This window comes from Nocardioides sp. GCM10028917 (assembly GCF_042666175.1).
Lineage (GTDB): Bacteria > Actinomycetota > Actinomycetes > Propionibacteriales > Nocardioidaceae > Nocardioides.
The window spans coordinates 171,205-228,400 of sequence record NZ_JBHTFL010000003.1 but is presented as its reverse complement, the minus strand read 5'-3'; the positions used below and the strand labels follow the sequence as shown (position 1 = coordinate 228,400).

The 57,196-nt window shown below is 72.1% G+C and carries 49 protein-coding genes and 1 riboswitch (1 of these 50 cut by a window edge); of the genes, 32 read left to right on the top strand and 17 right to left on the bottom strand.

Annotation, left to right across the window (positions count from 1 at the left end):
* From tatC to ACFQW6_RS04435, 8 genes are all read left to right on the top strand, one after another.
* Positions 1–531, top strand: the 3' portion of a protein-coding gene (tatC, locus tag ACFQW6_RS04470) for a twin-arginine translocase subunit TatC (protein WP_378541707.1). The gene continues 306 nt to the left of window position 1, outside the view; the window shows 531 of its 837 coding nt (coding positions 307–837); its start codon lies beyond the left edge, outside the window; it ends in the stop codon at positions 529–531.
* Positions 532–554: 23 nt separating this feature from the next.
* Entirely contained in the window at positions 555–965 is a 411-nt protein-coding gene (locus ACFQW6_RS04465; RefSeq protein WP_378541705.1) for a hypothetical protein, read from the top strand.
* Positions 966–1,041: 76 nt separating this feature from the next.
* Positions 1,042–1,947, top strand: a complete 906-nt coding sequence (locus tag ACFQW6_RS04460; protein ID WP_378541703.1) for a diacylglycerol kinase — start codon at positions 1,042–1,044, stop codon at positions 1,945–1,947.
* Between the two features lie 7 nt (positions 1,948–1,954).
* Positions 1,955–4,759 carry a DEAD/DEAH box helicase gene (locus ACFQW6_RS04455; RefSeq protein ID WP_378541701.1) on the top strand — a complete coding sequence of 935 codons (2,805 nt, stop codon included), beginning with the start codon at positions 1,955–1,957 and terminating at the stop codon, positions 4,757–4,759.
* A 76-nt stretch (positions 4,760–4,835) separates the two neighbouring features.
* A complete protein-coding gene (locus ACFQW6_RS04450; protein ID WP_378541699.1) occupies positions 4,836–5,771 on the top strand; it encodes a 5'-3' exonuclease H3TH domain-containing protein in 936 nt (311 codons plus the stop codon).
* A gap of 10 nt (positions 5,772–5,781) precedes the next feature.
* Positions 5,782–6,249 carry an Lrp/AsnC family transcriptional regulator gene (locus tag ACFQW6_RS04445; RefSeq protein ID WP_378541697.1) on the top strand — a complete coding sequence of 156 codons (468 nt, stop codon included), beginning with the start codon at positions 5,782–5,784 and terminating at the stop codon, positions 6,247–6,249.
* A gap of 7 nt (positions 6,250–6,256) precedes the next feature.
* On the top strand, positions 6,257–6,826 hold the full coding sequence (locus ACFQW6_RS04440) for a TetR/AcrR family transcriptional regulator (RefSeq protein ID WP_378541695.1): 570 nt from the start codon (positions 6,257–6,259) through the stop codon (positions 6,824–6,826).
* Between the two features lie 63 nt (positions 6,827–6,889).
* The gene (locus ACFQW6_RS04435) at positions 6,890–7,537 is read left to right on the top strand and encodes a maleylpyruvate isomerase family mycothiol-dependent enzyme (protein ID WP_378542595.1); all 648 of its coding nucleotides are present in this window, start codon (positions 6,890–6,892) and stop codon (positions 7,535–7,537) included.
* Positions 7,538–7,644: 107 nt separating this feature from the next.
* Here the strand turns inward: ACFQW6_RS04435 and ACFQW6_RS04430 are convergent, their stop codons facing one another.
* Both ACFQW6_RS04430 and ACFQW6_RS04425 read right to left on the bottom strand, forming a co-directional pair.
* On the bottom strand, positions 7,645–8,589 hold the full coding sequence (locus tag ACFQW6_RS04430) for a type IV toxin-antitoxin system AbiEi family antitoxin domain-containing protein (RefSeq protein ID WP_378541693.1): 945 nt from the start codon (positions 8,587–8,589) through the stop codon (positions 7,645–7,647).
* 167 nt (positions 8,590–8,756) lie between these two features.
* A complete protein-coding gene (locus tag ACFQW6_RS04425; RefSeq protein ID WP_378541691.1) occupies positions 8,757–10,223 on the bottom strand; it encodes a KamA family radical SAM protein in 1,467 nt (488 codons plus the stop codon).
* Between the two features lie 175 nt (positions 10,224–10,398).
* On the opposite strand from ACFQW6_RS04425, the gene ACFQW6_RS04420 reads away from it, so the two are divergent.
* From ACFQW6_RS04420 to ACFQW6_RS04390, 7 genes are all read left to right on the top strand, one after another.
* Positions 10,399–11,478, top strand: coding sequence for an L-erythro-3,5-diaminohexanoate dehydrogenase (locus tag ACFQW6_RS04420; RefSeq protein ID WP_378541689.1), 1,080 nt, complete (start codon positions 10,399–10,401; stop codon positions 11,476–11,478).
* Position 11,479: 1 nt separating this feature from the next.
* A complete protein-coding gene (locus tag ACFQW6_RS04415; RefSeq protein ID WP_378541687.1) occupies positions 11,480–13,066 on the top strand; it encodes a lysine 5,6-aminomutase subunit alpha in 1,587 nt (528 codons plus the stop codon).
* Positions 13,063–13,800 carry an OAM dimerization domain-containing protein gene (locus tag ACFQW6_RS04410; RefSeq protein WP_378541685.1) on the top strand — a complete coding sequence of 246 codons (738 nt, stop codon included), beginning with the start codon at positions 13,063–13,065 and terminating at the stop codon, positions 13,798–13,800. Before ACFQW6_RS04415 ends, ACFQW6_RS04410 begins: the two co-directional genes overlap by 4 nt.
* A complete protein-coding gene (locus ACFQW6_RS04405; RefSeq protein WP_378541683.1) occupies positions 13,797–14,195 on the top strand; it encodes a hotdog domain-containing protein in 399 nt (132 codons plus the stop codon). The genes ACFQW6_RS04410 and ACFQW6_RS04405 overlap by 4 nt, the downstream gene beginning before the upstream one ends.
* A 419-nt stretch (positions 14,196–14,614) precedes the next feature.
* Entirely contained in the window at positions 14,615–16,180 is a 1,566-nt protein-coding gene (gene lnt, locus ACFQW6_RS04400; RefSeq protein WP_378541681.1) for an apolipoprotein N-acyltransferase, read from the top strand.
* Positions 16,177–16,929 (top strand): polyprenol monophosphomannose synthase, encoded by a 753-nt coding sequence (locus ACFQW6_RS04395; protein ID WP_378541679.1) that lies wholly within the window; start codon positions 16,177–16,179, stop codon positions 16,927–16,929. Before lnt ends, ACFQW6_RS04395 begins: the two co-directional genes overlap by 4 nt.
* Positions 16,926–17,480: an FxsA family protein gene (locus tag ACFQW6_RS04390; RefSeq protein WP_378541677.1), complete on the top strand. Its 555-nt coding sequence runs from the start codon at positions 16,926–16,928 to the stop codon at positions 17,478–17,480. Before ACFQW6_RS04395 ends, ACFQW6_RS04390 begins: the two co-directional genes overlap by 4 nt.
* A 24-nt stretch (positions 17,481–17,504) precedes the next feature.
* Here the strand turns inward: ACFQW6_RS04390 and ACFQW6_RS04385 are convergent, their stop codons facing one another.
* From ACFQW6_RS04385 to ACFQW6_RS04375, 3 genes are all read right to left on the bottom strand, one after another.
* Positions 17,505–17,885: an RNA polymerase-binding protein RbpA gene (locus ACFQW6_RS04385; protein ID WP_191195626.1), complete on the bottom strand. Its 381-nt coding sequence runs from the start codon at positions 17,883–17,885 to the stop codon at positions 17,505–17,507.
* Between the two features lie 254 nt (positions 17,886–18,139).
* A complete protein-coding gene (locus ACFQW6_RS04380) occupies positions 18,140–19,501 on the bottom strand; it encodes an MFS transporter (protein WP_378541675.1) in 1,362 nt (453 codons plus the stop codon).
* Positions 19,502–19,529: 28 nt separating this feature from the next.
* The gene (locus ACFQW6_RS04375) at positions 19,530–20,333 is read right to left on the bottom strand and encodes a glycerophosphodiester phosphodiesterase (protein WP_378541673.1); all 804 of its coding nucleotides are present in this window, start codon (positions 20,331–20,333) and stop codon (positions 19,530–19,532) included.
* Positions 20,334–20,368: 35 nt separating this feature from the next.
* Between ACFQW6_RS04375 and ACFQW6_RS04370 the strand changes: the two genes are divergently transcribed.
* The gene (locus tag ACFQW6_RS04370) at positions 20,369–20,629 is read left to right on the top strand and encodes a zf-TFIIB domain-containing protein (RefSeq protein WP_378541671.1); all 261 of its coding nucleotides are present in this window, start codon (positions 20,369–20,371) and stop codon (positions 20,627–20,629) included.
* Between the two features lie 344 nt (positions 20,630–20,973).
* Here ACFQW6_RS04370 and ACFQW6_RS04365 read toward each other — a convergent pair whose 3' ends face one another.
* Positions 20,974–22,497: a helix-turn-helix domain-containing protein gene (locus tag ACFQW6_RS04365; protein WP_378541669.1), complete on the bottom strand. Its 1,524-nt coding sequence runs from the start codon at positions 22,495–22,497 to the stop codon at positions 20,974–20,976.
* Between the two features lie 113 nt (positions 22,498–22,610).
* Between ACFQW6_RS04365 and ACFQW6_RS04360 the strand changes: the two genes are divergently transcribed.
* From ACFQW6_RS04360 to ACFQW6_RS04350, 3 genes are all read left to right on the top strand, one after another.
* Positions 22,611–23,627: a zinc-dependent alcohol dehydrogenase family protein gene (locus ACFQW6_RS04360; RefSeq protein WP_378541667.1), complete on the top strand. Its 1,017-nt coding sequence runs from the start codon at positions 22,611–22,613 to the stop codon at positions 23,625–23,627.
* Positions 23,624–25,420: an alkaline phosphatase D family protein gene (locus tag ACFQW6_RS04355; RefSeq protein WP_378541665.1), complete on the top strand. Its 1,797-nt coding sequence runs from the start codon at positions 23,624–23,626 to the stop codon at positions 25,418–25,420. Before ACFQW6_RS04360 ends, ACFQW6_RS04355 begins: the two co-directional genes overlap by 4 nt.
* A 306-nt stretch (positions 25,421–25,726) precedes the next feature.
* A complete protein-coding gene (locus ACFQW6_RS04350) occupies positions 25,727–26,842 on the top strand; it encodes a DNA glycosylase AlkZ-like family protein (protein WP_378541663.1) in 1,116 nt (371 codons plus the stop codon).
* Positions 26,843–26,962: 120 nt separating this feature from the next.
* Here the strand turns inward: ACFQW6_RS04350 and ACFQW6_RS04345 are convergent, their stop codons facing one another.
* Genes ACFQW6_RS04345 through ACFQW6_RS04335 form a run of 3 tightly spaced genes read right to left on the bottom strand, consistent with a single transcriptional unit; the run spans position 26,963 to position 29,002 of the window.
* Positions 26,963–27,670, bottom strand: coding sequence for a 4a-hydroxytetrahydrobiopterin dehydratase (locus tag ACFQW6_RS04345; RefSeq protein WP_378541661.1), 708 nt, complete (start codon positions 27,668–27,670; stop codon positions 26,963–26,965).
* 39 nt (positions 27,671–27,709) lie between these two features.
* Complete coding sequence (locus tag ACFQW6_RS04340; RefSeq protein WP_378541659.1) at positions 27,710–28,510, bottom strand: SRPBCC family protein; 801 nt, start codon at positions 28,508–28,510, stop codon at positions 27,710–27,712.
* Between the two features lie 12 nt (positions 28,511–28,522).
* Entirely contained in the window at positions 28,523–29,002 is a 480-nt protein-coding gene (locus tag ACFQW6_RS04335; RefSeq protein WP_378541657.1) for a pyridoxamine 5'-phosphate oxidase family protein, read from the bottom strand.
* A 162-nt stretch (positions 29,003–29,164) separates the two neighbouring features.
* On the opposite strand from ACFQW6_RS04335, the gene ACFQW6_RS04330 reads away from it, so the two are divergent.
* Positions 29,165–31,528 carry an ATP-binding cassette domain-containing protein gene (locus ACFQW6_RS04330; RefSeq protein ID WP_378541655.1) on the top strand — a complete coding sequence of 788 codons (2,364 nt, stop codon included), beginning with the start codon at positions 29,165–29,167 and terminating at the stop codon, positions 31,526–31,528.
* Positions 31,528–32,235: an alpha/beta fold hydrolase gene (locus ACFQW6_RS04325; RefSeq protein ID WP_378541653.1), complete on the top strand. Its 708-nt coding sequence runs from the start codon at positions 31,528–31,530 to the stop codon at positions 32,233–32,235. Before ACFQW6_RS04330 ends, ACFQW6_RS04325 begins: the two co-directional genes overlap by 1 nt.
* Here the strand turns inward: ACFQW6_RS04325 and ACFQW6_RS04320 are convergent.
* Positions 32,232–33,023, bottom strand: coding sequence for an Fpg/Nei family DNA glycosylase (locus ACFQW6_RS04320; RefSeq protein ID WP_378541651.1), 792 nt, complete (start codon positions 33,021–33,023; stop codon positions 32,232–32,234). The two genes, ACFQW6_RS04325 and ACFQW6_RS04320, sit on opposite strands and share 4 nt — an antisense overlap.
* 62 nt (positions 33,024–33,085) lie before the next feature.
* Here ACFQW6_RS04320 and mmuM point away from each other — a divergent pair, with 62 nt between their 5' ends.
* Positions 33,086–33,988, top strand: a complete 903-nt coding sequence (gene mmuM / locus ACFQW6_RS04315; RefSeq protein ID WP_378541649.1) for a homocysteine S-methyltransferase — start codon at positions 33,086–33,088, stop codon at positions 33,986–33,988.
* A 15-nt stretch (positions 33,989–34,003) separates the two neighbouring features.
* Here the strand turns inward: mmuM and helR are convergent, their stop codons facing one another.
* The gene (gene helR / locus ACFQW6_RS04310; RefSeq protein ID WP_378541647.1) at positions 34,004–36,247 is read right to left on the bottom strand and encodes an RNA polymerase recycling motor ATPase HelR; all 2,244 of its coding nucleotides are present in this window, start codon (positions 36,245–36,247) and stop codon (positions 34,004–34,006) included.
* Between the two features lie 64 nt (positions 36,248–36,311).
* On the opposite strand from helR, the gene ACFQW6_RS04305 reads away from it, so the two are divergent.
* The 4 genes from ACFQW6_RS04305 (at position 36,312) to ACFQW6_RS04290 (ending at position 38,483) form a co-directional block, all read left to right on the top strand.
* Positions 36,312–36,752 (top strand): PaaI family thioesterase, encoded by a 441-nt coding sequence (locus ACFQW6_RS04305; protein ID WP_378541645.1) that lies wholly within the window; start codon positions 36,312–36,314, stop codon positions 36,750–36,752.
* A 14-nt stretch (positions 36,753–36,766) separates the two neighbouring features.
* Positions 36,767–37,126: a DNA polymerase ligase N-terminal domain-containing protein gene (locus ACFQW6_RS04300; protein WP_378541643.1), complete on the top strand. Its 360-nt coding sequence runs from the start codon at positions 36,767–36,769 to the stop codon at positions 37,124–37,126.
* 103 nt (positions 37,127–37,229) lie between these two features.
* On the top strand, positions 37,230–37,439 hold the full coding sequence (locus ACFQW6_RS04295; RefSeq protein ID WP_378541641.1) for a helix-turn-helix domain-containing protein: 210 nt from the start codon (positions 37,230–37,232) through the stop codon (positions 37,437–37,439).
* A 204-nt stretch (positions 37,440–37,643) separates the two neighbouring features.
* On the top strand, positions 37,644–38,483 hold the full coding sequence (locus ACFQW6_RS04290; protein WP_378541639.1) for an aldo/keto reductase: 840 nt from the start codon (positions 37,644–37,646) through the stop codon (positions 38,481–38,483).
* A gap of 14 nt (positions 38,484–38,497) precedes the next feature.
* On the opposite strand, the gene ACFQW6_RS04285 is transcribed toward ACFQW6_RS04290, so the two are convergent.
* Both ACFQW6_RS04285 and ACFQW6_RS04280 read right to left on the bottom strand, forming a co-directional pair.
* Entirely contained in the window at positions 38,498–41,224 is a 2,727-nt protein-coding gene (locus ACFQW6_RS04285; RefSeq protein ID WP_378541637.1) for a hypothetical protein, read from the bottom strand.
* The gene (locus ACFQW6_RS04280) at positions 41,221–42,828 is read right to left on the bottom strand and encodes a hypothetical protein (RefSeq protein ID WP_378541635.1); all 1,608 of its coding nucleotides are present in this window, start codon (positions 42,826–42,828) and stop codon (positions 41,221–41,223) included. The genes ACFQW6_RS04285 and ACFQW6_RS04280 overlap by 4 nt, the downstream gene beginning before the upstream one ends.
* A 181-nt stretch (positions 42,829–43,009) precedes the next feature.
* On the opposite strand from ACFQW6_RS04280, the gene ACFQW6_RS04275 reads away from it, so the two are divergent.
* Positions 43,010–43,741 (top strand): peptidylprolyl isomerase, encoded by a 732-nt coding sequence (locus tag ACFQW6_RS04275; RefSeq protein ID WP_378541633.1) that lies wholly within the window; start codon positions 43,010–43,012, stop codon positions 43,739–43,741.
* 33 nt (positions 43,742–43,774) lie between these two features.
* On the opposite strand, the gene ACFQW6_RS04270 is transcribed toward ACFQW6_RS04275, so the two are convergent.
* On the bottom strand, positions 43,775–44,203 hold the full coding sequence (locus ACFQW6_RS04270) for an OsmC family protein (RefSeq protein ID WP_378541631.1): 429 nt from the start codon (positions 44,201–44,203) through the stop codon (positions 43,775–43,777).
* An 82-nt stretch (positions 44,204–44,285) separates the two neighbouring features.
* On the bottom strand, positions 44,286–44,429 hold the full coding sequence (locus tag ACFQW6_RS04265; RefSeq protein ID WP_378541629.1) for a hypothetical protein: 144 nt from the start codon (positions 44,427–44,429) through the stop codon (positions 44,286–44,288).
* A 172-nt stretch (positions 44,430–44,601) separates the two neighbouring features.
* On the opposite strand from ACFQW6_RS04265, the gene ACFQW6_RS04260 reads away from it, so the two are divergent.
* The 5 genes from ACFQW6_RS04260 (at position 44,602) to ACFQW6_RS04240 (ending at position 52,734) form a co-directional block, all read left to right on the top strand.
* The gene (locus ACFQW6_RS04260; protein WP_378541627.1) at positions 44,602–45,441 is read left to right on the top strand and encodes a formate dehydrogenase accessory sulfurtransferase FdhD; all 840 of its coding nucleotides are present in this window, start codon (positions 44,602–44,604) and stop codon (positions 45,439–45,441) included.
* 72 nt (positions 45,442–45,513) lie between these two features.
* Complete coding sequence (locus tag ACFQW6_RS04255; protein ID WP_378541625.1) at positions 45,514–46,710, top strand: exonuclease SbcCD subunit D; 1,197 nt, start codon at positions 45,514–45,516, stop codon at positions 46,708–46,710.
* Positions 46,707–49,691 carry an AAA family ATPase gene (locus tag ACFQW6_RS04250; RefSeq protein ID WP_378541623.1) on the top strand — a complete coding sequence of 995 codons (2,985 nt, stop codon included), beginning with the start codon at positions 46,707–46,709 and terminating at the stop codon, positions 49,689–49,691. The genes ACFQW6_RS04255 and ACFQW6_RS04250 overlap by 4 nt, the downstream gene beginning before the upstream one ends.
* 125 nt (positions 49,692–49,816) lie before the next feature.
* On the top strand, positions 49,817–51,337 hold the full coding sequence (locus tag ACFQW6_RS04245) for a TldD/PmbA family protein (RefSeq protein ID WP_378541621.1): 1,521 nt from the start codon (positions 49,817–49,819) through the stop codon (positions 51,335–51,337).
* Positions 51,337–52,734: a metallopeptidase TldD-related protein gene (locus ACFQW6_RS04240; protein WP_378541619.1), complete on the top strand. Its 1,398-nt coding sequence runs from the start codon at positions 51,337–51,339 to the stop codon at positions 52,732–52,734. The genes ACFQW6_RS04245 and ACFQW6_RS04240 overlap by 1 nt, the downstream gene beginning before the upstream one ends.
* Before the next feature lie 11 nt (positions 52,735–52,745).
* Here the strand turns inward: ACFQW6_RS04240 and ACFQW6_RS04235 are convergent, their stop codons facing one another.
* Complete coding sequence (locus tag ACFQW6_RS04235; protein ID WP_378541617.1) at positions 52,746–54,032, bottom strand: serine hydrolase domain-containing protein; 1,287 nt, start codon at positions 54,030–54,032, stop codon at positions 52,746–52,748.
* Between the two features lie 28 nt (positions 54,033–54,060).
* Positions 54,061–56,943 carry an aminomethyl-transferring glycine dehydrogenase gene (gene gcvP / locus ACFQW6_RS04230; protein WP_378541615.1) on the bottom strand — a complete coding sequence of 961 codons (2,883 nt, stop codon included), beginning with the start codon at positions 56,941–56,943 and terminating at the stop codon, positions 54,061–54,063.
* Positions 56,944–57,007: 64 nt separating this feature from the next.
* Positions 57,008–57,115, bottom strand: a riboswitch (glycine riboswitch).
* Positions 57,116–57,196 lie beyond the last annotated feature (81 nt).

The window sequence follows — 57,196 nt, the reverse complement described above, 5'->3', positions numbered from 1 at the left end:
GTGACCGCGCCCTACTGGCTGTACCAGATCTGGGCCTTCGTGCTGCCCGGGCTCTACGCCCAGGAGCGCAAGATGAGCCGCGTCTTCGTGGCCGTCGCCGGTCCGCTCTTCCTCACCGGTATCGTCCTGGGCTACGTCACCCTGCCGATCGCGCTGGAGGTGCTGATCGGCTTCAACCCCGACGGCGTCACCAACCTGATCGACTTCAACGACTACCTGCAGTTCTTCACCCGCACGCTGTTCGTGTTCGGGCTGGCCTTCAACATCCCGGTCTTCGTCGTGCTGCTCAACTTCGCCGGTGTGGTGAAGGGATCCGCGCTCAAGGCCTACCGCCCGTGGATCGTCATCGGCACCTTCATCTTCGCCGCCATCGCGACGCCGTCGGCCGACCCCTTCACGATGACGCTGATGGCGGTCCCGATGGTGCTGCTGTTCTTCGCCTCGGAGGCCATCGCGCGGTTCAACGACAAGCGTCGCGCCCGCCGTGCTCCCAACGCCGGCCTCTCGCCCGACGAGCTGTCCTCCATCTGAGGCTCCTCTGACAGGGTGGACCCATGCAGGCCACCCTCACCGACATCGACCCGTTCGACCTGCCGGAGTGGCTGGGCACCGGCGACGTGGTCTGGCGCGCCGACGAGGGCCTGCAGACCGGGCACCTCGTCCACGGCCGGCTGGCGGCGGACCAACCCGACCAGCGGGCAGAGGCGTCCCAGGAGATCGTGTGCGACCTGCTGGCGGTCGACGAGGCCTACCCGGTGCCGGTCGTGGACGACGCGACCCGGCTGCGCGTGCACCAGGCGTGGCGCCACGGGCAGGTCGTGATCGGCGAGCACGACTCGCGCATGGTCCTGGCCGTCCCGGGGACCCGCTTCGGCCCGGAGCTGGTGCTCGACGCCCTCGGCCGGCTGGCCCGCGCGGTGGGGGCACGCGCCGAGCGGTACGCCGTCCTGCTGCGGCTGGGCTGACCCGCGACCGCACGTGGATGCCGGGCGTCCGGGAGAGTCGGGCCGCCCGGTCGGTGCCGGGGGATAGGTTGTCGCCATGCACGACCCGGCTGCGCCCGACCACTCCGTGCGGGGGCGGGAGATCGCCCTGCTGACCAATCCGACGTCGGGTCACGGCCGGGGGGCGCGCCACCGCCACGCCGCCCTGGCCCGACTGCGGGAGAGCGGCTTCGTCGTGCGCAACCTCGCGGGTCGGGACGCCGACGAGGCGGCCGACCTGGCCCGCGGCTGCGTCGCCGACGGGGTCGAGGCGCTCGTGGTGTGCGGCGGCGACGGCCTCGTGCACCTCGGCGTGCAGGCGGTCGCCGGCACCGGCGTACCCCTCGGCGTCATCCCCAGCGGCACCGGCAACGACTTCGCGCGCTACCTCGACCTCCCGCGCACCGACCCGGTGGCGGCCGCCGACCGCGTCATCGCCTCGCGGCGGCGCACCATCGACCTGGCGCGCAGCGGCGACCGGTGGTTCGTGACCGTTCTCGCCGCCGGCTTCGACGCGATCGTCAACGAGCGGGCCAACACGATGACCTGGCCCCGTGGCCAGATGCGCTACAACCTCGCCACGCTCGCCGAGCTCCGCACCTTCCGTCCGATCCCCTACGTGCTGCAGCTCGACGGCGAGACCGTCGAGCTCGAGGCGATGCTGGTCGCCGTGGGCAACGGGCCGTCGTTCGGGGGTGGTCTGCGGATCACCGAGGGCGCCCTCCTCGACGACGGCCTGCTCGACGTCGTGGTCATCACGCGGATGAGCAAGCCCAAGCTGGTGCGTTCCTACCCGCGACTGTTCACCGGGCGGATCGACGGCGTGGCGGAGTACGTCCACCGGCGGGTGCGGAGCGTCACCGTGGCGGCGCCCGGCATCGTGTCGTACGCCGACGGCGAGCGCTTCGGCCCGCTGCCCCTGACCGTCGAGTGCGTCCCGGGCGCGCTGGACGTGATTGCATGAGGACCCCATGAGCGAGCACGACGACCAGCCCACGCCCGCCGAGCGCTACGCCGCGTTCCAGCGCGAGAAGCCCTACCCGATGCTCAAGGACTTCGAGGGCCTCTACGGCTTCGAGCTCGACGACTTCCAGCTCCGCGCCTGCCGGGAGATCGAGGACGGCCGCGGGGTGCTCGTCGCGGCCCCGACCGGGTCCGGCAAGACGGTCGTGGGCGAGTTCGCCATCCACCTGGCCCTCCAGACCGGGCGCAAGGCGTTCTACACGACGCCGATCAAGGCGCTGTCCAACCAGAAGTACCACGACCTGGTGAAGCGCTACGGCGCCGACAAGGTCGGCCTGCTGACCGGCGACAACGTGGTCAACGGCGAGGCGCCCGTGGTCGTGATGACCACCGAGGTGCTGCGCAACATGCTCTACGCCGGGTCCCGCACGTTGCTCGGCCTCGGCTTCGTGGTCATGGACGAGGTGCACTACCTCGCCGACCGGATGCGCGGCGCGGTGTGGGAGGAGGTCATCATCCACCTCCCGCAGTCGGTGACGCTCGTGTCGCTCTCGGCGACGGTCTCCAACGCCGAGGAGTTCGGCGAGTGGCTGGCCACGGTCCGCGGCGAGACGACGACGATCGTGGAGGAGAAGCGGCCGGTGCCGCTGTTCCAGCACGTGATGGTGGGCCGGCGGCTGCTGGACCTCTTCGCCTCCTCCGACGTCGACGCCAGCGCGGGCTTCGTGAAGGAGGGCGCCCCGGTCAACGACGAGCTGACCCGCATCGCCCGCGACGACTGGGCGAGCTCGCGGCTGATGCGCGACCGCCGTTCGCCGCGCAAGGGCAAGCCCGGGTCGCCGAAGAACCCCCGGTCCGTGGGCAACGGGCGTCGGGTGTGGATCCCGAGCCGCGTCGAGGTCGTCGAGCGCCTCGACCGCGAGGGGCTGCTGCCGGCGATCGTGTTCATCTTCAGCCGCGCCGGGTGCGACGCCGCCGTGACCCAGCTCGTGCAGGCCAACACCCGCCTGACGACCGCCGCGGAGCGCGACGAGATCTTCGCCCGCGTGGAGGAGGCGTCGCGCACCCTGCCCGAGGAGGACCTCCACGTCCTGGGCTACCACGAGTTCCTCGACGGACTCACCCGCGGCGTCGCCGCGCACCACGCCGGGCTGCTGCCGGCCTTCAAGCAGGTCGTCGAGGAGCTGTTCCAGGAGGGACTGGTCAAGGTCGTCTTCGCGACCGAGACGCTGGCCCTCGGCATCAACATGCCGGCCCGCACGGTGGTGATCGAGAAGCTGTCGAAGTGGAACGGTGAGACCCACGCCAACCTGACCCCGGGGGAGTACACCCAGCTCACCGGGCGCGCGGGGCGGCGTGGGCTCGACATCGAGGGCCACGGCGTCGTGCTCTACCAGCCGGGGATGAACCCCGGCGAGGTCGCGGGTCTCGCCTCCACCCGCACCTACCCACTCCGCTCCTCCTTCCGACCGTCCTACAACATGGCGGTCAACCTCGTGCACCAGTTCGGGCGCGCGACGTCGCGCGAGCTGCTCGAGCAGTCCTTCGCGCAGTTCCAGGCCGACAAGGCCGTCGTCGGGCTGGCCCGGCAGGTGCACAAGGCGGAGGAGGCCCTCGAGGGCTACCGCGAGGCGGCGACGTGCCACGTCGGCGACTTCATGGAGTACGCCGCCCTCCGCCGGCAGATCTCCGACCTCGAGAAGGGGGCCGCGCGGGAGCGTCGTCTGGACCGCCGCGAGGAGGCGATGCGGTCGCTGGGCAAGCTGCGCCCCGGCGACGTGATCCACGTGCCGGCCGGCAAGTTCAGCGGGCTCGCGGTCGTGATCGACCCGGGACACTCCGCCGACGAGCCACGGCCCTACGTCCTCACCGCCGACCGCCAGGCCCGCCGCCTCGCACCGATGGACTTCCCGACCCCGGTGGAGGCCGTCGGCCGGCTGCGGATCCCCAAGTCGTTCAACGGGCGCAACCCCGCCATGCGGCGCGACCTGGCGACGGCGCTCCGCGCGAAGGCCCACGACCTCGACGCCCCGGGGGAGCGGCGCGCGAAGCAGCGCGACTCCTTCGGCGACACCGCCACGGACCGGGAGGTCGCACGCCTGCGCGCCGAGCTGAAGGCGCACCCGTGCCACCAGTGCCCCGAGCGCGAGGACCACGCCCGGTGGGCGGAGCGGTGGTTCAAGCTCCAGCGCGACACCGAGACCCTGAAGCGGCGGGTGGACAACCGCACCAACACGGTCGCGCGCACCTTCGACCGCGTCTGCGACGTCCTGACCGCCCTCGGCTACCTCGAGGGCGACAAGGTCACGGAGAAGGGTTCGCACCTCCGGCGCCTCTACACCGACATGGACCTCGTGGCCGCCGAGGCGATCCGGGCCGGGCTGTTCGACGAGCTCGCCCCCTCGGAGCTGGCGGCCGTGCTGTCGGCGCTGGTGTTCGAGGCCCGCCGCGCCGACGACGCCTCCTCGCCGAAGATGCCCGGCGGTGAGGTGCGGCCGGTGCTCGGCGAGCTCGTACGCCTCTGGGGCCAGCTCGACGCCCTCGAGCGCGACCACCGCCTCGACTTCCTCCGTGAGCCGGACATCGGCTTCGCGTGGGCGGCGTGGCGCTGGGCCGAGGGCGACGACCTCGACGACGTGCTGATGGCGACCGGTCTGTCCGCCGGCGACTTCGTGCGGTGGATGAAGCAGCTGCTCGACCTGTGCGGCCAGGTCGCCGACGCAGCAGGCGAGCGGGAGCTGCGCGACACGGCGCGGGCCACCGCGCGGTTGCTCAGGCGCGGCGTGATCGCCTACAGCGTGCTCGCCGACTGACGCGTGAAGGAGCCGGCGCGCTCGCCGCGGTGCGGGGTCGGCACCGGCCTGTCCGTGATGTGGAAGGCTTCCGGCCATGGCCACCGGCGACCGCCTCCTGCTGCTCGACACCGCCTCGCTCTACTTCCGGGCGTTCTTCGGCGTGCCCGACTCGATGCGGGCGCCTGACGGCACGCCGGTCAACGCCGTGCGCGGGCTGATGGACTTCATCAGCCGGCTCGTGGGGGAGTACGACCCGACTCACCTCGCGTGCTGCTGGGACGACGACTGGCGACCGCAGTGGCGCGTCGACCTGCTCCCCTCCTACAAGGCCCACCGGGTGGTGCGCGAGGTGCCGGGACCCAAGCCGGACGTCGAGGAGGTGCCCGACCCGCTCGAGGCGCAGATCCCCATCATCGTGTCGGTGCTGGAGGCCTACGGCATCCCGGTCGTGGGGCACGCCGAGATGGAGGCCGACGACGTCATCGGCACCCTGGCCACCGACGCCGGCATGGCGGTCGACATCGTGACCGGCGACCGCGACCTCTTCCAGCTCGTCGACGACGACGCCGAGGTGCGGGTGCTCTACGTCGCCCGCGGCGTCAGCAAGCACGAGCGCGTCGACAACGCGTGGGTGCGCGGCAAGTACGGCGTCGACGCCCACCAGTACGCCGACCTCGCGACGCTGCGCGGGGACGCGTCCGACGGCCTGCCCGGGGTCGCCGGCGTGGGGGACAAGACGGCGGCGACGCTGCTCAACAGGTTCGGGACCATCGACGCCGTCATCGCTGCGGCCGGCGACCCGGACTCCGACATGGGGCCCGGACCGCGCGGGAAGATCAAGGCGGCCGCGGACTACCTCAGCGTCGCGCCGCGCGTGGTCGCCGTACGCCGTGACCTCGACCTCGGGGGGCACGACCTGACCCGTCCCCGTACGCCCGCCGACCACGACGCCGTGGTCGCGCTCGACGCGAAGTGGGGCCTCGGCTCGTCTGCCGTGCGCCTGGTGGAGGCGCTGTCCGGCTCGAACTAGTGTGTCGCACGTGAGCTCCTCCGAGGTCGAGTCCAAGGACCGGCAGATCCTTGCGCTGCTGGCCGCCGACGGGCGCATGTCGTTCACCGACCTGGGCAAGGCGACCGACCTGTCGACGTCCGCGGTGCACCAGCGCGTCAAGCGTCTCGAGCAGCGCGGGCTGATCACGGGCTACGGGGCGACCGTCGACCACGACCAGCTCGGTCGACCGCTGACCGCCTTCATCTCGATCACGCCGATCGACCCGTCCCAGCCCGACGACTACCCCGACCGGCTCAAGGGCATCACGGAGATCGAGTCGTGCTGGTCGGTGGCCGGGGAGGAGTCGTACATCCTCAAGATCCGCGTCGCCACGCCGCTCGCGCTCGAGGAGCTGCTCGCCCGGATCCGCGCGGTCGCGAGCGTCTCCACCCGCACCACGATCGTGCTGTCGACGCCCTTCGAGAACCGCCCCGTCGAGAACCGCCCCGCCGACTGACCGCGGGATGGTCGACCGTCGCACGCTGCTGCTCGACGCGGCCCTCGAGCTCGTCGGGACCCAGGGGATGCGCGGGCTGACGCACCGCGCCGTCGACGCGGCCGCCCACCTGCCTCCGGGGTCGACGTCCAACCACTTCCGCACCCGTGAGGCGCTGGTCCTCGGCATCGTCGAGCGGTTCATCGTCCGCGAGCGCGAGATGGCCACCGGGCCGCGCGACGAGGTCGACCCGACACCGGAGGGCGTCGCCGAGGCGCTGGGCCGCTTCGTCGACCGCGCCCTCGGTCCGGACCGGATGGTGACGCTCGCCCGCTACGCCATCCTCGTCGAGACCGCCCAGAACCCGGGGCTGCGCGCGGGGATGGCCTCCGGCGCCGACCAGGTCGACACGTGGTCCCTCGATCTCGTCACCCGTGCCGGGTCCCGCGACCCACAGCGCGACCTCGGCGTCCTCGGCAACTACGTCACCGGGCTCGTGCTGCACGAGCTGGCGCTGCCGTCGCCCGACCTGGACGCCGCGACTCGGATCCGAGCCGTGATCGACACCCTGGGCTGGACCAGCGCCGGCCCCCGTTGACCACGCTGGCACTACAGGCGTAGTTTCTCAGGGATGCGAGCCGGTCGGGGAGGGAGCGCCGTGATGGGCACGTCCGCGGTGCGGGAGCTGACCCGCGCCCACCGTCGGGACTTCGTCGCCAGCCTCGAGGCGCTCACGCCCGCGCAGTGGCAGGCGCCCTCCCTGTGCAGCGAGTGGCGGGTGGTCGACGTCGCCGCCCACCTCGCCTGGGCCCCCGTCCTGGGTCTTCGTGCGGGCGCGGCCGCGATGGTCCGCCACGGGTTCTCGATGAACCGGATGATCGCCCGCTCGGCCGTCGGCTGGTCCGAGCGCGGCCAGGAGGCGATCCTCGCCCAGCTGCAGGACAACGCGCGGACGGGTGCGACCCCGATCGGCATGCCCCCGGTCGCCGCCCTGGCCGACGCCGTCGTGCACGGGATGGACGTACGCCGCCCCCTCGGGCTCCCGGCCCGCGTGCCGGTCGAGGCGCTCGGGCCGCTCGCCGAGTTCGGCCTCGGCACACCGTGGCCGATGAACGTCGTCGTCGGTGGGAGTGCGCGGCACCGGGTCGCCGGCGTACGCCTCGTGGCGACCGACGCCGACTGGACCCACGGCTCGGGCCCCGAGGTCCTGGCCTCGGCCGAGACCCTCCTGCTCCTCCTCTACGGCCGCCCCGTCCCGCCCTCCGAGCTCACCGGCCCCGGCGCCCCGGTCCTCCTCGCCCGCCTCTGACCGGCACCCGCGGCTCTCTGGCGGTTTCCCCGCTCGAGCGGGGAAACCGACACTTGGAGGCCTTTGCAACCCCCTCCAGGAGTCAGAACCGGCCACCAAGTGCGCGGTCAGCCGACGTACGTGCGGCTCTCGAGGGCCTTGCGGATCCGGCGAGCGAGCACCGCGGGGCGCTGCAGGTCGGCCCACGTGATGCGGATGCAGATCCAGCCCTTCTCCAGGCAGATCTGCTCCTCGCGCCGCTTCTCGCGCATCAGGTAGTCCGCGAGTGACTCACCCGGTCTCCGGTGCAGCTCGTACTTGATCCGCCCGTCGAACTCGAGGAAGACACCGCATGCGCGCCAGGCGAAGTCGACGATGCCGAGCAGGTTGCCCTGCGCGTCGCGAACCTCCACCTGCGGCTCGGGCCGGGTGATGCCCTGCTCGAAGAAGAGGTGCCACACCCGTGCCTCGGCCACGTTGGTCAGACGAGGGTCCGCGCGCGCCAGGACGAGCCGGGTGCCGAGACTCCCGGGCCACCGCATCGCCTCCTGCGCGACCTCGTGAAGCTCGGCAGCCGTGGCGAGCTCGCGGTTCAGGACACCGCACGCCGCGACGAGGCCCGCTTCGGCGCCGTACGCCGTGGTCACCTCGATGGCCGCGCGAGCGGGGTGCGTCACCGGCACGCCGTTGCGCGCCACCCACCAGCGCCTTCCCAACGTCGCGCGGTGATGCACCACGCCCGACTCACGCCGCCCGGGACGTCCATCCGTTCGCGTCAGGTGGGTCTCGTCGAACCCGACGCCCCACGTGTCCACACCGTGCTCGGCAAGGGCGGTCTGGTGGCTGAGCACGGCCGTGGGATGGGCCGTGCGCAGGACCGCTCGCGCCCGTGCGCGGCCCATGTCCACCTCGCCGAACTCCTTGACCAGCTCGGTCGGGACGTAGGCGCCGTGGCGTAGTCGCGTGAGGTCGCCTGCTACGACGCGTCGGCGGACGTCCCGATCCGTCAGCCCTGCGGCGATGAGGTCACGACGGAGGAACACGTCGTCGGGCGACAGCTGGAACTCGGCCATGCCCCTTGTGGTGCCCGCACGGAGTCCGTGCGAAAACGCGGCGACCTCACCTTGTGGACAACCGCTACTTGTAGGGGTGTCCTGACTCCTGGAGGCGGTTGCAAAGGCCTCCAGGAGTCAGAATCCCCGCTCGAGCGGGGATTCCGGCGACCGTCGAGTGCCCGGGGCTACCAGGCCTGGAGGGCGGCGGTGCGGCGGGAGGCCTCGGCCATCTCGGCAGCCTTGAGCGACGCCTCGTCGAGGCGCCCGTGGTGCTCCCACCACTGCTGCCCGGACTCGGGGAGGGTGTGGATCGGGTCGTAGTACTCGTAGTAGCGCGAGAGGGCCTCGACGTCGTCGGACTCGATCGAGGTGCGGTAGTTCTTCGTCCAGTAGGAGATGCCGTGCTCGGTGTCGTAGTCGGCGTTCTGGTGCACCCAGCGCTTGCCGACGAAGGGGACGTCGCACACGATGCGCGGCGTCGCGAAGCCCGGCAGGTAGCCCATGATGTGGTGCTGCAGGCGCTGCGCGTCGGCGAGCGAGACCCGCCAGTGCTCCGAGAACGGGATCATGTCGCACATGTAGAAGTAGTAGGGCATGATCTGCGCGCCGTCGAGGAGCCGGAAGCACAAGTCGAGCAGGGCGTGCGGGTCGGCGTTGACGCCGTCGAGCAGCACCCCCTGGTTGCGTACGTCGCGCAGGCCGGCGTCGAGCATCGCCCGCGAGGCCTCGGCCACGATCGGCGTCACGGAGTTCGCGTGGTTGGCGTGGGTGTGCATCGCGAGCGACACGCCGCGCGAGCGTGCGACCGCGGCGACACGGGCGACGCCCTCGACCACGTCGGGCTGCAGCCAGTGCTGGGGCAGGCCGATGAGGGCCTTGGTCGCGAGCCGGATGTCGCGGATGTTGTCCACCTCGAGCACCGACATGAGGAACGCCTCGAGGCGCGGCCACGGCATGTTGGCGACGTCGCCGCCGGAGACCACCACGTCGCGCACGGACGGCGTACGACGCAGGTAGTCGATCATGTCGCCGAGCCGGTCGTTGGGCTTGCCGGCGAACTTCAGCTTGTCGATCACCGCGGTCGAGTTCCCGACGAGGTCCATGCGCGTGCAGTGGCCGCAGTACTGCGGGCACGTCGGCAGCAGCTCGGCGAGCACCTTGGTGGGGTAGCGGTGGGTGAGGCCCTCGGTCGCCCACATGTCGTGCTCGTGGAGCGAGTCGCGCGCGGCGTGCGGGTGGGAGGGCCAGTCGGTACGGCGGTCGCTGAAGACCGGGACCATGTAGTGCCGCACCGGGTCGGCGTAGAACGCCTCGGTGAGCGAGCCCGGGCCAGCCGGCGACACGGTCGGCACCATCGTGTTCATCATCTGCGGCGGCACGAGCATCGACATCGTGGCCCGCTCGGCCTGGTCGCGCTCGAGGTCGGCGTAGAAGCGCTCGTCGAGGAGGTCGCCCATCAGCTCGCGCAGCTGCTTGACGTTCTTGATGCAGTGGGCGCGCTGCCACTGGACGGAGGCCCAGTCCGCGGCGGTCACGTCCGACCAGCCGGGGAAGCGCGTCCAGTCGGGCTCGACGAGCTCGACCCGCTGGTAGGGGTAGGGCTGGCCGGTGGCGAGTGCCCCCTCCAGCGAGGTGGCGGTCTCGATGCTCATGGGTTCTCCTCGCGGTGGCCCCGGACCGCGGCGGGCGGCGGGGGTCAGGTCTGACGGCGCGCCGGTTGTGTGTGCGGCGACACATCTGGGAGAGTACGTGGAGAACATGCGGCGAGTCCAATGCCATGCCGCAAGATTTGCGGTTCAATGCGACGAATCTAGAAGGATGCCCTGCATGAACACCTCCTCGGACATCCACGCGGACGTCCGCACCAGTGACCCGACCGGCCTGCACCGCGTCCTCGACGAGGGTGCCGTGCTGCCCCAGGCGGCCCGGCGGCTCGACACCCGCGCCGAGCTCTGGCCCGACGAGGTGCGCATCCGCGTCGAGCGGCTCAACCTCGACGCCGCCTCCTTCCGCCAGCTCGAACGCAAGCACACGAAGTACGGCGAGAAGAACGGCGACGCCGTCCGCGCGGAGGTGCTCGACATCGTCGCGACCCGCGGCAAGATGCAGAACCCCGAGACCGGCTCCGGCGGGATGCTCGTCGGCACGGTCGAGGAGGTCGGTCCCGAGTCGCCGCTCGGCCTCGCGGTGGGTGACCGTGTCGCGACCCTGGTCAGCCTCACGCTGACCCCCCTCGTCATCGAGGACGACCTGGCCCGCTGGGACGGCGACAGCGAGCAGGTGCCGTGCGACGGCTACGCCGTGCTCTTCGGCCGCTCGATCGCCGCCGTCATCCCGGACGACCTCGACCCGGCCCTCTCGCTGAGCGTGATGGACGTCTGCGGCGCCCCGGCGCTCACCGCGCGCGTCGTGGAGGAGTACGCCGCCCGCGGGCGCGCCCCGGTCGTCGCCGTCATCGGAGGGGCGGGCAAGTCCGGCTCCCTCAGCCTGGCCGCCGCCCGCCGCGCCGGCGCGGCCCGCACGATCGGCGTCGTGCCCCACGCGGGGGAGCACGACCTCCTCACCGGAGCCGGCCTCGCCGACGCCGTCGCGGTCGCCGACGCCCGCGACCCGATCGCGCTGCGCGACGCCGTCACCGCCGCCGGCGGTCCGGCCGACGTGACCGTCGTGTGCGTCGACGTCCCGGGCTGCGAGGGCGGCGCCATCCTGGCCACCGCCGAGGGCGGCACCGTGATCTTCTTCTCCATGGCCACCAGCTTCAGCGCCGCTGCCCTGGGCGCCGAGGGCCTGGCCGCCGACGTGCGGATGCTGGTCGGCAACGGCTACGTCCCGGGCCACGCCGCCTACGCCATGGAGCTCCTGCGCGGTGACGCCGGCGTCCGCGGACTCTTCGAGCGGAGGATCTGACATGGCCCGCCCCACGAGCGCCCTGGGCATCGACCGCGCCGACGTACGCCGCGCACGCACGCTCGCCCGCCAGGTCGGCAAGCCGATCGTCGACCTCGCCCAGCGCCACACCACGGCGAGCGTCGAGCGCGCCACCCTCCGGCTCGCCGGGCTCGGCGGCGCCGACCCCGACGGCACCCCGTGGGTCAACCGGCTCGCCGACGTCGTACGCGCCGACGTCGGGCTCGAGCACGGCGTCAGCCTGCCGGTGTGGGACGCCCTGCTCCGCGGCGAGGGCGACGACCTGCTCACCCTGGCCCAGAAAGCGGCCGCGGGCTCGGTGACGTTCCGCGTGCCCGAGGGCAGGGACGCGAAGCGCGCGACCGCTACCGCCCGCAAGGCCGTCGGGGCCGGCATCAAGCAGGTCGACCGGCAGCGGGTCGCCCGCGAGCGGATGATCGCAAAGGTGGGCGACGCCCCGAGCAAGCCCTGGATCTACCTCATCGTCGCCACCGGCGACATCCACGAGGACATCCCCCAGGCGCAGGCCGCGGCGCGCGAGGGTGCCGACGTCATCGCCGTGATCCGCTCGACCGGCCAGTCGCTGCTCGACTTCGTCCCGGAGGGCGCCACCCGCGAGGGCTTCGCCGGCACCTACGCCACCCAGGAGAACTTCCGCCTGATGCGAGCCGCGCTCGACGAGACGTCGAGGGAGCTCGGTCGCTACGTCCGCCTCACCAACTACGCCTCCGGGCTCTGCATGCCGGAGATCGCGGCGCTGGCCGGCCTCGAGCGGCTCGACATGATGCTCAACGACTCGATGTACGGGATCCTCTTCCGCGACATCAACCCGATCCGCACCTTCGTCGACCAGCGCTTCAGCCGCCAGGTCCACGCCCGGGCGGGGATCATCATCAACACCGGCGAGGACAACTACCTCACCACGGCCGACGCGATCGAGGCCGCCCACACGGTCACGACGAGCCAGCTGCTCAACGAGTACTTCGCCAAGGAGGCCGGGCTCGAGGACTGGCAGCTCGGTCTGGGCCACGCCTTCGAGATCGACCCCGAGGTGCCCGACTCGTTCCGGCTCGAGCTGGCGCACGCGATGCTCGCCCGCGAGCTGTTCCCGGAAGCGCCGCTCAAGTGGATGCCGCCCACGCGCCACATGACCGGCGACATCTTCAAGGGCTACCTGCTCGACGGCTTCTTCAACCTCGTCGGTGCCATGACCGGCCAGGGCATCCTGCTCGTCGGCATGATGACCGAGGCCGTCGTGACCCCGTGGATCTCCGACCGCGACCTGGCCCTGCAGAACGTCCGCTACGTGATGAACGCCGCCGGCAACCTGCGCGAGGACTTCCACCCCTCGCCCGACGGCTTCATCGCCTCCCGGGCCCGGGAGGTGCTGGGCGAGGCCATCGGCCTGCTCGAGGAGATCAAGGCCGACCGCAGCGTGCCGGGTGAGCCCCCGCTGCTCTCGGCGATCGCCGACGGCACCTTCGGCCTGATGAAGCGCCCGGCCGACAAGGGCAAGGGCCTCGACGGCGTCGCGGAGAAGGCGTCCGACTACTACAACCCCGCGACCGAGATCCTGGAGGAGAAGTGAGCCTGATCAGGCCTTATGGGGACACCACCGGCGACGGCATGGTGCAGCTGTCCTTCACCCTCCCGATCGAGCACTCCAAGGTCGCGGAGGGTGCAGCGGTGCAGCTCGCCAACAAGATGGGCATGGACCCGGCGCTGGTCGTCCACGCCAAGCCGATGGGGGAGGGCTTCACGTTCTTCGTCGTCTACGGCCGGGTCAATCACCTCGTCGACCCGAGCACGGTCGAGGTCGTGGAGCGCGACTACCCGCTGCTGACGCCCAAGGAGGCCAACGCCGCGATCAAGCGGACGATGCGCCGCCGCCTGGTGGTCGTGGGTGGCTGCATCGGCACCGACGCCCACACCGTCGGCATCGACGCGATCCTCAACATCAAGGGGTTCGCGGGGGAGAAGGGCCTGGAGTACTACCGCGAGCTCAAGGTGGTGAACCTCGGCGCCCAGGTGTCGGTCCCGCAGCTCGTCGAGGCCGCCCGCGAGGAGAAGGCCGACGCCGTGCTCGTCTCGCAGGTGGTCACCCAGCGCGACGCCCACCTGCTCAACACCCGCGAGATGTCCGCGGCCTTCCGCGAGGCCTACCCGGCTGCCACGCGGCCGCTGCTCGTCGTCGGCGGACCTCGCTTCGACGAGACGATGGCCGGCGAGCTCGGCGTCGACCGCGTCTTCAGCAGGGGTACGACGCCGGGAGAGGTCGCGTCGTTCATCGTCCACCGACTCACCCAGGAGAAGGTTTCATGAACGACCGCACCGGCACCGTGGTCACCCACCGTCGCTACGTCCCCTACTCCCACGCCCACTACGCCGGCAACCTCGTCGACGGCGCCTACAGCCTCGGCCTGTTCGGCGACGTGGCCACGGAGATGTGCATCGTGCTCGACGGTGACGAGGGGCTGTTCGCGTCCTACTCCGACGTGCAGTTCCGGGCGCCGGTCCGTGCCGGCGACGTCCTCGAGATCACCGCGACGCTGGTGAAGGAGGGCACGCGCAGCCGGGTGATGGACTTCGCCGTGCACGTCGTCGGGCGAGGCGCTCCGAGCGACGACGCACCCGGGCGTGCGGAGGTCCTCGACCCGCCGGTGGTCGCCACGACCGCCACGGGCACGGTGGTCGTCCCGCCGGCGCCGCTCGGCTGATACCCCCGTCGTCGGCGTGTCATGCGCCGACACGCCGGAATGCCTGAGATTTGTCGAACGAGTTTCGTCCGGCCGCCGATCCGTTGACCTGCGAAAACACGCGTCGTCGCAGGTCAGGGACATGTTGACACCTCCTCGCCGGAGAGGGAGGGTTCCCGGGTCCGCCTGTGCAGCTCGCGGGTGGCGCCTTCGACAGAGCGGAGACGAGCGTGGGGCACGCGGAGCCAGCGGTGCCCACCGCCCGTCGACCGGTCGACGGCGCCCCGCGGGGGCTGGATGCGGGAGGGACCCCGGGGCCGTAGACAACTTCGCGCGCTCGTCAGCCAGACGGGTGCGTGTTGGTCCGAAGCCCCCCGGTTCCTCCCGCACCGCTGCAGGCGCCCGATCCTTCCCATCGGGCCGTCGGCTACGGTCTGTGCGTGTTGCTCCGCTGCCTCCTCGCCCTCGCCGGCGGGCTCGTTCTGGCGGCGGCGTTCGAGCCGGTCGGGTACTCGTGGCTGATGCCCCCCGCGATCGCGGTGCTCGTCCTGTGCGTGCGGGGGCTCGGGCCGCGTCGCGCGTGGCTGCCGAGCCTGGTGTTCGGCGTGGGGTTCGTCTACGCCGTGATGGTCTGGATGCGCTCGGTCGGCACGGACGCCTGGATGGCGATGTGCGCGATGGAGGCGGCCTTCTTCGTGCCGCTCGGGATCGGGATCTCGTGGAGCATGCGGGTGCGCGCGTGGCCGGTCCTCGCCGCGCTGTGGTGGGTCGGAATCGAGACGTGGCGCAGCGGGTTCCCCTTCAGCGGGATGCCGTTCGGCCGGCTGGCCTACGCGACCGCCGACACCCCGTGGGCCGACGCCCTGCCGTGGATCGGCATGACGGGCGTCAGCCTCCTCGTCGCGTTGACCGGCACCACGCTCGCCTGGGTCGTGCTGCAGGTGCGCTCGCCCACCCGAGCGACGTATGCCGTCGTGGCCGGGCTGGCCGTCGTGACCCTCGCGCCCGCGCTCGTGCCGTTCCCGCTCGAGCGCAGCGGCACGGCCACCGTGGCGGCCGTCCAGGGCGACGTGCCCGGCACGGGCCTCAACGTGCCGGCCGTCCACCGTGAGGTCACCGCCAACCACGTGCGGCTCACCGAGGACCTCGCCGACGCGGTCGCCGCGGGCGAGGAGCCGCGTCCCGACTTCGTGGTCTGGCCGGAGAACTCCACGGCCGTCGACCCGTTCCTCGACACCGAGGTCCATGCCGGCATCGTCGCGGCCTCCGACGCGATCGGCGTGCCGATCCTCGTGGGGGGCACCAACAGCAACCCGCTCGACGACACCCAGGTGCTCAACCAGGGGATCGTCTACCAGCCGGGGCTGGGCAGCGGCGACCGCTACACCAAGCGGCACCCGGTGCCGTACGGCGAGTACATCCCCTTCCGCGGCAGCAGCTGGATGCCGTCGACGTACGGCCGGCTCACCGAGGTGCCGCGCGACATGGTCCGCGGCACCAGCCTGGAGCCGATCCGGGTGGGCGACCTGCGGGTGGCCGACGCGATCTGCTTCGACGTGGCCTACGACGAGGGCATCGCCGGCCAGGTGTCACGCGGCGCCGAGCTGGTCACGGTGCAGACCAGCAACGCGATGTTCAGCCGTACCGGCCAGCTCGCGCAGCAGTTCGAGATCAGCCGCCTGCGCGCCCAGGAGACCGGGCGCTGGGTGGTGGTGGCCGCCATCAACGGCATCTCCGGCGTCGTACGCCCCGACGGCACGGTGGTCGCCTCGGTCCCGGCCCGCGGGCAGGAGGTCCTCGTGGAGGACGTCGGGCTCAGCACGACCCGCACCCTTGCCGTGCGTCTCGGCGTCTGGCCGGCACGACTCGTGATGCTCTTCCTCGTCCTGCACACAGCGGTGGAGCTGATCACCTATCGTCGTCGCCGGCAGCGCGACCGCGCGTGCCACGACGACCTGCAGCCCGTGCAGGCCCCGCAACCCCTGGAGCGAGGTACGCCCGCGTGAGTGTCGACGGACTCGGTCGCTGCGTGATGGTGGTCCCGACCTACAACGAGTCGCAGAACCTCGAGTGGATCGTCGGTCGGCTGCGTGCCGCCCAGCCGGGCGTCGACGTGCTGGTGGTCGACGACAACAGCCCCGACGGCACCGGTGACCTCGCGGACCGCCTGGCCGCCGCCGACCCGGCCGTCACGGTCGTGCACCGCACCGAGAAGGCCGGGCTGGGCGCGGCCTACCTTCACGGCTTCGACGTCGCGCTCCGCGCCGGCTACGACGTCATCGGGGAGATGGACGCCGACGGATCCCACCAGCCCGAGCAGCTGCAGCGGCTGCTCGACGCCCTGCACACGGCCGACCTCGTGATCGGCTCGCGCTACGTGCCGGGCGGGTCGGTGGTCAACTGGCCCGTCCAGCGCCTGCTGCTGTCGCGCGGCGGCAACCTCTACGTCCGGCTCCTGCTCGGGATCCACGTCAAGGACGCGACCGCCGGCTACCGCCTGTTCCGACGTACGACGCTCGAGGCGATCGACCTTGGCTCGGTGAGGTCTACTGGATACGTGTTCCAGACCGACCTCGCCTACCGCACGCTGAGCCGCGGCCTCCGCCTGACCGAGGTGCCGATCGAGTTCATCGAGCGCGAGCGCGGCGACTCCAAGATGAGCGGCCAGGTCGCGAGCGAGTCGCTGCGCATGATCACCCGGTGGGGGCTCTCGGAGCGTCGCAGGCAGCTGCGACGGTCGCGGGTGCGGGCATGACCGCTCCCACCCCGCCGACAGGCCCGCGACGCCGGCGCCGGTGGGTGCGTCCGCTCCTCGCCGTCGCGTTCGTCGTCGTGCCGCTGGTCGAGATCTGGGCCATCCTGCAGGTCGGCCAGCTCGTGGGACCGTGGTGGACCATCGTCCTGCTGGTCCTCGACAGCATGCTCGGCGCGTGGCTGATCAAGCGCGAGGGCGGCCGTGCGTGGACCGCACTGCGGGAGGCGCTCGAGCGCGGCCGGATGCCCGCCCGCGAGATCGCCGACGGCGCGCTGATCCTCATCGGCGGCACGCTGATGCTCAGCCCGGGCTTCGTCCTCGACATCGCCGGGATCCTGCTGATCCTCCCGTTCACCCGGCCCGTCGCACGCCGACTGCTGACCCGGGTGGTCGAGCGCCGCCTCGTGGTCGCACCCACCTTCGGCAGCCCGCTCGGACGCCCGGGCACCGGACCGGGATTCGGCTTCGGCCCCGGATTCGGCCCCGAAGACGACGAACGCCCCGGACCGGGGCCCGGAGGCCCGGTGGTCCGGGGCGACGTCGTCGAGTGACGCTGCACCAGCTGGATCAGCCGATCAGCTGACCCGCTTCTTCTTGTTGGCGCGGTGCAGGTGCGCCGGACCGATCTCGCCGCCGCGCAGCAGCTCGAGACGCTCCTTGAGGATGTCCTCGAGCTCCTTCTCGGAGCGCCGCTCCAGGAGCATGTCCCAGTGCGTACGAGCGGGCTTCTCGACCTTGGCCTCCGGCAGGATGCCCGCGGTGCTCAGCGCCTCGGCGCCGCAGCGCGGGCACTCCCACACGGCCGGGATGTCGGCCTCGACCGACATCGTGACCTCGAAGTCATGTCCCTGCTTGCACCGGTATCCGACCTGCTGACGAGCGGCGAACTCGATGCCGCGCTCGTCCTCGAAACTCTGGCCGCCGAGCCGTGCGCCACGTAATGTGCGCTCCGCCACCGTGCCCACCTCCATTGGTTTGCTGACACCCGTTGTGTTGTGATCGGGTTCTCCAGGTGCAACGAGCCAGACCGTTGGTCGTGACGCCGCTCGTGACGACGCGGCTCGGCTGCGCCTGGAACTTCTACGATCTTCAACGGTAGCGGGGTCAGCACAATTCCGCGGATTCACGGTGTGATCGGTCACGCTCAGGCGAGACCAACTTCACCCCAGAGGGTGGTGTCAGCCGTCCGAGGTGCGGGCTGTCAGCGGGCTCAGATCACGGCGGGTACGTCGTTGCCGGCCTCGCGGATGCCCCGCTCGGTGTCGACGCGCGTGAGCACCAGGCCACCGATGACGAAGAACGCGATCAGGGCGAACAGCGCTGGCCGGTAGGAGTCGGTGATGGCCAGCACGATGCCGAAGGTGGCGGTGCCGAACCAGGACGTCCCGCGGTCCATCGCGTGGTAGAAGCTGAAGTACTCCGCCTCCTTGCCCCGGGGGATCAGGAGCGAGAAGTACGAGCGGGCGAGGGCCTGGGTGCCACCGAGCACGATGCCGATCGCGACGCCCATGATGAGGAAGAGGGCGACGTTGCCGGCGGGCAGGAACAGGCCCGCCGTCACGATCACGCACCAGATGGCGAGCCCCATCAGGATGGTCCGCTTGGCGCCCACCCGGCCGGCGAGCCGACCGAACAGCAGCGCCCCGCCGAAGGCGACGAACTGCACCATGAGGATGGTCGCGATCAGGATCGTCTGGCCGTGGCCGAGCTCCTCGGAGCCGTAGACCGACGCGGACGCGATGACGGTCTGGATCCCGTCGTTGAAGAAGAGGTAGGCGACCAGGAACGTCAGCGCCATCGGGTACTGGCGCATGTCACGCAGGGTGGCGGCGAGCTGGCCGAAGCTGCGGCGGATCGCGTTGCCCTCGACGTGCTCGACGGCCACCGGCGGGTGGTCGTTGAGCCGGAGGTAGGGGATGAAGGTGAAACCGGCCCACCACACGGCGGCCGACAGCATGCAGAGGCGGGCGGCGAGCTCCTCGTCGAGCCCGAGGGCGTCGCGGCCGAGGTAGACGGCCAGGTTGAGCACCAGCAGGAGGCCGCCGCCGAGGTAGCCGAACGCCCAGCCGCGCGAGGAGACCCTGTCGCGGTCGTCCTCGTCGGAGATGAGCGGCAGGATCGAGTCGTTGACCACGCCGGCCGCGCCGAAGAAGAGGTTGCCCAGCACGATGCCGACGGCAGCGAGCTGCCAGTTGTCCCCGGTGGCGAAGAAGATGAGTGCGGCGAAGAACGAGCCGGTCCACGCCAGGGTCGCGAGCAGCCGCTTCTTGTTCGCCACGCGGTCGGCGTACGCCCCCAGCGGCGGCAGGACCAGCGCGGACAGGATCGTGGACACCGTGATCAGCCAGAAGAACAGCGAGTCCGGCGGGAGCGACAGGCCGGCCACCTCGAACCGGCCGTCCTCGCCACCGACGGCGTTCTCGGCCAGGTTGATGAAGTACGGGCCGAAGAAGACGGTGCCGATGGTGGTCGTGTAGGCGCTGTTGGCCCAGTCGTACCAGTACCAGGCCTTCTGCTCCCGGGCCTGCTCCAGCGGCTTGAGGTTGGCGATCCCGCCGTCCACGTCGGTCATGCGTCCCTCTCCATGCGGTCCCCGGACGTCACTGGTCGGGGCCGTTCCACTGTCCGCGGGCGCGGAGCACGTCCCTGAGTATGTCCGTGCGATCGGTCATGATGCCGTCGACACCACGGTCCAGGAGGGCGTTCATCTCAATTGGGTCGTCGATCGTCCACACGTGCACCTGGACGCCTGCGGACTGCGCCCGTCGTACGAGCCCGCGTGAGACCACGAGCAGGCGCCCGCGGCGGTGGGGCACCTGCAGCGCCACCGGCCGCCCGCGGGTCAGCCACCGGGCGAGCCGGGCGCTGGGGGAGAGCACGAAGGCGACCACCTCGAGCGGGTGGGCCGAGGTGGCCACGCGGCCTCCCGTGCGCCGACGGAACGCGTTCATCCGGCGACCGGAGAACGAGCCGACCAGCACCCGGTCCCAGGCCTCGCGCTCCTCGATGAACCGCGCGAGCGGCTCGACCGCTCCCTCGGACTTGAGGTCGACGTTGAACCGCGCCGCCGGGAAGGCGTCGAAGAGGTCCGCCAGGGTCGGCACCCGCTCGCGCCCGCCGATCATCGCCTGCCGCACCTCGGCGTACGTCGAGTCCGCGATGCTGCCGGTGCGGTCGGTCACCCGGTCCAGGACGGTGTCGTGGAAGGCCAGGAGCACCCCGTCACTGGTGACGTGGACGTCGGTCTCCAGGTAGGTGTAGCCCAGCTCGACCGCGTGGGCGAACGCCGCGAGCGTGTTCTCGAGGCCTTCAATCTCCGGGTGGTAGGCGCCCCCGCGGTGGGCGAAAGCCAGCGGACGTGGGGCGTCGAGGTAGGCCGGTCCAGTCGGATGCGGTGGTTGCACGCGAGAAGTATGGGGGGCAGCGGTACCGTCGGGGGATGGAGAGCATGACGTGTCCCCGGTGCGGTGTCGAGATGGATGAGCGGACCCACGGCGAGGCGACGGTCAGCTCGTGCCCCGAGGGGCACGGGGTGTTCCTCGCGCGCGCCGACCTGGGCATGCTGGTCGAGGCCGAGAACGACTGGCACCGCAACGCCGGCCAGCACACCGCGCCCCTGCCCCGGATCACCGCCGACATGACCGCCCCGCCCGCGGCGGGCAAGGTCTCCCGGGCCTGGATCGAGACGCTCTTCAACTGAGCTCGGTGCTTTCTTGCGCCTCCGCTTCGCTTCGGCGCGTGTCCGCGTCGCTGGAAGACGGCGCCTTCGTCGTCGTTGCCGCACCCTCCTCCGCTGCGCTCCTCCGGCTGCAGCCCTCCTCCTGCAGGCGCCGTCGCGACGCGGACGGCCACCGCCGACCTCTGTGAGGTCCGCGGCGCGCCCAGCCCGTTTGGTCGTGCCTTCTTGCGCCCGCCCACGCGCCCGGCGCGCGACGGCGTCTGGACTGACGAGCGAGCAAGCGCGACGAGCGCAGCGAGGCAGCTTGGGAGCGAGGAGGGAAGACGTCGTCTCACAGCGCGCCGGGCTCGAGCGAGCGGAGCGAGCTAAATGTCGCGGAACGTCTCGATGTTGGCGCCGAGCTCGTTGAGGCGCTCGGCCAGGTCCTCGTAGCCGCGGTGGATGACGTACGTCGAGCGCAGCACGCTGCGGCCCTTCGAGGCGAGCATCGCGATGAGCAGCACGACGGCCGGGCGCAGGGCCGGCGGGCAGACGATCTCCGCGCCGGAGAAGTGCGTCGGGCCCTCGATCAGGACGCGGTGCGGGTCGAGCAGCTTGACCTGGGCGCCGAGCTTGTTGAGCTCGGTGAGGTAGATCGCGCGGTTCTCGTAGACCCAGTCGTGGAGCAGGGTCTGGCCCTCGGCGATGGCCGCGATGACGGCGAAGAACGGCAGGTTGTCGATGTTGAGGCCGGGGAAGGGCATCGGGTGGATCTTGTCCAGCGGCGCCCGCAGCTCCGAGGGGTGCGTCGTGATGTCGACCAGCCGGGTCTCGCCGTTGAGCGCGGCGTACTCGGGGGAGCGGTCGTAGCGGAAGCCCATCTCCTCCAGCGTCGCGAGCTCGATCTCGAGGAACTCGATCGGCACCCGGCGGATGGTGATCGAGGACTTGGTGACGATGGCGGCCGCGAGGAGCGACATCGCCTCGATCGGGTCCTCCGCGGGGGCGTAGTCGACGTCGACGTCGATGGACGACCTGCCAGTGACCTTGAGCGTCGTGGTGCCGATGCCCTCGACCACGACGCCGAGGCGCTGGAGGTAGAAGCACAGGTCCTGGACCATGTAGTTGGACGAGGCGTTGCGGATCACGGTGGTGCCCGGGTGGAGGGCGGCGGCCATCAGCGCGTTCTCGGTGACCGTGTCGCCGCGCTCGGTCAGCACGATCGGGCGCGACGGCTCGATGGTGCGGTTGACGCTGGCGTGGTAGCTGCCGTCGCTCGCCTTGACCTCGAGCCCGAAGGGACGCAGCGCCGACATGTGCGGCTCGACCGTGCGCTCGCCGAGGTTGCAGCCGCCGGCGTAGGGGAGGTCGAACTCGTCGTAGCGGTGGAGCAGCGGGCCGAGGAACATGATCACCGAGCGGGTGCGTCGTGCTGCGGTCTCGTCGATCGCGGCCAGGTTGAGGTCGGCGGGCGGGATGATCTCGAGGTCGTTGTCGTCGCCGACCCAGCGGGTGGCGACGCCGAGGGAGTTGAGCACCTCGAGGAGGCGGTTGACCTCCTCGATGCGCGCGACCTTGCGCAGCGTGGTCCGGCCCTTGTTGAGCAGCGAGGCGCACAGCAGCGCCACACCGGCGTTCTTGGAGGTCTTGACGTCGATCGAGCCGGACAGCGTCGTCGGACCGTCGACCCGCAGGTGCGTGGGTCCGGCGCCGAGGGCGACGATCTCGGAGTCGAGTGCCGCGCCGATGCGGGCGAGCATCTCGAGGGAGAGGTTCTGGTGGCCCTTCTCGATGCGGTTGATGGCGCTCTGGCTCGTGCCGAGCAGCTCGGCCAGCTGGTGCTGGGTGAGCCCGCGGTGCTTGCGGGCGTCGCGGATGAGGTTGCCGATGCGACCCTTGTAGTCAGCCATGCCGAACACGGTATCTCAGATATGAGATAAGGCGAGATCGGCGCTCCGGCCGCGGACCGGCCCCTCGCCCGCAGGGAGGGGAAGGCTGCCGGTGACCGTGGCAGGATCGCCGCATGCGTGCAACCACCATCCATGCACCCGGCGACATCCGCTTCGAGGACGTGCCGGACCCGCGGATCGAACAGCCCACCGACGCCATCGTCAAGGTGGTCGCGGGCTGCATCTGCGGCTCCGACCTGTGGCCCTACCGCGGCGAGAACGACGTCAGTGCGGGCTCGACCATCGGCCACGAGTGCGTCGGCGTCGTGGAGGAGGTCGGCTCCGACGTCTCGACGACCAAGGTCGGCGACTTCGTGATCGTGCCGTTCTGCCACTGCGACAACACCTGCGCGCACTGCCGCGCGGGCGTGCAGTCGGCGTGCGTCAACCTCGGGATCACCCAGAGCGGCCAGGGCGAGTACGCCCGGGTGACCCAGGCCGACGGCAGCCTCGTCGCCACGGACGGCATGCCCGACGACCAGCTCATCCCGTCCCTGCTGGCCCTGACCGACGTGATGGCGACGGGCTGGCACGCCGCGGTCGCCGCCGGGGTGCAGCGCGGACACACCGTCGTCGTGGTCGGCGACGGCGCGGTGGGCCTCAGTGGGGTCCTGGCCGCAGCCCAGATGGGCGCCGAGCGCGTGATCGCCATGTCGCGCCACGAGCCCCGCCAGGAGATCGCCCGCGCCTTCGGGGCGACCGACGTGGTCGCCGAGCGCGGCAAGGAGGGCGAGGCGCGCATCGCCGACCTCACCGACGGAGTGGGGGCCGACGCCGTCCTCGAGTGCGTCGGCACCGACGGCGCGATGAAGACGGCGTTCACCGTCGCGCGACCGGGCTCGACCGTCGGCTTCGTCGGCGTGCCGCACGGTGTCGAGCTGCCGGTGCGCCGCATGTTCCAGAAGAACGTCGGCCTCGCCGGTGGGATGGCTCCCGTGCGTCGCTACCTGCCCGACCTGCTCGACCGCGTGCTGTCGGGGGCGATCGACCCGGGGAAGGTCTTCGACCTGACGCTGCCGATGGCCGAGTCGGCCGAGGGCTACCGGGCGATGGACGAGCGCCGCGCGATCAAGGTGCTCCTCCGCCCATGACGGCGTCCGAGGACCGGCTGCTCCTGGGTCCGCTGCTCCGCTACGTCGACGAGACGTCCGCCGCCGTCTGGGTCGAGACGGCCGCCCCCGCCGCCGTCACCGTGACCCGAGGCGGCGCCTCCGCGACGGCGCAGACCTTCGTGGTCCACGACCACCACTACGCCCTCGTCGAGCTCGACGGTCTCGAGCCCGGCACGACCGAGGCCTACTCCGTCGCGATCGACGACGACCGGGTCTGGCCGCCCGCCGGGTCGCCGTTCCCGGACCCGGTCATCGCCACCCTCGAGGCGGGGCGTCCCCTCCACCTGGCGTTCGGCTCCTGCCGCACGTCGGTCTCCCACGACGAGAAGGGGAACACGACCCACGGCGTGGACGCTCTGCGCGCCTGGGCGTTGCGGATCGCCGGTCAGGTCGATGCCGCCGACCCGTCCGACGCCGACCTCGACCCGGACCGGGTCCCCGACCTGATGCTCTTCCTCGGCGACCAGGTCTACGCCGACGAGACCACCGACGCAATGCGGGAGTTCATCGAGTCGCGGCGCGACATCGAGCAGGCGCCCTGGACCGAGCTCCAGGACTACGAGGAGTACGCCCACCTCTACAAGCTCGCGTGGTCCGACCCGGCCAACCGGTGGCTGCTGTCGACCGTGCCGAGCGCGATGATCTTCGACGACCACGACATCCGGGACGACTGGAACACCTCGATGGACTGGCGCCGCGAGATGGAGGCCACGTCGTGGTGGCACGGCCGCATCGTCGCCGGCCTGGCGTCGTACTGGGTCTACCAGCACCTCGGCAACCTGTCGCCCGCCGAGCGGGAGCAGGACGAGGTGTACGCGCAGGTGCGCGCGCACCGGGGCGATGCCGAGCAGGACCTCGGTCCGCTCCTCGACGCGTTCGCGGAGCGGGTCGACCAGCAGCCGCAGACCTACCGCTGGAGCTACACCCGCGACTTCGACACGCAGGCCCGCCTCGTCGTCGTGGACTCGCGTGCGGCCCGCAAGCTCGACCCGGACGACCGGGCGATGCTCGACGACGACGAGGCGGCCTGGCTCGACGAGCAGCTGTGCGGCGACGTCGATCACCTCCTGATCGGCACGTCGGTGCCGTTCCTCCTCGCGCGCGGGCTGCACCACCTCGAGGCGTTCAGCGAGGCGCTCGCGCAGGGCGCGTGGGGCGAGCGCGGCGGCCGGGCGGGGGAGAAGCTGCGCCAGCTGGTCGACCTCGAGCACTGGGGCGCGTTCCAGACCAGCTTCCAGCAGGTCGCCCGCCAGGCGATGGAGGTCGCCGCCGGCAAGCGCGGCCGGGCGCCGTCCACGGTCACGTTCCTGTCCGGCGACGTGCACCACAGCTACGTCAGCGAGGCGCGTCCGGCGCACGGTGGCCCGGCGCTGCGCTCCACGGTGCTGCAGGCGGTCTGCTCGCCGATCCGCAACCCGCTCTCGCGCAACATGCGTTTCGCGACGGCCGCGCTCTCCTACGGCGTCGCCGGACCGATGGGGCGGCTGGCGTCGAAGTCGGCGCGGGTGCCCGACGCGCCCCTCACGTGGACCTACGCCGAGGGGCCGTGGTTCGACAACAACCTGGCCTTCCTCCGGCTGGCCGGCCCGAGCCTGCGCATGTGGTGGGTCACGGGCGAGGTCGTGGACGACCACGACCGGCCGCGGCTGGCGAAGGTGGAGTCGTACGCCCTCGACGAGGACGGCAACCCGCCGCCGCGCGAGAGCTTCGTGTCGAAGGTGGGCCGCCGGGTCAGGCGGCGGGCGAAGGACGACTCGGTGCGCGAGCGCTGAGGGCGGGCTGTCGGACGTGACGGCTCAGGCGTTGCTGAGCATGCGGTCGCGCCCGTGGGCGCAGCTGCACGTGTCCGAGCACGGCAGGTAGGTGTGACGACCGTGGCCGCACGCGCTGCACGGCAGGTCGTGAGAGAGGTGGACCGAGCTGGTCTCGACGGTGTCCCACATGCCGTCCACGGTCGCACCGTCGGGCGCGGTGCGGGCGGGAACGCGCCGGGAATGCCCGATCTGGGTCAGGAATGACCCGTTCGGGCCATGCCGCCGTGGCCCCGACACACCGCCCTCCGGTCCTAGGGTTGCGGCATGGGCCCCCCTCCGAGCCTCGAGCTGTCACCGCGACAGGCTCGCCGCATCGCCGTACGCGCCCAGCTGCTCGCCGCGTCGCGACCCGCCGACGTGCGGGAGGTGGTGCGGCACCTCGGCTTCCTGCAGGTCGACCTCACCCGTGTCGTGGCCCAGCACGCCGACCTCGCGCTGTGGACCCGACTCGGCAGCGCGTACGAGCCGGAGGACCTCGAGGACCTCGTCGGTGACGGCGCCCTGGTCGAGCTGCGGGCGATGCTGCTGCCCAGCGAGGACGTCGCGCTGCACCGCGCCGACATGGACGCCTGGCCCGGCGAGCCGCCGCTGAAGGAGTGGCAGGAGGACGTCGCCGACTGGGTGGCCGCCAACGACGGGTGTCGCCGCAACATCCTCGCGCTGCTGCGCGCGGAGGGCCCCACCGCCGCTCGCGACCTGCCTGACACCTGCGACGTGCCCTGGCGATCGACGGGGTGGACCAACGACAAGAACGTGATGAAGCTCCTCGAGTGCATGGAGGCGCGCGGGGAGGTCGCGGTCGCCTCGCGCGAGGGCCGCGAGCGGCGGTGGGACCTCGCCGAGCGCGTCCATCCCGGTGACCCGGCGGTGCCCGCCGAGGAGGCGCACCGGACCCTGGCCGCCCGGCGGCTGCGGGCGCTCGGCATCGCCCGGCCGCGCGCCCTGGAGGCGTGGGACGAGAGGTACGACGTCCGCGGCACGGGCGTGGCGGCGCGCGTGGACGGCGTAGGCGGGGTGTGGCGCGTGGACCCTGACCGCGTGGCCGACCTCGACGACTTCGCGGGCCGCACCGCGATCCTCTCCCCGCTCGACCGGCTGGTGTTCGACCGGAAGCGGATGGAGGACCTGTTCGCCTTCGACTACCAGCTGGAGATGTACAAGCCAGCCGCCAAGCGGCAGTGGGGCTACTGGGCGATGCCGGTGCTCGACCAGGACGAGCTGGTCGGCAAGGTCGACGCGACGGCCGACCGTGATGCCGGCGTCCTGATCGTCGACGCGGTGCACGAGGACGGCGACTGGTCCGCGGCGCGGCGCCGGCGCGTGCACGCCGAGCTCGACGCGCTGGGGGAGTGGCTCGGGCTCGACATCGCGCGGTCCTGAGCGGCGACGGCGCGTCGAACGACCAGAACCTCACATCGCGCACCGCCGCCGCGCTCAGCGCCCCGTCAGCCTGCGACTTCTGGTCGTCCGGCGCGCCGCGGGAGCCGTTGTCCCTGCCGGTCAGTCCGGCTGGACCGCGGACGTGTCGACGCAGATGACGCCCCGGTTGCCCTCCTGGTCGGCGAGCACGACGAGTCCGGGTGCCTGGGTGTCGTCGACGATCGTCCCGCCCGCGGCGACGGCGGCGTCGACCCGCTGCTGGGCGACCTCCGGCGCCACGTAGACCTCGAGGTGGAACCGCTGAGCGGGGGCAGCGTCCGCCGCGAGGTCGTCGAACCACAGGTTCGGCACGCGGCCCGTGGCGTCGCGCACCTCGTCGCTCGGCGATCCCCGGCCCTGGGACGCGGCGTCGCCCGTCAGGAGGGCGGCCCACACGGGAGCGACGGTGGCCGAGCCCGCCGCGTCGAGGCCGAGCTCGATCTCGCTGACCGACGCCGGGTCGGCGTCCACCTGGTGCGCCGCTGCGATGTCGGTGACCCGACGGGCGAGGTCGACGTCCTGCTGGGTCACCCACTCGACGACGTGCTCGGTGCCCTCGTCGTCGCGGTAGATCGCGTCCGCGGTGACCAGCTCGAGGTCGACGTACCGCGGGCCGATCGTCACGCGCGGGTGGTGCCCGATCTCGTCACCCGCCTCGCCCACCGCGGCGACGAAGCGCACGCCTGTGGCGAAGTCGTCGGTCAGGTAGCGCGCGTGCAGTCCCTGCGCCAGCTTCCGCCAGTCGGTCAGTCCGGCCTCGGCGATCTGTGCCCCCCGCAGCATGTCCATGCTCCGCGACCCTAGCCCTGATCGACCTCCACCGTCCTGCTACGCGTCCAGCGTGAAGCCGAGCGCCGACCCGAGCCGCCGCGGGTCGGCCACGGCGAGCGTCGCGCCGGGGTGGGTGATGGTGCCGGTGGGGTCGATCGCCGGGACGGGCTCGTGGAACGTCAGGCAGAGGGCACGCTCGCCGTTGGTCGTGAACGAGATGCCGCGGTCGCTGAGCGACAGGTGCGGCGGGCCTGCGGTGCGGTGCCACGCGAAGCCGCCGGTGAGCTCGGCCGACGCGAGGTTGGACCGCGGCGTCACCAGGCGCCACGGTCCGTAGCGGACGAAGAGCCACGCGGGGCCGACCTCCACCGTGGTCGTGGCCGGGGTGACGCCGAAGGCGCGCGCGGGGGCGACGTAGTTCGGTGCGAAGGCGAAGTCGAACGACTCGACGGCCTCGGGCGCACCGTCGCCGCCGGGCTCGCGCACGAGCCCGCGCAACGCGGCACCCGCGGGCAGGCGGTACGGCTGGAGCACCGCAGCGGCCGGCGCGGGCACGCGGAGCATCGCCCGACTGCCGCCACCGGGCGCGGGCAGGACGTGGTGATCCATCGACACCGCGGCAGGCCCGCGTCCGGCCCGCCACGTCCACGACCGCAGTGCCGGATCGACGCGGGTGACCTCGAAGTCGACGGCCACGCCGCCCGGGCCGTGCACCCGACCCGTCGTACCGACGGCCATCACCTCGTCAGAGGCGTCGACGTCACGGATCAACGGTGCCCAGGACGGCCAGGTCGCAGGTGTGGTGAAGCGCCGCCACGCCTCGTCGGCGGTGGCGGGACCGTGGGCGTCGACGAGCACGAGGCGCCCCGCTCAGAGCTGCACGGTGTCGTTGTCGCCGAGGTCGGGCTTGTCGTCACTGACGAGCCCCTTGGCCATCTGCACGGCGACGGCGACCTTGCCGGGGGACTCCCAGTACTCGGCGGTGTCACCCTCGATGCGCAGCAGCACGTTGTCGGGGTCGTCGGGGCCGCCGGACATGAAGGCGCCGGCGGAGGCGTCCCAGAGCTCGCGCAGCTTGGCCCGGTCGTCGCTCACGTGGGCGGTGCCGGTCAGCGAGACCCAGCCGGCCTTGCTGGAGTAGGAGACGTTGACCCGCGGGTCGGCCTCGATCGCGCGCACCTTGTCGCTGCTGCGCTCGGTGAGGAACCAGGTGGTGGCCGGGTCCTCGAAGTCCTGCGTTCCCATCGGCGTGGAGACGAGGCGGCCGTCGAGCGACACGTAGGTCAGCACGGCGATGTCGGTCTCCTCCATGATCTCGGCAACGGTCGTGGTCCGGTCGTGGGTGCTCATGCCTCGACACTGACACGGTGGACAAACCCTGCACCCCACCCGAGGGGCTGGGCGGTCACACCAGGGGCGCGAGGCGCGTCGTACTGGCAGGATTGCCCCCGCCACGGGAGGGGCGTGGGTCCGGCCCGGCCGGCCCGCCAGACGACAGGGGAGACACCAGCGATGACGACCACACACCCGGCCGACGACCACGCACTGATCCGCGTCGAGGGAGCGCGGGAGAACAACCTCAAGAACGTCAGCGTCGAGCTGCCCAAGCGCCGCCTGACCGTCTTTACCGGGGTGTCGGGCTCGGGCAAGAGCTCGCTGGTCTTCGCCACCATCGCCGCGGAGTCGCAGCGGATGATCAACGAGACCTACAGCGCCTTCGTGCAGGGCTTCATGCCCTCTCTCGCCCGTCCCGACGTCGACCACCTCGAGGGCCTCACCACGGCGATCATCGTCGACCAGGAGCGGATGGGCGCCAACCCGCGGTCCACGGTCGGCACCGCCACCGACGCCAACGCGATGCTGCGGATCCTCTTCAGCAGGCTCGGCGACCCCTACGTCGGTCCGCCGACGGCGTACAGCTTCAACGTCCCGACCCGCAAGGCCAGCGGGATGATGACCACCGAGAAGGGCGGTCGCACCGAGCGCCGGATCGCCAAGCAGGAGGTCTACCTCGGCGGCATGTGCCCGCGCTGCGAGGGCATGGGCAAGGTCAACGACATCGACCTGACCGCGCTCTACGACGAGGAGAAGTCGCTCAACGACGGCGCGCTGACGGTGCCGGGCTACTCGATGGACGGGTGGTACGGCCGGCTCTTCGAGGGCATGGGCCTGCCGATGGACAAGCCGATCAAGTCCTTCACCAAGAAGCAGCTCGAGACGATGCTGTGGTCGGAGCCGACCAAGCTCAAGGTCGAGGGCGTCAACCTCACCTTCACCGGCATGATCCCGCAGATCCAGAAGTCGATGCTGTCCAAGGACCCCGAGGCGATGCAGCCGCACATCCGGCGCTTCGTGGACCGGGCGGTGACCTTCCAGACCTGCCCCGAGTGCGACGGCACACGCCTCACGCCCGAGGCCAGGAAGTCGAAGATCAACGACAAGTCGATCGCCGACCTCTGCGAGATGCAGATCAGCGACCTCGCGGATTGGGTGCGCGACCTCGACGAGCCGTCGGTCGCGCCGCTGCTCAAGGGGTTGCAGCACATCCTGGACTCGTTCTCCGAGATCGGCCTGGGCTACCTCTCGCTCGACCGGCCGGCGGGCACCCTGTCGGGTGGCGAGGCGCAGCGCACCAAGATGATCCGCCACCTCGGCTCGTCGCTCACCGACGTCACCTACGTCTTCGACGAGCCGACCATCGGGCTGCACCCCCACGACATCGAGCGGATGAACAACCTGCTGCTGCAGCTGCGCGACAAGGGCAACACCGTGCTCGTGGTCGAGCACAAGCCCGAGACCATCGGCATCGCCGACCACGTGGTCGACATCGGCCCCGGGGCAGGCGCCGCGGGCGGGAGCATCTGCTTCGAGGGTGACGTCGACGGCCTCCGCAGCAGCGACACCATCACCGGCAAGCACCTCGACGACCGCGCGCGGCTCAAGGAGTCGGTGCGCCAGGCGTCCGGGACGATGGAGGTGCGCGGTGCCAGCACGCACAACCTGCGCGACGTGGACGTCGACGTCCCGCTCGGCCTGCTGACCGTGGTCACCGGCGTCGCCGGGTCGGGCAAGAGCTCGTTGATCCACGGCTCGCTCGCGGGGCGCGACGAGGTCGTCGTCATCGACCAGGGCGCGATCAAGGGCTCACGCCGCAGCAACCCGGCGACCTACACCGGTCTGCTGGAGCCGATCCGCAAGGCGTTCGCCAAGGCCAACGGCGTCAAGCCCGCCCTCTTCAGCGCCAACTCCGAGGGCGCGTGCCCGACCTGCAACGGCGCGGGCGTCATCTTCACCGAGCTCGGTCCGATGGCGACCGTCGAGTCGCCGTGCGAGGAGTGCGAGGGCCGGCGCTTCAGGGCCGAGGTGCTCGAGCACACCCTCGGCGGCAAGGACATCGCCGAGGTGCACGAGATGTCGGTCGTCGACGCGCGCGCCCTCTTCAGCGAGGGGGAGGCGAAGATCCCGGCGGCGGTGAAGATCCTCGACCGGCTCGTCGACGTCGGACTGGGCTACCTCTCGCTCGGCCAGCCGCTGACCACGCTGTCCGGCGGCGAGCGCCAGCGCCTGAAGCTCGCCACGCAGATGGGGGACAAGGGCGACGTCTACATCCTCGACGAGCCCACCACCGGCCTGCACCTCGCCGACGTGCAGAACCTGCTCGGCCTGCTCGACCGCCTCGTCGACGCCGGCAAGTCCGTCATCGTCATCGAGCACCACCAGGCCGTGATGGCCCACGCAGACTGGATCATCGACCTCGGTCCGGGCGCCGGCCACGACGGTGGCACCGTCGTGTTCGAGGGTCCGCCGGCGGAGATGGTGGCGGCGAAGAAGCCCACGCTCACCGGCAAACACCTCGCGGCCTACGTCGGCGCCTGATGCTGCTCCTGCACGGGCTCGGCGCCACGGGCGGGGTGTGGCGCGGGGTGGTCGACCGGGCCGGTGCGACGTACGGGGCGACGCTGGCGCCGGACCTGCCCGGGCACGGGGCGGCGGCCTGGCACCCGACCTACTCCTTCGTCGGCCACGCCGAGGCGGTCCTGCCGCTGCTCGACGGCCTCGACGGCCCGGTCGCGGTGGTCGGGCACTCGATGGGAGGCGTGGTGGCCCTCGCGCTCGCCGCGCTCGCTCCCGACCGGGTGTCGCGCGTGGTCGGGCTGGGCATCAAGGTGTCCTGGCCGCCGGAGGACGCGGCCCGGGCGCTGGGGCTGGCCGACCGGCCGTTGGCGACGTACGACACCCGCGAGGCGGCGGTGGACCGGTTCCTGCGTGTCTCCGGTCTGGTGGGGCTGGTGCCGTGCGACGACCCGATGGTCGACGGCGCCGTCGTCGACCGGCAGGCGGCAGGGGAGGGGAGTGGCTGGCGACTGGCGCAGGACCCCCGCACCTTCGGCGTCGGCGTGCCCGACATGGCCGGGCTGCTGTCGCAGGTGTCGTGCCCGGTCGTGCTGGCCCGCGGCGAGCACGACCCGATGGTCAGCCACGAGCAGCTCGCCGTGCTCGTGCCGGCGCCGGTCACGCTGCCGGGGCTGGGCCACAACGCGCACGTGGAGGGTCCCGAGAGCGTGCTGGGACTGCTTCGCTAGACCTGGCAGACCGGGCACCAGAACAGGCGCCGGGCGGCGATCTGCGTGTCCTGCACGGGCGTCCCGCAGATCCGGCACGGCAGCTCGGCGCGGCCGTAGACGTAGTGGGCGTCGACGCGGCGCGGGCGGCCCGACGGACGCTCGCGGTCCGCGGGCAGCGTCGTGACGATGCGTCCGGCGCGGACGCCGGCGCGCAGCAGCACCACGAGGTCGTCCCACAGGGCGTGCAGCACGGCCGCGTCGTGGAGCCGCCCCGGGCGCAGAGGGTCGAGCCGTTGCCGGAACAGCACCTCGGCGCGGTAGACGTTGCCGACACCGGCCACGACCGACTGGTCCATCAGGAGGGTGGCGACCGGGGCGCGGCTGCGCAGCACGCGTGCCACGAACGCCTCGGCGTCGGGCCGCCGTCGCAGCGGGTCGGGACCGAGCCTGGCCAGGACGGCCTTCCGTTCGGCATCGGTGAGCACCTCGCAGGCGGTCGGTCCCCGCAGCTCCAGCCAGTGACCGCCGCCCACGAGCCGGAGTCGCAGGGCGCCTCGTGCGGCCGGCGCAGGCAGGGTGCCGTCGCGGAACTTCCCGTAGAGGCCGAGGTGCACGTGCAGCCACAGGTCGTCGTAGCGGTGGAACAAGTGCTTGCCCCACGCGTCGGTGGCGCCGAGCACCCGACCGTCGAGCACGCTCGCACCGTGCTCGAAGCGGCCCTGCGGACTGTCGGCGGACACGTGCTGCCCACCCAGCAGCCGGGCGTGGCGGCGGGCGAGTCGGTGGATGGTGTGGCCTTCTGGCACCGGGTGATCGTCGCCGACGAGACCCGTGGGTCGTCACACCCCTCGGGTGCCAGACTCTAGGCATGACCCGCCAGGACCTCCGCACCGCCATCGCCGAGCGCCCCGTCGTCCTCGACGGCGGCCTCGCCACACTGCTCGAGGAGCACGGCCACGACCTGTCGAGCGACCTGTGGTCGGCGCGCCTGCTGCGCGACGACCCGGGGGCGATCGAGCGGGCCCACCGCGAGTTCTTCACCGCCGGGGCCGAGGTGGCGACCACGGCGTCGTACCAGGTCTCCTTCGAGGGCTTCGGCGCCGAGGGGGCGGACCGCGACGAGGTCGAGCGCCTGCTGCGCCGGAGCGTCGAGCTGGCCGCCGCCGCGCGTGACGCCGTGGCGCCCGACGGGTGGGTGGCGGCCTCCGTCGGGCCGTACGGCGCGGTGCTGGCCGACGGCTCGGAGTACCGCGGCGACTACGACCTCGACCTCGCCGGGCTGCGCGCCTTCCACCGACCGCGGCTCGACGTGCTCGCCTCGACGGTGGGCGAGCACGCCGACCTGCTCGCGGTCGAGACCATCCCGTGCCTCACCGAGGTCGAGGCCGTGCTCGCCGAGCTCGACGGCAGCGGCGTCCCGGCCTGGTTGTCGTTGTCCACCGCCAACGGGCTCACCCGGGCCGGCGAGCCCATCGGCGAGGCGTTCGCGATGGCGGCCGACGTCGCCGAGGTCGTCGCCGTCGGGGTCAACTGTTCCTCGCCTGCGGACGCCGGCGCTGCGGTGCCGGTCGCGGGCGCGCACGGCCCCGCGGTCGTCTACCCCAACTCCGGGCAGGGCTGGAACGCCGCGACCCGGTCGTGGGAGGGCCGCTCGGCGTTCGACCCGGCCGACGTCGCGGCCTGGGTGGAGGCGGGCGCGCGCCTCGTCGGCGGGTGCTGCCGCGTCGGCACCGGCGACATCACCGTCCTACGTGCCACCCTCGCAAGGTGAGCGACCGACCGCACCTCAGGTCGTGAGCACCACCAGCCGCTGGGTGGCGCGGGTCATCGCGACGTAGCGGTCCACCGCGCCGGCCACCCCGTCCCCGAACCCGTCGGGGTCGACGAGCACCACGAGGTCGAACTCGAGTCCCTTGACCAGCTCGGGTGCGAGCGATCGCACCCGCCCGCCCCACCGCCGGTCGGGAGAGACGTCCTGCCGCCCGTCACGGGAGCGGTTCTCGACGACCACCGCCGTGCCCTCGGCGTGCTCGGCCAGCCAGTCCTCGATGATCGCGTCGCGCTCGGCGACAGGCGCATGGAGCACGGGGATCCCGCTCTCGCGGACCGACGTGGGCACGTTGGCCTCGGGGAGCGCCGCACGGATGACCGGCTCCGCCTCGGCCATCACCTCGGCCGGGGTGCGGTAGTTCACGGTCAACGGCGCGACGGTGACGTCCGTGATGCCGACGCGTGCGAGCCGCTCGGTCCACGACTCGGCGAAGCCGTGGCGGGCCTGCGCACGGTCGCCGACGACGGTGAGGCTGCGCGAGGGGCAACGACGCAGCAGCATCGCCCACTCGGCATCGCTGAGCTCCTGCGCCTCGTCGACGACGACGTGGGCGAACGGGCCGGCCAGGAGGTCGACGTCGGACGTGGGGAGCGCCGCGTCGTCGACCAGGACCGTCTGCAGGTCGTCGTGGACGAGCATCGACACCAGGCCGTCACCGAGCCCGTCGGCGCCCGTCTCCCGAGCCGTGGTCCGCAGGTCGTCGATCACCTCACCCATCCGTGCCCGCTCGCGGGCCTCTGCGGCCTGCGTACGCCGTCGCCGTCGCGACGCCTCGGGGTCACCGAGCCGCAGCCGGGCGGCGTCGAGCAGCGGGAGGTCGGCGTACGTCCACGCCTCGGGGTCGTCGCGACGGAGGGCGCGCACCTCGTCGGGCGCGAGCCAGGGAGCGCAGTGGCGCAGGTAGGCCGGCACCGTCCAGAGGTCGCCCACGAGGTCGGTGTGCTCGATCAGGGGCCAGGCCCGGTCGAAGATGTCGCGCAGCCCGGCGTGGCGGTCGAGGACGCGCCGGAGCTCGTCGGGGGAGAGGTCCTCGACGACGTCCGCGGCCTTGTCGACGAGGATCGTGAGGACCTCGTCCCAGACGTCGTCGCGGGCCAGGTTGTGCGGGGTGCCCGGGTCGGGGGAGTCGAAGGCCTCGGCCCACTCGGACGCGGTGATCCGGACGTCGCCCCACGCGGTCTCGACGACGTACGACTCCGTGGGCGGTTCCTCGTAGAGCGCCACGGCCGGCTCGATCGCCGCGACCATCCGCAGGTCCGCCTTGAGGGCGGCGACCTGGGCGTCGTCCTCGGGCCCTCGGGCCACCTTGGGCACCAGGTCGCGGACGGTGCACGTCTGCACGCCTTCCTCCCCGAGGCTCGGCAGCACGTCGCCGACGTAGGCGAGGTAGGGCGCGTGCGGGCCCACGAGGAGCACGCCACCGCGCCGGTGCCCCAGCCGCGGGTCGGCGTAGAGGAGGTAGGCGGTGCGGTGCAGCGCGACGACCGTCTTCCCTGTGCCGGGACCACCGTCGACGACCACTGCCCCACGCGACCCGGCCCGGACGATGGCGTCCTGGTCGGCCTGGATGGTGCCCAGCACGTCGCGCATCCGGGGCGTACGGCTCGTGCCGAGGGTGGCGATGAAGGCCGACTGGTCGTCGAGCGCCGCGGTGTGGGTCAGTCCCTCCTCGGTGAACGCCTCGTCCCAGTAGTCCACGATCCGGCCGCCCACCCAGCGGTAGCGACGCCGGCTCACCAGGCCCTGCGGCTGCGCGTGCGTGGCGGCGAAGAACGGCTCGGCGGCCGGCGAGCGCCAGTCGACGAGCAGCCGGCGGCCGTCGGCGTCGGCGAGCCCGAACCGACCGATGTACGTCGTCCCGTCGCCCTCCGCGGAGCCGGCGTGGACGATGCGGCCGAGGCAGAGGTCGAGGTCGTATCGGCGCAGGACTCGCAGCCGGGTGGTCAACCGGTGCACCTCCTGGTCGCGCTCCAGGGCGGCCGTGCCGTGGCGCACCGCGGTCCGCCGCGCCTCTGCCAGTCGCTCCTCGAGGTCGGCGATCGCACGCTCGAGCCCGCTGGCGATCCGGGCGAAGTGCTCCCTGTCGCGGTCGATCAGGGACGGGTCCGACTTGGCCGCGAGGGTGCGGGGGAGGGCGAAGGGCGCGAGGTCGGGGGACGCGTCCTGCTGGGGGTCTGGGTGGGTGTCCTGCTGCGTCACGCCGTGCAGTGTGGAGCCTGACCGGGGCCTTGCGGCAAGCCCCCTGATGGCCTATACGTTGAGAGTGGAGGCAGTCCAGGCCGTCGGTTCGGTCCCGATCCTGGAGGCCATGGGGATCCGCGTCGTCGAGGTCCGGCCCGGTTTCGCCGCGGCCGAGCTGCCGCCGGAGCCCAACGTCAACCACTTCGGCGTCACCTACGCCGGCTCCCTCTTCAGCGTCGCCGAGATGCTGGGCGGACTGCTCAGCCTGACCACCTTCGACCTCGAGGGCGAGCTCGCCGGGTTCGTGCCGATCGTCAAGGAGTCCGCGATCCGGTTCCGTCGGCCGGCACTGGGCGTCGTACGCGCCTCGGCGTCGCTGTCGGAGGACGAGGTCGCACGCGTCCGCGCCGACGCGCTGGCCTCGGGCCGGGGCGAGTTCGAGCTCGACGCGACGCTCACCGACGCCGCCGGCGAGGTCGTGGCGACCACGGTCGGGACGTACCAGCTCCGACGTCTCGGGTGAGGCAGGGTCGTCCCGTGCCGGAGCTGCGCAGGTTCGTCCTGCACGACCACCGACGTCCGAGCCCGCACTTCGACCTGCGGCTCGAGGAGGACGGCGTGCTGCGCAGCTGGGCGGTGCCCAAGGGGCTGCCGGAGGACGGCCGGCACGACCGTCTGGCCATCGCGGTGGACGACCACGAGCTGGACCACGTCGACTACGAGGACGAGCACAAGTCCGTCGCCGACACCGGGACGTGGGAGGAGCACTCACGCGACGAGCGCCGACTCGTCCTTACCCTGCACGGTCGTCAGGCTTCCCGGCGCTTCGCGCTGATCCACACCGGTGGCTCGCAGTGGCTGCTCCACCTCACCAAGGAGCAACCCGCTCGCAGCTGACCGCGGAGCCGTGAGGTCACCTGGTGACCTCGAGACTCCGCGATCCGGCGAAGCGCCGTCAATGATGGTTGACAAACTTCGGGCTGTCAACGACAGTTGACGAATGAGGACCGCTGTCGACGCCGAGGAACCGGGGGAGCCGAACCCCCTCGAGGAGCTCATGCGCATCGCCCGCGCCAAGCACGACCTGGCCGCAGCAGAAGCCGTGGCCGTACGCCGGGCGCGCATCCACGGTTTCTCCTGGGCAGAGATCGGCACGATGCTCGGCGTCTCCAGGCAGGCGATGCACAAGAAGTACGGCAAGTTCGCCTGAAGTCGGACGTACGTCCCACGCGCAGCGCGGCCCCCGTGGTTCACCTGATGCACCACAGCGACCGCACAACGGGGCCTTGCAGCGCGTGTGGCCATATCGCCGATAACTAACATTATGTCAGACCGTGCTGGCGGAGGAACGACACGAGTGTGATCTCCCGGGACCGGGGCCCTCCCCTTTCGCGTGCGGCCTAGGTTGGTGCCCATGGCTGACATCCCGGCGTACCACCTGAACGACGACACGACGATCCCTGCCATCGGCTTCGGCACCTATCCGTTGCGTGGCGAGGACGGCACGGAGGCCATCCGCACCGCCATCGAGGCCGGCTACCGGCTCGTGGACACCGCGGTGAACTACGAGAACGAGGTCGAGGTCGGCGAGGCCGTCCGCCGCTCGGGGGTCCCCCGCGACGAGCTGGTCGTCGCCAGCAAGATCCCGGGCCGCCACCACGCGTACGACGCGGCGATCACGTCGGTGCGCGAGTCACTGGACCGACTCGGGCTCGAGCGCACCGACCTGCACCTCATCCACTGGCCCAACCCGAGCCAGGCGAAGTACGTCGAGGCCTGGCGGGCGCTGGTGCAGCTGCAGAATGACGGGCTGGTGCGCTCGATCGGCGTCTCCAACTTCACCGAGGAGCACCTGACCCGGATCATCGACGACACGGGCGTCACGCCGGCGGTCAACCAGATCGAGCTGCACCCGCGGTTCCCCCAGGCGCGCATGCGCGAGGTGCACGATCGCCTCGGCATCCGCACCGAGGCGTGGAGCCCCATCGGCAAGCGACGCGCACCCCTGGAGGAGGACGCCGTCCGCACCGCCGCCGAGGCGCACGGCGTCTCCCCCGGCCAGGTCATCCTGCGGTGGCACGTCCAGCTCGGCTCGCTCCCGATCCCGAAGTCGGCCGACCCCGCTCGCCAGGCGCAGAACCTCGACGTGTTCGGCTTCGAGCTCACCGACGACGAGGTCGCGGCGATCTCCGGGCTCGCCGAGCCGGACGGCCGCCTCTTCGGCGGTGACCCGGAGACCCACGAGGAGATGTGACCCGACCGCTGGAGTCAGGGACTCAGGGACGGATCGGACGTGGTCGTCGTCGGTGACGCCACGCTCGTCGGCGACTCGGGCGAGGCCGGCGAGCTCGTCGGCGACTGGGTGGGCGACTCCGTGGCCGACTGAGGGGGCGACTCCGTGGGCGAGGTCGTGGGCGAGGTCGTGGGCGAGGTCGTGGGCGAGGTCGTGGGCGAGCTCGTGGGCGGCGCGGTCGGCGATGTCGTGGACGAGCTTGTGGGCGATGTCGTCGGCGTCGTGGTCGGCGTCGTGGTCGGCGTCGTGGTCGGCGTCGTGGTCGGCGTCGTGGTCGGGCTCGGCGAGGTGCTCGGCTCCGAGGGCGTCGGGGACGTCGACGGCGTGGTCGTGGGCCCCGGTGAGGTCGGTGAGGTGGGTGAGGTCGGGCTCGTCGTGGACGGGCTCGTGGACGGGCTCGTGGACGAGCTGGGTGTCGACGAGCTCGACGGCGCCAGGGTCGCCGGTGGCGCCGCGACCAGGATCCTCGTGATCTCCTCCTTGAAGCCGTCGAGCCGCTCGGTGATCTCGGTGAGCGAGTACGCCGTGATGGTGCGGGCGAACTCCAGCAGGCGTTCCCAGACGGCGGCGAGCTGCAGCAGCTGCTCCTCCCCCGGCTCACCCGGGATCGACAGCACGAGCTGGCTGGCAACGGCGGCCGTGATGCACGAGTGGCAGTTGTAGTTGGCGGCCACCGCGAGGTTCTGCGGGACCACCACCTGGGCGTCGTCCATGATCAGCACGACCTGGAAGGCGACGGCGACCGCGATGCAGTCGGTGCAGGACGCGTAGGCGTGCGCCTCGTTGACGTTGAGCACCTCGTCGTCCTCTGCCCAGACCAGCGCGAAGGCGACGTCGTAGGTGACCGTCCCGTCGGTGATGTTGACGGCCAGTGCCTGGTTGTCCCCCTCCTCCGGCGCCAACGGCTTGTCGAAGGGGAACACCCACGCGTCGTCCGCCGGGTCGGAGACCGGAGCGGTTCCGGGGGTCGGGTCCGGTGCGCCGCTCGGGCTGGTGCTGGGGCTGGTACTCGGGCTGGTGCTGGGGGTGGGGTCCAGACCGGGACTTCTGGTGGCGTCGGTGCTGGAGGTCGGCGACCGCGACGGCGTCGAATCCCCACGGGGGGTGTCCTCGTCGTTGGGGACGAGCACCATCGCCAGGACCGGGTCGTCCTTGGTCGGAAGTGCGCTGTCCTCCTGGAAGGCGGCGACCAGGGGCGTGCCACGCTCCAGCCGACGGCGGGCTACCTCCCCCGCAGGGAAGGCGGGTCGAGCCAGTGGGCCGACCGCGTCGGCCACCGCGCTGACCGGTGGGGCAGGCGCAGACGTCAGGAGCGCACTGAGCGTCCCGTCCTCCCCCGGCTCGATCGGTCGGTAGGTGCCGGGCTGGGGCCACCATGCCCATGCGAGACCGGTGATCATCAGGGCACTGAGGACCGCTGCGACTGCACGCCGGGCTGCGGAGTCACGGCTCCAGGCGGCGAGCCCCCTGAACCACCGCACGCCGAGTCGAGCGAGGATCACGGCGGTGGCGAGCACGGGAAGGGCGACGCCGAGCAGCTGGAGGGCGTGACCGGCCGCGTCGAGGGGCTGGCCCTCGTCCACGGCCTGCACGAGGCGCGCTGCGTCCTCCTTCAGCACCGCCCCGGCGGTACCCACGAGGCGCGGCACCGCGGCGATCAGGCCCAGGAGCATCAGCGCCATCAGTGGCACCGTGATCAGCACCCACGACGTGATGACCACCCGCGCCCATGGCGTGAGCATCGCGTTCTCCGAGCTGCTCCAGCGGTTCGGGAGCAGTCCCAGCAGGGTCGGTCGGATGCGCTGGTACAGGTCGGGGACGCCTGCGAGGTCGGCGAGCACGTGGTAGCCGTCGAAGCGCAGGAGTGGCAGCAGCTGCTGTCCCATCTGCAACACCTGGGTGGCGACGAGCAGCAGGAGTGCCTCCCAACCGGTCGCCCACCACCAGACGTAGGTGAGGACCACGACGATGGCGTTGAAGTACAGCCCGCCCAGGTCGGTGCGGAGCCGGCCGGCCCGATCGAGCCGGTAGCTGTCGGTGACGTCGGTGTAGAAGGCCGGCCACACGATGTAGAGCCCGGCGCCCATCGAGCCCGGTTCCGCCCCGCCGTAGCGCGCCGCGGCCGCGTGCCCGAACTCGTGGAACCCGCCGGAGAGCACCGACACGGCGAACACCAGCAGGAGCAGGTGCGGGCGCTCGAACGCTTCGTACGCCGACGCCCCCAGGCCGCGATCGAAGAACACCCATGCGACCACGGCGACGAAGCCGACGACCACCGCCGGTGGAACGAGCGGACGGAACAGGAACCGGAACGGGTCGGTCAGTCGATGGGTGGTCCGCGGGTCGGTCACGGCGAAGCGGGGCTTCAGTCCGATCAGCGGGTCGGTGCGCTTGAGCGTCGGCTCGGAGCCGTCCACACCTCGCAACAGCCCGAGCGGCCGCAGGTGGGAATCGACCAGTGTCCGCACGTCGTCCCCGGTGACCCTGCGCCCGAGCGCGTGGCCGACCACCGACGCGATGTCCTCGTGGCTGCGCTGTCCGTCGCACGCCCGCAGGACGAGGTAGAGCAGCGGAGTGAGCTGCAGGACCTGCCCGTCGGCGCGACGCACCAGGGCCGGCGGGGTCCGATAGCCGGACCCCGCCATCTCTCCGATGAGCTGGACGCCGTCGACGCGCGAGGGGACGTCGACCAGCGTGGTCACTGCGCCGTGGTGCCGCTCACGTCGCCGCTCGTGTCGCTGGTCCCGGCCTCCGGAGCAGCAGCGGTGTCGGCCGTCGCATCGGCCGCAGCGGTGTTGGCCGTCGCATCGGCCGCAGCGGTGTCGGTGCTCTCGACCGCAGCGGCGTCGGTGCTGTCGGCCGTGGCGGTGTCGGTGCTCTCGACCGCAGCGGTGTCGGCTGTCGAGGTGCCGGCAGCGGTGTCCGTGCTGTCGGCCATCGGCGCGTCGGGCGTGCTGGTCGTGGTGCCGTCCGTCGTGCTGGAGGCGATGGCCGCCGTCGTGGCCCCTTCCTCGTCGTCGGCGGACGCGGTGTCGGTGTCGGGCGGCTCGACCGACGACTGGTCGATGTCGGAGGTCTGGTCGGAGGTGGCCTCCGCTGCGCCGGTGATCGTCTGCGTGATGATCGCGTCCTGCTGCGCGATCGCCGTCGCCTCGGAGTTCTCGGACAGGATGTTGGCGGCCACGGAGGCATCGATCGGCGCAGCCACGTTGGCGTTGGCCGCGACCGCTCCGTTGATGGGAGCTGCCAGGTCCGCGTCGAGGTCGACGTTGACGTCGACGTTGAGCAGGTCGCCCTTGAGCAGGTCGCCGGTGTCGAGGTTGTCCAAGGTGTCGGTCACGTCGTCGAGCACCTGACCGACGGTGCCGATGAGGTTGCCGGCAGCGTCGAGGACCTGACCCGTCAGCGGGTCGAGTGCCCCGATCACGTTGCCTGCGGAGTCCACAACGTTGCCGGTTGCTCCGTCGAGCACGCCGACGACGTTGCCGGCGGAGTCGAGCACCGTCGTGCCGTCGACCAGGTCGGTCACGGCTCCGATGACCGTGCCGGCCGTGTTGAGCACGTCGCCGGTCAGCGGGTCGAGGACTCCAACCACGTTTCCGGAGGCGTCCACGACGTTGCCGGTGGCGGCGTCCAGCACCCCGAGCACGCCGCCTGCGGTGCCGGCGACGGTGGCGCCGTCGACCAGGCTGGTGACGGTGCCGATGAGGTTGCCGGCCGAGTCGACGACCAGCCCGGTGGCCTCGTTGAGCGTGCCGAGGATCTCGCCGTCGGGCGCCACGACGTTGCCGGTCGCGCTGTCGAGGGTGCCGATGATGTTGCCGGCGGCGTCCACGACGACGCTGCCGTCGACGGGCTCGCTCGCCGTCGCGGCGGCGGTGTCGGCGGCTGCGCCGACGGCGTCGCCGGACTCGCCCGTCGCGGTGGCAGCGCTCAGCATCGCGTCCCCGCTGGTGTCGCCGGAGACGGGCGCCGTGCCCTCGATGGTGTCGCTCTGGTCGATGGTGCTGTCCTGGATGCCGGTCGCGACGGCGTCGGCCTCGATGGTCTGGGTGACCTGGACACCCTGGTCGGACAGCGCCTGCGACGTGGAGCCGTCGCTCAACAGGTTCGCGCTGACGGCGGCGTCGATGGGCGCCACGACGTTGGCGTTGAGTGCGACGGCGAGGTCCACGGGTGCAGCGCCGTCGATGGCGAGGTCCACGTCGGCAGCCAGGTCGAGGATCGAGACAACTTCCTTGTCCGGAAGCGCGGTGACTCCCTCACCGGCCAGCTCCTCGGGCGTCAGGGGTGCGTCCTTGCTCATCACTGTTCCCTTCCCCGCCTGCCGGCGTGGATGAGCGGTCAGGCGGCCTTCTCGATGGTTGGCTTACCCCCGATTTCTGTCTTACACCCAGGCGGCCACGGGTGGCACGCCGTACACCTCTGAAGGGGTGGGCACCTCCCGGAGTCGGGCCGGCGCACGAGCGCTGGCTACCATCACCGGCATGCTGAAGCGACTCGCCACCGTGGCCGCCTGCCTGTCCGTCCTCGCCCTGTCCGCGTGCGGCAACGAAGCGGACGGGAAGGACACCGCGTCCGACCCCTCGGCGTCCGAGACCTCGAGCGAGTCGAGCGAGGCGTCGCCCGAGGAGTCGGCCGAGGCCTCCGGCGCGACGACCACCTGCGACTACCCCGAGGACGGCCAGGAACCGGCGCGCGACGTCGACGCACCGGAGTCCGAGGCCCCGTCCGAGGGCACCACGACCGCGACGATCACGACGAACTTCGGCGACATCGGCCTGACCCTCGACACGGCCGCCGCGCCGTGCACGGTGAACTCTTTCGTCTCGCTCGCCGAGCAGGGCTTCTACGACGACACCCCGTGCCCGCGCATCGGCGACCAGGAGGGCTTCGGGATCCTGCAGTGCGGCGACCCGACCGGCACCGGTTCGGGCGGCGCCGGCTACTCCTTCGCCGACGAGCTGAGCGGTGACGAGACCTACCCGGCCGGCACGCTCGCCATGGCCAACGCGGGCCCCGACACCAACGGGTCCCAGTTCTTCCTCGTCTTCCGCGACTCGCAGTTCCCCCCGGACTACACCGTCTTCGGCACCATCGACGAGGCCGGGCTCGAGACCATCGACGCGATCGCGGCCGAGGGCAACGACGGCGCGCACCCAGCCGGCGGCGGTGTCCCCAACAAGGACGTCACCATCGAGAAGGTCACGGTCGGCTGACGCCACGTTCGTCGCGGGGGCGCGGCGCGCCCGTCACGACACCGGGTCGTAGGTGACGTCCGCGCCGAGCTGCACGGTCCGCGAGACCGTGCACAGCCGGTCGTGGGACATCTCGATCGCGGACTGCACGCGGTCGCGCGCAGCATCGCCGTCCGGTCCCTCCGGGAACGCGATGTCGAACGACACGCGGATCCCTGTCAGGTGGTTGCCCGCAGCGTCACGCACCTTGTGCCCCTCGGCATGCACGTCGAACGTCGTGCTGGACGTCCGCTTGTGGGTGATGGCCTCGACGTCGAGGGCGCTGCAGCCGGCGAGCGCGGCGAGCAGCAGCTCGATGGGCGTGAAGTCGGGGTCCACTCCCCCGGTGCCGAAGAAGGTCTCGCCGCCACGGGCGTTGGTCGCCTTGAACCTGGCCGGGCCGATGCGGGTGAGCTCGACGCTGCGCAGGTTGTCGTCCGTCATGACGGACACCCTGCCAGAGCACGCTCGGGCAGGGTGTCCGGTCCCCGACGGTGGGGTCTCCGCGGACGACCTCGCAGGGGGGTCAGCGGGTGACGCGTCGCGCGGCGCGTCGGGCTCGACGCTCCTCACGGATGGCGATCTCCACGTTGCGCAGCAGCGCACGGTTCTCGGTGGAGCGCGCTCGTGAGTCGACGAGGCTGAGAGCCAGGTGCAGCTGCGTGGTCATGGAGATCTGTCCTCTCGAGGGCGTCCGGCCCTCAGGTGATGAGCGGGTGATGTAAGAACTGGCCGCGCCGTTGCGGCTCTTACATCCTACGGACCGGTAGCTTCCGGTCGGGCATCCTCGAAGGGGTGATCTCGACCACCAGACGGGTACGTCGCCGGGCTAGTGTCGTGGCGTGACGACCCAGCGAGCGCGACGGCCCGGACCCTCTGTCCGGACGCGCGTGGTGGAGCACACCGACGCCTCGGAGGTGACCCGGGAGGATCGGCTCATCACCGAGGAGCCGCTCGAGATCCGGGTGCGCTCCGGGACCCTGCCGCCCCGTCGCGCGTGGGTGACCATGCGCACCCCCGGGCACGACTTCGAGCTCGCGGCCGGGTGGCTCGTCAACGAGGGGCTCGCGGGACCCTCGTCGATCAACCAGGTCGCCTACTGCACCGACGACGACCTCGCTCCCGAGCAGGAGTTCAACGTCGTGACGGTGAACGTCACGGGCACGACGGCGCTCCCCCACCGGCACGAGCGCTCTTCCTCCGGCTCGTCGGCCTGCGGTGTGTGCGGCAAGGACAGCGTGGTGGAGGCGCTGGCCACCAGGGCGGCGCAACCATGGGCAGGACCGCGCCCCGACGCGTCCGTCGTACGACGCCTGCCGGAGGCGCTGCGGGAGCGTCAGACCCTCTTCGCCCGGACGGGCGGCGTGCACGCGGCTGGGCTTGCCGACGAGCTCGGCACGCTCTCCGTGGTGCGCGAGGACGTCGGGCGTCACAACGCCGTCGACAAGGTCGTCGGGGCACGGGTGCTCGCCGGTGACCCGGCTGCCTCGGCGTGCCTGGTGCTGAGCGGGCGCGTCGGCTTCGAGCTCGTGCAGAAGGCCGCGGCCGTCGGCATCGGGTCGATCGTGGCGGTCGGCGCGCCGACGAGCCTGGCCGCCCGCCTGGCGGCCGAGGCCGGCATCGACCTGTGGGGCTTCACCTCCGCAGGGCGCACGGTGCGCTACCGACCTGACCCGACCTGACCTGACCGACCGGACCAACCGCGCGCGGCGTGGTGGGACGGCCCTGTCGGTGCCGCGATCTACGGTCGTCCCGTGCGCATCCTCCACACCTCCGACTGGCACCTCGGGAGGTCCTTCCACCGCGAGGACCTGCTGGGCCACCAGGGTGCGTTCGTCGACCACCTCCTCGAGGTGGTCGACGGGGAGGACGTCGACGTGGTCGTGGTCTCGGGAGACGTCTACGACCGTGCCCTCCCCCATGTCGACGCGGTCGCCCTCGCCGACGAGGCGTTCGCCCGGCTCGCCGCGTCCCGTGCGCGCGTCGTGGTGAGCAGCGGCAACCACGACAGCGCGCGGCGCCTCGGTTTCGGCTCGCGCCTGATGGACGCTGCGGGTGTCTTCGTCCGCACCGACGCGTCGTCGGTCGGCAGTCCTGTCGTGCTCGCCGACCAGCACGGGGACGTGGCGATCCACGCGATCCCCTACCTCGACCCCTCGGCTCTGCTCGAGCCGTGGGCGCTCGGCCGCCGCAGCCACGAGGCGGCGCTGTCCGAGGCGATGACGCGGGTCCGGTCCGACCTCGCCGCGCGTCCCGCTTCCACCCGCAGCGTGGTGCTGGCGCACGCCTTCGTCGCCGGCGCGACACCGTCCGAGTCCGAGCGCGACATCAGCGTCGGCGGGGTGTCCCGGGTCGCGACCCGCCTGTTCGACGACATCGACTACACCGCCCTCGGCCACCTGCACGGCCCCCACGTGCTCGACGAGCGGCTGCGCTACTCCGGCTCCCCGCTGGCCTACTCCTTCTCCGAGGCCGACCAGGCCAAGGGGTCGTGGCTCGTCGACCTCGACGCCACCGGGTTCGCATCGGCGACCTGGGTCGAGGCACCGGTCCCGCGTCGGCTGGCCCGGCTCTCCGGCACGCTCGACCAGCTCCTCGCTGACCCGTCGCTCACCACCCACGAGGACGACTGGGTGCAGGTCACGCTGACCGACGCCCGCCGCCCGTTGCGCGCGATGGAGCTGCTGCGCCGACGCTTCCCCCACACGCTCGTCCTGCAGTTCCCCACGCCCACCGTTGATGCCCACACCCCTCCGCGACCCGCGCCCGGCACGAGCGACCATGCCATCTCGCTCGACTTCGTCCGCCACGTGCGTGGCTCCGAGGCCACCCCCGGCGAGGCCGCCCTCCTCCGCGAGGCCATCGACGCCTGCTGCCACGACCCCGACCAGGACGTCCTCGTCGGGGCTCCCGTCGCCTCCGCCCCTCCCACGGGACGTGGTGCCTCGTGAGGCTCCACCGGCTCGAGGTCGTCGGATTCGGGCCCTTCGCCGATCCGGTCTCGATCGACTTCGACGCCCTCTCCGACGCCGGCCTCTTCCTGCTCAGCGGGCCGACCGGAGCCGGCAAGTCCAGCGTCCTCGACGCGGTCTGCTTCGCGCTCTACGGCGACGTCCCCGGTGACCGCGCCGTCGCCAAGCGGCTGCGCTCCGACCACGCCGCGGACGACGTCGCTCCACGGGTGGTGCTCGAGGCGACCCTCTCCGGCCGACGGTTCCGCATCGACCGCTCGCCCGCGTGGACCAGGGCGAAGAAGCGCGGCACCGGCACCACCACCGAGCAGGCGCGCGTCGTGATCTCGGAGCGCCGCCCCGCCGACGACGGCCAGCACCTCTGGCACCCACTCAGCACCCGCCTCGACGAGACCGGACACCTGGTCACCCGCCTCGTCGGCATGACGCTCGCGCAGTTCTGCCAGGTGGCCATGCTCCCTCAGGGGAGGTTCCAGGCCTTCCTGCGAGCGCGGTCCGAGGAGCGCCACGCCCTCCTCCAGCAGGTCTTCCGGACCGAACGGTTCGACCGCACCGAGCGCTGGCTGCGGGAGCGGCGCGTCGAGCTCAAGCGCGCCTCCGACACCCACCGCGGCACGGTCGCCGACCTGGTCAGCCGGGTCAGCGAGGTGGGCGACGAGGGTGCGCCCCACGACTGGGCGGCCGACCCCTCGTGCCTCGATGGCTGGATGACCGGGCTGACCGACGCCGCCTCGGCGGCGTCGGCCGACCAGTCGACCCGCGCAGCGGCGGCGGCCGCGGCGGAGACGGCGGCTGCCGCGGCCCGAGCCGCAGGCACCGGGCTTGCTGCGCTGCAGGCCACCCACGCCGCGGCACGTCGTGAGCGCGACGCGCTGGAGGCAGCCGCAGCGGCGCACGCCGACCGCGTGAAGCTCGCCGAGCGCGCGCGGCGCGCTGCCGGCGTGCGCGCCCTCCACGACCTCGCGCTCGCATCGCGAGCCACCGCGGACGACCTCGAGCACCGGCATGCCGCGTCCCTCGCGTCGCTGGGCCAGCTGATCGGAGTGACGACACCCGACGACGCGCAGGTCGCCGAGCACCACCGCACCTCCACGCGTGCCCTCGACGACCTCGCCCGCGTGCGCCCGCTGCTCCGCCAGGTCACCGAGGTCGAGTCAGCGCTCCAACGGTGCGCGCGCAGCCGCGAGGAGCTCGCGGCCGAGCTCGACCGGCTCTCCACCCGGGCGGAGCACGTGCCGCAGTCCCTGGCCGAGCTCGAGCCCCAGCTCGCCTCGGCCCGCGAGGCGGTGGGCCAGGTCGCCGCCCTCGACCGCGAGCTCGTGGCGATCCGGTCGCGGGTGCTCGCCGCCCGCTCGGCCGACGACCTCGCGATCGACCTCGCCGTTGCCCAGCGCGACCTCGCCGCGGTGACGCAGACGCGGCTGCTCGCGCGCGAGGCGCTCGTGGAGATCCGCGAGCAGCGCCTCGACGGCATGGCCGCCGAGATCGCCCGCAAGCTGGCCGTCGGCGCCTGCTGCCCGGTGTGCGGCTCGGCCGACCACCCCTCCCCGGCGTCGCCCGCGTCCGGCGCACCCGACGAGGCCGCCGAGCGCGAGGCCCGCCGCGAGGTCGACGACCTCGAGGTCGTCGTCGAGGCACATGCCCAACAAGCACGTGGCCTCGAGGCCCGGCTGGCCGCCGCCCTCGCCGAGGCCGGCGAGGCGCTCGACACGCTGCTCGCCGCCGAGACCGACACGCTGGCCCGCCTCGAGCGTGCCCGGGCAGCCGCCGCCACCGTCGACTCGCTGGTCGCCCGGCTCGACGCCCTGTTCGTCGAGCAAGACGACCTCGACCGACATCGCGAGGAGCTCACCGCCACCGCCTCCCGGCTCGACACCGAGACGGCGGTCCTCGACACGCGCCTCGAGTCGCTGCGTGAGCAGGTCAGCGCCGTGCTGGCCGAGGGGGCAGACCTCGACGACCTGACCGCCCACCACCAGCAGGTCAAGGACCTGGCCCGCCGCTGCACCGACACCGCGGTCCACCTCGCGCGCGCTCGTGAGTCCGCGGACAGCACGCAGCGAGCAGCCGATGGTGCCGCCACAGAAGCGGGCTTCCCGTCATCGGATGCCGCGGCCGACGCCTGGCTCCCCGAGGCCGAGCTCACCGCCCTCGTCGCGACGATCGAGCGGCACGAACGCGAGCTGGCCCGCACCGGTGAGCTGCTCGCCGATGCCGAGCTCGTCCGGGCCGCTGCCGCGGAGCCGCCGGACCTCGAGCTCCTCGCCGAGGACCACCGCCGCACCCAGGAGGAGGCGGCGACCACGCGCCACCGCGACCTGGCCCTGCGCGAGCGCGTCGGCCGCCTCCGCGCGCTCGCCGACGACGTCCGCACCGCCCTCGCCGCGTGGGCTCCGGTGCGTGCCGACCTCGACCGGGTCGCCGATCTCGCTGCCCTCGTCGAGGGCAAGCATCCTGACAACCGCCACCAGATGCGCCTGTCGGCCTACGTCCTGGCCCACCGCCTCGGCCAAGTCGTCGAGGCCGCCAACCTGAGGCTCTCCACGATGAGCGACCGGCGCTACTCCCTCGTCCACACCGGGCAGCGCGGCGCCGGGGAGACGCGGGGCGGCCTCAGCCTGCTCGTCCGTGACGACTGGACCGGCGACAGCCGCGACCCGGCCACGCTGTCGGGCGGCGAGACCTTCGTGGTCTCCCTCGCGCTGGCCCTCGGCCTCGCCGACGTGATCACCCAGGAGGCGGGCGGCGCCGACCTTGACACCCTGTTCGTCGACGAGGGTTTCGGCTCACTCGACGCCGAGACCCTCGAGGACGTGATGGACACCCTCGACACCCTCCGCGACGGGGGCCGGGTGGTCGGCGTGGTCAGCCACGTGCCCGAGCTGCAGATGCGCATCCCCACCCAGCTGCGGGTCCACCGCGGCCGCCACGGCAGCCGCACGAGCCTCGTCCTCGCCTAGTTTGCCCGCTCCCCACCACCCCGGGGATTCGGCCCGCCGCACCGTCATACGAAGCCGAACCCATGGGTGCGGGTTGGTATGACGCGACGCCGGCGCCGCCCCAGGCCTCCGATAGGTTCCTCGTCATGAGTGCGCCCGGCCTCGACCCGACCTTCAGCGACCTGCCGCACCGCCGGCTCGGCGACGTGGCCCTCGCCCGTGCCCAGGAGCTGGGCGCCAGCCATGCTGACTTCCGGTTCGAGCGCAACCGCTACCAGTACCTCGGCGCCCGCGACGGCGTGCTGCAGACCGCGAGCGACGCCGAGGACCTCGGCTTCGCCGTCCGCGTCGTCCACCAGGGCGCCTGGGGCTTCGCCTCCGGCGTCGTCCTGACCGACGACGAGGCCCGTCGGGTCGCGGAAACGGCGGTCGCGGTCGCCCGGGTGGCCGCGACGATGACCACGACGCCCGTCGAGCTGGCGCCCGAGCCGGTGCACGACGACGTCACATGGGTCTCCGGCTACGACATCAACCCGCTCGACGTACCCACTCCCGAGAAGGGCGCGCTCCTGGTCGACTGGACCGAGCGCCTGCGCACCGGCACGGCCGTCGCCCACGCGACCGCCTTCCTGCAGCAGGTGCAGGAGAACAAGTACTACGCCGACCTCAGCGGCACCCGGACCACCCAGCAGCGGGTGCGGCTCCAACCCGGCTTCGAGGCCACGGGCGAGGACGCCGAGACCGGCATCTTCGACTCGATGGCCTCCATCGCGCCGCCGGTGGGTCGCGGGTGGGAGTACCTCTCCGGAGCCCACTGGGACTGGGACGCCGAGCTCGCGGAGGTGCCTGAGCTGCTCGCGGAGAAGCTGAAGGCGCCGACCGTCGAGGCCGGCACCTACGACCTCGTGGTGCACCCGTCCAACCTGTGGCTCACCATCCACGAGTCGATCGGGCACGCGACCGAGCTCGACCGTGCGCTGGGCTACGAGGCCAACTACGCCGGCACGTCGTTCGCGACCTACGACAAGCTCGGCACCCTCCAGTACGGCTCACCGGTAATGAACGTCCGCGGCGATCGCACGCAGGAGCACGGCCTGGCGACGGTCGGCTACGACGACGAGGGCGTCCGGACCCAGGAGTGGGACATCGTCCGCGACGGCGTGCTGGTGGGCTACCAGCTCGACCGCTCCATGGGCCACCTCAAGCCGGAGCTGAACGACGGGCGGTCCAACGGCTGCGCGTACGCCGACTCGTCGGGCCACATCCCGATCCAGCGGATGGCCAACGTGTCGCTGATGCCCGGCGCCGACGACCTCGGCACCGACGACCTGATCTCCCGCGTGGAGCGCGGCATCTACGTCGTCGGTGACAAGTCGTGGTCGATCGACATGCAGCGCTTCAACTTCCAGTTTACCGGCCAGCGGTTCTACGCGATCGAGGACGGCAAGCTCGCCGGGATGCTGCGCGACGTGGCCTACCAAGCCACCACGACCGACTTCTGGGGCTCCATGGAGGCCGTCGGCGGACCCGACACCTGCGTGCTCGGCGGCGCCTTCAACTGCGGCAAGGCGCAGCCCGGGCAGGTCGCCGCCGTCAGCCACGGGTGCCCCACCGCCCTCTTCCGCGGGGTCAACATCCTCAACACCATCGACGAGGCGGGCCACTGATGACCTCCCTGCGCAGCACCCCCCAGCAGCTGGTCGAGCACGCGCTCGCGTCCTCGACCGCCGACGACTGCATCACGATCGTCCGCGACGTCACCAGCGCCAACCTGCGCTGGGCCAACAACACGCTGACCACCAACGGCGTGATGACCGAGGTGTCGGTGACCGTGATCAGCTTCGCCTCCGTGCCGGGCGGCGTCGCCACGGGCTCGGTGTCCGGCAGCGCCTCCACGCCCGAGCAGGTCACCGTGCTCGTGCAGGCCGCCGACGCGGCCGCTCGAGCCGGATCCCCCGCGGAGGACGCGGCCGAGCTCGTCACGGACTCCACCTCGCCGGACTGGGACGTCGAGCCGGAGACGACCGACATCGGCGTCTACGACGCGTTCGCGCCCGCTCTCGGCGAGGCGTTCCTCGAGGCGGGCGCCGAGCACCGGCTGCTCTACGGCTTCGTCAACCACGATGTCGCGACCACCTACCTCGGGTCGAGCCGCGGCCTTCGCCTGCGGCACGTGCAACCCACCGGGCACTACGCCTGCACCGGCAAGGACAGCTCACTCACCCGCAGTGCCTGGACCGGTGGCGCGACCCGCGACTTCCGCGACGTCGACGCCGCGGCGATGGCCGCGACCGTCGCCCAACGGCTCGCCTGGGCCGCGCGCCGCATCGACCTGCCCGCCGGGCGCTACGACACGATCCTGCCGCCGTCCTCGGTCGCCGACCTGATGATCGACGCCTACTGGGGCGCGGGCGCGCGCGTGGCCCACGAGGGCGAGTCGGTCTACAGCCGCCGCGGCGGAGGCACGCGCATCGGTGACAAGATCGCCGCGCCGGGCGTCAGCCTCTTCTCCGACCCGGCCTACCCGGGGCTCGAGTGCGCCCCGTTCGCCATCGCGGGGGCGTCCGACAACACCGACTCGGTCTTCGACAACGGCCTGGCGCTCGAGCGCACCGACTGGATCCGCGACGGCCTGCTGACCGGACTGCTCCAGACCCGCCACTCCGCCGGGATGACCGGTCAACCGGTCACCCCGATGATCGACAACCTCGTCCTGGAGGTGGGCGACGGCGCCGGCACGATCGAGGACATGGTCGCCGGCACGCAGCGCGGCCTGCTGCTGACGTGCCTGTGGTACATCCGCGAGGTCGACCCGCAGACGATGCTGCTCACCGGTCTGACCCGCGACGGCGTCTACGTCGTCGAGGACGGCGAGATCGTCGGCGCGGCCAACAACTTCCGCTGGAACGAGAGCCCGATCGACCTGCTCAACCGGTTCAGCGCCGCCACCGAGACGGTGCCGAGCTTCAGCCGCGAGTGGGGCGACGCCTATTTCTCCCGCACGGCCACGCCCGCCCTGCGGATCCCCGACTTCAACATGTCGAGCGTGTCGCAGGGCGTGTGACCGCGGCGTCGTCACCGGGGGCGGCCGCCCGGGATCTCGACCTCCGGGTCGTAGGGCGTACGGGTGTAGACGAACGTCGCGCACTCGAGGTGGCTGACCGACCCGTCCGGACGGCGTACGACGTCGAGCCGCTCGCCGCGGTGGTAGCCCACGACGCCGACCAGCGTCCCGTGCACAAGCTCGAAGCGGTCGGTCACGACGTTGCCGCGGGCCATCGCCCGCATCTCGACGCCGTCGTTGTGCCAGCGCACGTCGTAGGCGGTGTTGCCCCAGAACCACAGCCCCGGCACGTCGCTCGCCTCCACCGGGACCCTGACGGTCGGGCGCCACGGAGGCGGCCGGGAGTCGTCGGCGTCGGGGTCGCCCTCGATGAGCGAGACGGCGAGGTCCCGGGGGTCGATGCCCGTGGTCGCGTTGGTGAGCACGGCCGCGCCGATGCCACTGTCCGGGTCCACGTGCAGGGCGGCCAGGAAGCCGGGCATCGAGCCGTTGTGGCCCACCAGCCGCCCACCGGGGTGGACGCCCAGCATCAGCCCGAGCCCGTAGTCGGCGGTCACGGGTCGCTGCATCTCCTCCAGCGAGGAGGTCGCCAGCACGTCGGGGCGGGCACCGCCCAGCACTTGGCCCCACGTGACGAGATCAGCCAGGGTCGACCAGAGCTGTCCGGCCGGAGCCATCGCCCCGGTGTCGGTGAGCGGCTCGTGGACCCGGACACCCGTGAAGTGGTCGACGCTCCAGCCGGGCTGGGCGCCGGGACGCGGCAGGTACGACGTCGCCCGCATGCCGAGGGGCTGGAGGAGGCGCTCGGACACCAGCGTCCGCCAGGGCGTACCGAACCGTCGGGCGACCACCTCACCGAGGAGGCCGTAGCCGAGGTTGGAGTAGTGGAACCAGGCGCCCGCCGGCGCCACCCTGCCGCTGCCGTCGTTGGCCGCGGCCAGTGCCGTGAAGTCGCCTCCCCGCGTGCGCTCCCACCACGGGCCTCGTGGCTCGCTCTGCATCCCCGACGAGTGTGCGAGCGCGTCGCGGACCGTCACGTCGCCGTAGCCGACGTCGCCCAGGTGCGCGGCGAGCGGGTCGTCGAGGTCGAGCAGTCCCTCGTCACGGGCCTGGACGACGAGGACGGCCGTCAGCGTCTTGGTGATCGACCCGATCCGGTACTGGCCGTCGAGGCCGGGCGCCTGCCCGGCCCCGCCCGCCCACACCGCGCCATAGCGGTCGAAGACCGCGCCGACGACGGACGTCAACCGCCCCTCCGCCTGGGCGACGTCGAGCAGTCGCTGGCGCTGGATGCTCACGATGGCGACCCTAGAGCAGCGCGCCCGGTCAGTCCTGCGCGAAGGCCTCCGGCGGGGGGCACGCGCAGACCAGGTTGCGGTCGCCGTACGCCTGGTCGATGCGAGCCACCGGCGGCCAGTACTTGTCCGGGTCGATGCCGCGCGGGAACACGCCGAGCTCGCGCGAGTAGGGGCGGTCCCACTCGCCGACGAGCGCGCGTGCGGTGTGCGGCGCGTGGCGCAGCGGCGAGTCCTCCGGGCTCCACTCCCCCGTCTCGACACGGGCGATCTCCTGGCGGATCGCGATCATCGCGTCGCAGAAGCGGTCGATCTCCTCGAGGTCCTCGGACTCGGTGGGCTCCACCATCAGGGTCCCGGCCACCGGGAACGACATCGTGGGTGCGTGGAAGCCGTGGTCGACGAGACGCTTGGCGACGTCGTCGACGCTCACGCCGCTGGCCTTGGTGATGCCCCGCAGGTCGAGGATGCACTCGTGGGCCACCAGGTTGCCGTGCCCGCGGTAGAGCACCGGGAAGTGCTCCCCGAGGCGGTGGGCGATGTAGTTGGCCGACAGGACCGCGACGGCCGTCGCCCGGGTCAGCCCCTGCGCGCCCATCATCCGGATGTAGGCCCACGTGATCGGCAGGATGCCGGCGGAGCCGTACGGTGCGGCACTGATGGGGCCGATGCCGTCGCGCTTCTCGGTCTCCGGGTGCCAGGCGTGGGAGGGCAGGTACGGCGCCAGGTGGGCGCGTACGGCGACCGGGCCGACGCCGGGGCCACCGCCGCCGTGCGGGATGCAGAACGTCTTGTGCAGGTTGAGGTGGGAGACGTCGCCGCCGAACTCCCCGGGGCGGGCCCAGCCGAGCAGCGCGTTGAGGTTGGCCCCGTCGACGTAGACCTGCCCGCCGTGGTCGTGCACGATCTTGCACAGGTCGGTGATGGTGTCCTCGTAGGCTCCGTGGGTGGAGGGGTAGGTCACCATGATCGCGGCCAGGGTCTCAGCGTGCTGGTCGCACTTGGCGAGCAGGTCGTCGAGGTCGACGGACCCGTCGTCGGATGCCTTCACCACGACGACCTTCATCCCGGCCATGACGGCCGACGCGGCGTTGGTGCCGTGGGCCGAGGACGGGATCAGGCACACGTCGCGGACTGGCTCAGCGCCGTTGGCAGACCGATTGGCAGCGTGGTAGCCGCGGATCGCCAGCAGGCCGGCCAGCTCACCCTGGGAGCCGGCGTTGGGCTGCACCGAGACCTTGTCGTAGCCGGTGACCTCGGCCAACCACCGCTCGACGTCGTCGACGAGCTCGCGGTAGCCGGTGGCGTCCTGGGCGGGCGCGAAGGGGTGCAGGTCGGCGAAGCCGGGCAGGCTGATCGGCTCCATCTCGGTGGTCGCGTTGAGCTTCATCGTGCAGGACCCGAGCGGGATCATGCCGCGGTCCAGCGCGTAGTCGCGGGACGAGAGCCGGTGCAGGTAGCGCAACATCTGCGTCTCGCTGTGGTGGGAGTTGAAGACCTCGTGGGTGAGGAAGTCGGTGGTGCGGCGCAGGGCCTCGGGCAGGCCGGTGGAGGCACCGCCGTCGCCGGGCGCGACGCCGAAGGCGCGCAGCACCGCCGAGACGGTCGACGGGCTGGTGCGCTCGGACGTCGACAGGCCGACGTGGTCGGCGTCGATCGCGCGCAGGTGCAGGCCGACCTGGCGGGCCGCCGCGATCACGTCGCCGGCGCGGCCGGGGACCGCCACGGTCAGCGTGTCGAACCAGGTGTCGTTGATGACCTCCACTCCCCCGGCCCGCAGCGCCTCGGCGATGCGGCTGGCGTGGTCGTGGGTGCGCTGCGCGATCCGGCGCAGGCCCTCGGGACCGTGGTAGACGGCGTACATCGACGCCACGACGGCGAGGAGCACCTGCGCGGTGCAGATGTTGGACGTGGCCTTGTCGCGGCGGATGTGCTGCTCGCGCGTCTGGAGGGCGAGCCGGTAGGCCGGGCGGCCCTCCGCGTCGACGGACACACCTACCAGTCGGCCCGGCAGGTGCCGCTCGAGACCGGCCGACACCGACATGTAGCCGGCGTGCGGACCGCCGTAGAAGAGGGGTACGCCGAAGCGCTGCGACGAGCCGACCACGACGTCGGCGCCGAAGGTGCCGGGCGCCTCGAGCAGGGCGAGGGCGAGGAGGTCGGCCGCCACGACGGCCAGGGCACCGCGCTCGTGCGCGGCCTCGATGACGGGCCGCGGGTCACGGACGGCGCCGGAGGCACCGGGGTACTGGACCAGCACGCCGCACAGGTCTCCCTCGGGCAGTCCCCCGTCGAGGTCGGCGACGATGACCTCGATGCCCATGCCCTCGGCACGGGTCCGCACCACGTCGATCGTCTGCGGGAGCGCGTCGGCGTCCACGACGAACGGTCCGGTCCTGTTCCGCTGCGCCCGGCGCACGAGCGTCATCGCCTCCGCGGCAGCGGTGCCCTCGTCGAGCAACGAGGCGTTGGCGGTGGGCAGACCCGTCAGGTCGGCCACGACGGTCTGGAAGTTGAGCAGCGCCTCGAGGCGGCCCTGGGAGATCTCCGGCTGGTAGGGCGTGTAGGCGGTGTACCAGGAGGGGTCCTCGAGCACGTTGCGCCGGATCACCGCCGGCGTGATGGTGGCGTGGTAGCCGAGCCCGATCATGGCCTCCGCCGGCCGGTTCTGCGAGGCGAGGGTGCGCAGCGCGCGTGCCGTCGCCTCCTCGTCGAGGGGGTCGGGGAGGTCGAGCGCCGCGGCCGAGCGGATGCCGTCAGGCACCGCGGCCGTCATGAGTGCCTCGAGCGACTCGTGTCCGATCGCCTCGAGCATGTGGGCGACGGCGGCGTCGTCCGGGCCGATGTGCCGGGCGACGAACTCGCCGAGCCCTTCGACGGCGCTGGATCCGGAGGTCGGGGTGAGGTCGGGCACGCAGGCTCCCTGAGGTCGCATCACTGGACCTCCCCCTCTGTCGGTCCGGTGACCTCCAGAGTGCCAACCCAGCGCGGTCCGGGTGCCTGAGAGGTTCCGGGGAGGAATTGCCCCTTCGGCGCGCGACGTGTGGTCCGGGGACCGCGCGCCGCGACTCTCCCGCATGGGATGTCGGCGTCACCGAGTCTAGCGGGGGTGGGCGGAAATGCCCGAAGCCGCCCGGCGAACCGGGCGGCCTCGTGGAAGGACAGGA

Coding starts and splice junctions, on each gene's coding strand:
- ACFQW6_RS04390 (WP_378541677.1), top strand. CDS start 16,926: ATGACCGCTCCCACCCCGCCGACAGGCCCGCGACGCCGGCGCCGGTGG.
- ACFQW6_RS04415 (WP_378541687.1), top strand. CDS start 11,480: ATGGCCCGCCCCACGAGCGCCCTGGGCATCGACCGCGCCGACGTACGC.
- ACFQW6_RS04240 (WP_378541619.1), top strand. CDS start 51,337: ATGACCTCCCTGCGCAGCACCCCCCAGCAGCTGGTCGAGCACGCGCTC.
- ACFQW6_RS04280 (WP_378541635.1), bottom strand. CDS start 42,828: ATGAGCAAGGACGCACCCCTGACGCCCGAGGAGCTGGCCGGTGAGGGA.
- ACFQW6_RS04345 (WP_378541661.1), bottom strand. CDS start 27,670: ATGGACATGCTGCGGGGGGCACAGATCGCCGAGGCCGGACTGACCGAC.
- ACFQW6_RS04420 (WP_378541689.1), top strand. CDS start 10,399: ATGAACACCTCCTCGGACATCCACGCGGACGTCCGCACCAGTGACCCG.
- ACFQW6_RS04465 (WP_378541705.1), top strand. CDS start 555: ATGCAGGCCACCCTCACCGACATCGACCCGTTCGACCTGCCGGAGTGG.
- ACFQW6_RS04440 (WP_378541695.1), top strand. CDS start 6,257: ATGGTCGACCGTCGCACGCTGCTGCTCGACGCGGCCCTCGAGCTCGTC.
- ACFQW6_RS04380 (WP_378541675.1), bottom strand. CDS start 19,501: ATGACCGACGTGGACGGCGGGATCGCCAACCTCAAGCCGCTGGAGCAG.
- mmuM (WP_378541649.1), top strand. CDS start 33,086: ATGACCCGCCAGGACCTCCGCACCGCCATCGCCGAGCGCCCCGTCGTC.
- ACFQW6_RS04365 (WP_378541669.1), bottom strand. CDS start 22,497: ATGGCTGACTACAAGGGTCGCATCGGCAACCTCATCCGCGACGCCCGC.
- ACFQW6_RS04275 (WP_378541633.1), top strand. CDS start 43,010: ATGCTGAAGCGACTCGCCACCGTGGCCGCCTGCCTGTCCGTCCTCGCC.
- ACFQW6_RS04460 (WP_378541703.1), top strand. CDS start 1,042: ATGCACGACCCGGCTGCGCCCGACCACTCCGTGCGGGGGCGGGAGATC.
- ACFQW6_RS04270 (WP_378541631.1), bottom strand. CDS start 44,203: ATGACGGACGACAACCTGCGCAGCGTCGAGCTCACCCGCATCGGCCCG.
- ACFQW6_RS04335 (WP_378541657.1), bottom strand. CDS start 29,002: ATGAGCACCCACGACCGGACCACGACCGTTGCCGAGATCATGGAGGAG.
- ACFQW6_RS04430 (WP_378541693.1), bottom strand. CDS start 8,589: ATGGCCGAGTTCCAGCTGTCGCCCGACGACGTGTTCCTCCGTCGTGAC.
- ACFQW6_RS04325 (WP_378541653.1), top strand. CDS start 31,528: ATGCTGCTCCTGCACGGGCTCGGCGCCACGGGCGGGGTGTGGCGCGGG.
- ACFQW6_RS04455 (WP_378541701.1), top strand. CDS start 1,955: ATGAGCGAGCACGACGACCAGCCCACGCCCGCCGAGCGCTACGCCGCG.
- ACFQW6_RS04350 (WP_378541663.1), top strand. CDS start 25,727: ATGGGCCCCCCTCCGAGCCTCGAGCTGTCACCGCGACAGGCTCGCCGC.
- ACFQW6_RS04330 (WP_378541655.1), top strand. CDS start 29,165: ATGACGACCACACACCCGGCCGACGACCACGCACTGATCCGCGTCGAG.
- ACFQW6_RS04265 (WP_378541629.1), bottom strand. CDS start 44,429: ATGACCACGCAGCTGCACCTGGCTCTCAGCCTCGTCGACTCACGAGCG.
- ACFQW6_RS04360 (WP_378541667.1), top strand. CDS start 22,611: ATGCGTGCAACCACCATCCATGCACCCGGCGACATCCGCTTCGAGGAC.
- ACFQW6_RS04295 (WP_378541641.1), top strand. CDS start 37,230: ATGAGGACCGCTGTCGACGCCGAGGAACCGGGGGAGCCGAACCCCCTC.
- ACFQW6_RS04405 (WP_378541683.1), top strand. CDS start 13,797: ATGAACGACCGCACCGGCACCGTGGTCACCCACCGTCGCTACGTCCCC.
- ACFQW6_RS04450 (WP_378541699.1), top strand. CDS start 4,836: ATGGCCACCGGCGACCGCCTCCTGCTGCTCGACACCGCCTCGCTCTAC.
- ACFQW6_RS04290 (WP_378541639.1), top strand. CDS start 37,644: ATGGCTGACATCCCGGCGTACCACCTGAACGACGACACGACGATCCCT.
- ACFQW6_RS04245 (WP_378541621.1), top strand. CDS start 49,817: ATGAGTGCGCCCGGCCTCGACCCGACCTTCAGCGACCTGCCGCACCGC.
- ACFQW6_RS04425 (WP_378541691.1), bottom strand. CDS start 10,223: ATGAGCATCGAGACCGCCACCTCGCTGGAGGGGGCACTCGCCACCGGC.
- ACFQW6_RS04355 (WP_378541665.1), top strand. CDS start 23,624: ATGACGGCGTCCGAGGACCGGCTGCTCCTGGGTCCGCTGCTCCGCTAC.
- ACFQW6_RS04370 (WP_378541671.1), top strand. CDS start 20,369: ATGGAGAGCATGACGTGTCCCCGGTGCGGTGTCGAGATGGATGAGCGG.
- ACFQW6_RS04435 (WP_378542595.1), top strand. CDS start 6,890: ATGGGCACGTCCGCGGTGCGGGAGCTGACCCGCGCCCACCGTCGGGAC.